Annotated in this window: 52 protein-coding genes and 1 tRNA gene (2 of these 53 cut by a window edge); 38 read left to right on the top strand and 15 right to left on the bottom strand. The window is 66.3% G+C overall.

Translation table 11 applies throughout. The features are described 5' to 3' along the window. On the top strand, window positions 1–464 hold the 3' portion of the coding sequence (locus tag JLDANKMP_RS00560; protein ID WP_212560331.1) for a pyridoxamine 5'-phosphate oxidase family protein. 34 nt of this gene lie to the left of the window's left edge; only the last 464 of its 498 coding nucleotides appear in the window; the start codon falls outside the window, past its left edge; it ends in the stop codon at window positions 462–464. A 92-nt stretch (window positions 465–556) separates the two neighbouring features. On the opposite strand, the gene JLDANKMP_RS00555 is transcribed toward JLDANKMP_RS00560, so the two are convergent. Continuing rightward, entirely contained in the window at window positions 557–1216 is a 660-nt protein-coding gene (locus tag JLDANKMP_RS00555) for an exopolysaccharide biosynthesis protein (RefSeq protein ID WP_065183389.1), read from the bottom strand. Further along, the gene (locus tag JLDANKMP_RS00550; RefSeq protein ID WP_005408992.1) at window positions 1200–2504 is read right to left on the bottom strand and encodes a hemolysin family protein; all 1305 of its coding nucleotides are present in this window, start codon (window positions 2502–2504) and stop codon (window positions 1200–1202) included. The genes JLDANKMP_RS00555 and JLDANKMP_RS00550 overlap by 17 nt, the downstream gene beginning before the upstream one ends. Window positions 2505–2796: 292 nt before the next feature. Here JLDANKMP_RS00550 and JLDANKMP_RS00545 point away from each other — a divergent pair, with 292 nt between their 5' ends. Beyond that, window positions 2797–3423, top strand: a complete 627-nt coding sequence (locus tag JLDANKMP_RS00545) for a DUF47 family protein (protein WP_004152833.1) — start codon at window positions 2797–2799, stop codon at window positions 3421–3423. 13 nt (window positions 3424–3436) lie between these two features. Further along, window positions 3437–4558: an inorganic phosphate transporter gene (locus JLDANKMP_RS00540; protein ID WP_005408993.1), complete on the top strand. Its 1122-nt coding sequence runs from the start codon at window positions 3437–3439 to the stop codon at window positions 4556–4558. 373 nt (window positions 4559–4931) lie between these two features. On the opposite strand, the gene JLDANKMP_RS00535 is transcribed toward JLDANKMP_RS00540, so the two are convergent. The 3 genes from JLDANKMP_RS00535 to parE form a co-directional block, all read right to left on the bottom strand. Next, the gene (locus JLDANKMP_RS00535) at window positions 4932–6428 is read right to left on the bottom strand and encodes a S10 family peptidase (RefSeq protein WP_005408994.1); all 1497 of its coding nucleotides are present in this window, start codon (window positions 6426–6428) and stop codon (window positions 4932–4934) included. Between the two features lie 110 nt (window positions 6429–6538). After that, a complete protein-coding gene (locus tag JLDANKMP_RS00530) occupies window positions 6539–7117 on the bottom strand; it encodes a GNAT family protein (protein ID WP_212560330.1) in 579 nt (192 codons plus the stop codon). A 193-nt stretch (window positions 7118–7310) separates the two neighbouring features. Next, window positions 7311–9200, bottom strand: a complete 1890-nt coding sequence (parE, locus tag JLDANKMP_RS00525; RefSeq protein WP_005408996.1) for a DNA topoisomerase IV subunit B — start codon at window positions 9198–9200, stop codon at window positions 7311–7313. A gap of 172 nt (window positions 9201–9372) precedes the next feature. Between parE and JLDANKMP_RS00520 the strand changes: the two genes are divergently transcribed. The 10 genes from JLDANKMP_RS00520 (at window position 9373) to truD (ending at window position 17266) form a co-directional block, all read left to right on the top strand. Continuing rightward, entirely contained in the window at window positions 9373–9606 is a 234-nt protein-coding gene (locus JLDANKMP_RS00520; protein WP_005408997.1) for a hypothetical protein, read from the top strand. Window positions 9607–10006: 400 nt separating this feature from the next. Beyond that, window positions 10007–11671, top strand: a complete 1665-nt coding sequence (locus JLDANKMP_RS00515) for a CTP synthase (protein ID WP_212560329.1) — start codon at window positions 10007–10009, stop codon at window positions 11669–11671. Window positions 11672–11760: 89 nt separating this feature from the next. Beyond that, the gene (gene kdsA, locus JLDANKMP_RS00510; protein ID WP_005408999.1) at window positions 11761–12591 is read left to right on the top strand and encodes a 3-deoxy-8-phosphooctulonate synthase; all 831 of its coding nucleotides are present in this window, start codon (window positions 11761–11763) and stop codon (window positions 12589–12591) included. Beyond that, entirely contained in the window at window positions 12588–12935 is a 348-nt protein-coding gene (locus JLDANKMP_RS00505; protein WP_212560328.1) for a hypothetical protein, read from the top strand. The genes kdsA and JLDANKMP_RS00505 overlap by 4 nt, the downstream gene beginning before the upstream one ends. Continuing rightward, complete coding sequence (locus JLDANKMP_RS00500) at window positions 12935–13264, top strand: hypothetical protein (RefSeq protein WP_005409001.1); 330 nt, start codon at window positions 12935–12937, stop codon at window positions 13262–13264. The genes JLDANKMP_RS00505 and JLDANKMP_RS00500 overlap by 1 nt, the downstream gene beginning before the upstream one ends. A 96-nt stretch (window positions 13265–13360) precedes the next feature. Next, a complete protein-coding gene (gene eno, locus JLDANKMP_RS00495) occupies window positions 13361–14653 on the top strand; it encodes a phosphopyruvate hydratase (RefSeq protein ID WP_212560327.1) in 1293 nt (430 codons plus the stop codon). A 4-nt stretch (window positions 14654–14657) separates the two neighbouring features. Beyond that, a complete protein-coding gene (ftsB, locus tag JLDANKMP_RS00490) occupies window positions 14658–15011 on the top strand; it encodes a cell division protein FtsB (RefSeq protein WP_005412924.1) in 354 nt (117 codons plus the stop codon). Further along, window positions 15008–15706 carry a 2-C-methyl-D-erythritol 4-phosphate cytidylyltransferase gene (gene ispD / locus JLDANKMP_RS00485; protein WP_005409004.1) on the top strand — a complete coding sequence of 233 codons (699 nt, stop codon included), beginning with the start codon at window positions 15008–15010 and terminating at the stop codon, window positions 15704–15706. The genes ftsB and ispD overlap by 4 nt, the downstream gene beginning before the upstream one ends. Window positions 15707–15740: 34 nt before the next feature. After that, window positions 15741–16238, top strand: a complete 498-nt coding sequence (ispF, locus tag JLDANKMP_RS00480; RefSeq protein ID WP_005409005.1) for a 2-C-methyl-D-erythritol 2,4-cyclodiphosphate synthase — start codon at window positions 15741–15743, stop codon at window positions 16236–16238. Then, on the top strand, window positions 16235–17266 hold the full coding sequence (gene truD / locus JLDANKMP_RS00475; RefSeq protein WP_212560326.1) for a tRNA pseudouridine(13) synthase TruD: 1032 nt from the start codon (window positions 16235–16237) through the stop codon (window positions 17264–17266). Before ispF ends, truD begins: the two co-directional genes overlap by 4 nt. Before the next feature lie 124 nt (window positions 17267–17390). Here the strand turns inward: truD and JLDANKMP_RS00470 are convergent, their stop codons facing one another. Further along, a complete protein-coding gene (locus JLDANKMP_RS00470; RefSeq protein ID WP_005409007.1) occupies window positions 17391–17930 on the bottom strand; it encodes a Smr/MutS family protein in 540 nt (179 codons plus the stop codon). Window positions 17931–18139: 209 nt separating this feature from the next. On the opposite strand from JLDANKMP_RS00470, the gene surE reads away from it, so the two are divergent. The 5 genes from surE (at window position 18140) to JLDANKMP_RS00445 (ending at window position 21693) form a co-directional block, all read left to right on the top strand. After that, on the top strand, window positions 18140–18919 hold the full coding sequence (surE, locus tag JLDANKMP_RS00465) for a 5'/3'-nucleotidase SurE (protein WP_010485979.1): 780 nt from the start codon (window positions 18140–18142) through the stop codon (window positions 18917–18919). Beyond that, window positions 18916–19593, top strand: a complete 678-nt coding sequence (locus JLDANKMP_RS00460; protein WP_005409009.1) for a protein-L-isoaspartate(D-aspartate) O-methyltransferase — start codon at window positions 18916–18918, stop codon at window positions 19591–19593. The genes surE and JLDANKMP_RS00460 overlap by 4 nt, the downstream gene beginning before the upstream one ends. An 18-nt stretch (window positions 19594–19611) precedes the next feature. Beyond that, the gene (locus tag JLDANKMP_RS00455) at window positions 19612–20226 is read left to right on the top strand and encodes a YqaA family protein (RefSeq protein WP_005409010.1); all 615 of its coding nucleotides are present in this window, start codon (window positions 19612–19614) and stop codon (window positions 20224–20226) included. Next, the gene (locus JLDANKMP_RS00450) at window positions 20223–21014 is read left to right on the top strand and encodes a peptidoglycan DD-metalloendopeptidase family protein (protein ID WP_005409011.1); all 792 of its coding nucleotides are present in this window, start codon (window positions 20223–20225) and stop codon (window positions 21012–21014) included. The genes JLDANKMP_RS00455 and JLDANKMP_RS00450 overlap by 4 nt, the downstream gene beginning before the upstream one ends. A 187-nt stretch (window positions 21015–21201) precedes the next feature. Beyond that, complete coding sequence (locus tag JLDANKMP_RS00445) at window positions 21202–21693, top strand: hypothetical protein (RefSeq protein WP_212560325.1); 492 nt, start codon at window positions 21202–21204, stop codon at window positions 21691–21693. A 25-nt stretch (window positions 21694–21718) separates the two neighbouring features. Here the strand turns inward: JLDANKMP_RS00445 and JLDANKMP_RS00440 are convergent, their stop codons facing one another. Further along, complete coding sequence (locus JLDANKMP_RS00440) at window positions 21719–22093, bottom strand: Mth938-like domain-containing protein (protein WP_005412930.1); 375 nt, start codon at window positions 22091–22093, stop codon at window positions 21719–21721. Between the two features lie 13 nt (window positions 22094–22106). Beyond that, window positions 22107–22412, bottom strand: coding sequence for a ribosome assembly RNA-binding protein YhbY (gene yhbY / locus JLDANKMP_RS00435; RefSeq protein WP_004152868.1), 306 nt, complete (start codon window positions 22410–22412; stop codon window positions 22107–22109). A 65-nt stretch (window positions 22413–22477) separates the two neighbouring features. Here yhbY and rlmE point away from each other — a divergent pair, with 65 nt between their 5' ends. The 15 genes from rlmE (at window position 22478) to JLDANKMP_RS00360 (ending at window position 37812) form a co-directional block, all read left to right on the top strand. Continuing rightward, window positions 22478–23110, top strand: a complete 633-nt coding sequence (gene rlmE, locus JLDANKMP_RS00430) for a 23S rRNA (uridine(2552)-2'-O)-methyltransferase RlmE (protein ID WP_005409014.1) — start codon at window positions 22478–22480, stop codon at window positions 23108–23110. A 69-nt stretch (window positions 23111–23179) separates the two neighbouring features. Then, window positions 23180–25114, top strand: a complete 1935-nt coding sequence (gene ftsH / locus JLDANKMP_RS00425) for an ATP-dependent zinc metalloprotease FtsH (protein ID WP_212560324.1) — start codon at window positions 23180–23182, stop codon at window positions 25112–25114. A 102-nt stretch (window positions 25115–25216) separates the two neighbouring features. Continuing rightward, the gene (locus JLDANKMP_RS00420; protein WP_005409016.1) at window positions 25217–25402 is read left to right on the top strand and encodes a hypothetical protein; all 186 of its coding nucleotides are present in this window, start codon (window positions 25217–25219) and stop codon (window positions 25400–25402) included. 565 nt (window positions 25403–25967) lie between these two features. Then, complete coding sequence (gene folP / locus JLDANKMP_RS00415) at window positions 25968–26864, top strand: dihydropteroate synthase (protein WP_005409017.1); 897 nt, start codon at window positions 25968–25970, stop codon at window positions 26862–26864. After that, on the top strand, window positions 26864–27817 hold the full coding sequence (gene miaA / locus JLDANKMP_RS00410; protein ID WP_212560323.1) for a tRNA (adenosine(37)-N6)-dimethylallyltransferase MiaA: 954 nt from the start codon (window positions 26864–26866) through the stop codon (window positions 27815–27817). Before folP ends, miaA begins: the two co-directional genes overlap by 1 nt. 95 nt (window positions 27818–27912) lie before the next feature. After that, window positions 27913–28188 carry an RNA chaperone Hfq gene (gene hfq / locus JLDANKMP_RS00405; RefSeq protein WP_004152891.1) on the top strand — a complete coding sequence of 92 codons (276 nt, stop codon included), beginning with the start codon at window positions 27913–27915 and terminating at the stop codon, window positions 28186–28188. A gap of 14 nt (window positions 28189–28202) precedes the next feature. Then, window positions 28203–29513: a ribosome rescue GTPase HflX gene (hflX, locus tag JLDANKMP_RS00400; protein ID WP_005412934.1), complete on the top strand. Its 1311-nt coding sequence runs from the start codon at window positions 28203–28205 to the stop codon at window positions 29511–29513. A gap of 120 nt (window positions 29514–29633) precedes the next feature. Then, window positions 29634–30128 carry a nicotinamide-nucleotide amidohydrolase family protein gene (locus JLDANKMP_RS00395; protein ID WP_005409020.1) on the top strand — a complete coding sequence of 165 codons (495 nt, stop codon included), beginning with the start codon at window positions 29634–29636 and terminating at the stop codon, window positions 30126–30128. A 34-nt stretch (window positions 30129–30162) separates the two neighbouring features. After that, window positions 30163–31845, top strand: a complete 1683-nt coding sequence (gene ubiB, locus JLDANKMP_RS00390; protein WP_212560651.1) for a 2-polyprenylphenol 6-hydroxylase — start codon at window positions 30163–30165, stop codon at window positions 31843–31845. Window positions 31846–32052: 207 nt separating this feature from the next. Beyond that, a complete protein-coding gene (gene lexA / locus JLDANKMP_RS00385) occupies window positions 32053–32688 on the top strand; it encodes a transcriptional repressor LexA (RefSeq protein ID WP_005412936.1) in 636 nt (211 codons plus the stop codon). A 204-nt stretch (window positions 32689–32892) separates the two neighbouring features. After that, a complete protein-coding gene (gene recA / locus JLDANKMP_RS00380; RefSeq protein WP_005412937.1) occupies window positions 32893–33930 on the top strand; it encodes a recombinase RecA in 1038 nt (345 codons plus the stop codon). A gap of 110 nt (window positions 33931–34040) precedes the next feature. Continuing rightward, complete coding sequence (recX, locus tag JLDANKMP_RS00375; protein ID WP_005409024.1) at window positions 34041–34532, top strand: recombination regulator RecX; 492 nt, start codon at window positions 34041–34043, stop codon at window positions 34530–34532. A gap of 109 nt (window positions 34533–34641) precedes the next feature. Beyond that, window positions 34642–37290, top strand: a complete 2649-nt coding sequence (gene alaS / locus JLDANKMP_RS00370; RefSeq protein ID WP_212560322.1) for an alanine--tRNA ligase — start codon at window positions 34642–34644, stop codon at window positions 37288–37290. A 147-nt stretch (window positions 37291–37437) separates the two neighbouring features. Next, window positions 37438–37641, top strand: a complete 204-nt coding sequence (gene csrA, locus JLDANKMP_RS00365; protein ID WP_004152909.1) for a carbon storage regulator CsrA — start codon at window positions 37438–37440, stop codon at window positions 37639–37641. A gap of 78 nt (window positions 37642–37719) precedes the next feature. After that, a tRNA-Ser gene (locus JLDANKMP_RS00360) sits at window positions 37720–37812 on the top strand. 74 nt (window positions 37813–37886) lie between these two features. Here the strand turns inward: JLDANKMP_RS00360 and JLDANKMP_RS00355 are convergent. Both JLDANKMP_RS00355 and JLDANKMP_RS00350 read right to left on the bottom strand, forming a co-directional pair. Beyond that, the gene (locus tag JLDANKMP_RS00355) at window positions 37887–38348 is read right to left on the bottom strand and encodes a DUF4189 domain-containing protein (protein ID WP_212560321.1); all 462 of its coding nucleotides are present in this window, start codon (window positions 38346–38348) and stop codon (window positions 37887–37889) included. A gap of 120 nt (window positions 38349–38468) precedes the next feature. Further along, on the bottom strand, window positions 38469–40799 hold the full coding sequence (locus JLDANKMP_RS00350; RefSeq protein ID WP_212560320.1) for a TonB-dependent receptor: 2331 nt from the start codon (window positions 40797–40799) through the stop codon (window positions 38469–38471). Window positions 40800–41025: 226 nt separating this feature from the next. Here JLDANKMP_RS00350 and JLDANKMP_RS00345 point away from each other — a divergent pair, with 226 nt between their 5' ends. Then, window positions 41026–41508, top strand: coding sequence for a hypothetical protein (locus JLDANKMP_RS00345; protein ID WP_033834139.1), 483 nt, complete (start codon window positions 41026–41028; stop codon window positions 41506–41508). Between the two features lie 58 nt (window positions 41509–41566). Here the strand turns inward: JLDANKMP_RS00345 and aceE are convergent, their stop codons facing one another. Then, window positions 41567–44239, bottom strand: coding sequence for a pyruvate dehydrogenase (acetyl-transferring), homodimeric type (gene aceE / locus JLDANKMP_RS00340; RefSeq protein WP_212560319.1), 2673 nt, complete (start codon window positions 44237–44239; stop codon window positions 41567–41569). A 245-nt stretch (window positions 44240–44484) separates the two neighbouring features. Then, window positions 44485–44883, bottom strand: coding sequence for a hypothetical protein (locus JLDANKMP_RS00335; RefSeq protein ID WP_043035001.1), 399 nt, complete (start codon window positions 44881–44883; stop codon window positions 44485–44487). A 38-nt stretch (window positions 44884–44921) separates the two neighbouring features. Here JLDANKMP_RS00335 and JLDANKMP_RS00330 point away from each other — a divergent pair, with 38 nt between their 5' ends. The 4 genes from JLDANKMP_RS00330 (at window position 44922) to JLDANKMP_RS00315 (ending at window position 51137) form a co-directional block, all read left to right on the top strand. Beyond that, entirely contained in the window at window positions 44922–45437 is a 516-nt protein-coding gene (locus tag JLDANKMP_RS00330; RefSeq protein WP_005409031.1) for a sigma-70 family RNA polymerase sigma factor, read from the top strand. Next, window positions 45434–46456, top strand: a complete 1023-nt coding sequence (locus JLDANKMP_RS00325; protein WP_212560318.1) for a FecR domain-containing protein — start codon at window positions 45434–45436, stop codon at window positions 46454–46456. Before JLDANKMP_RS00330 ends, JLDANKMP_RS00325 begins: the two co-directional genes overlap by 4 nt. 141 nt (window positions 46457–46597) lie before the next feature. Next, window positions 46598–49531, top strand: coding sequence for a TonB-dependent receptor (locus JLDANKMP_RS00320; protein ID WP_212560317.1), 2934 nt, complete (start codon window positions 46598–46600; stop codon window positions 49529–49531). Between the two features lie 10 nt (window positions 49532–49541). Beyond that, entirely contained in the window at window positions 49542–51137 is a 1596-nt protein-coding gene (locus JLDANKMP_RS00315; RefSeq protein ID WP_212560316.1) for an alkaline phosphatase D family protein, read from the top strand. A 23-nt stretch (window positions 51138–51160) separates the two neighbouring features. Here the strand turns inward: JLDANKMP_RS00315 and JLDANKMP_RS00310 are convergent, their stop codons facing one another. From JLDANKMP_RS00310 to JLDANKMP_RS00300, 3 genes are all read right to left on the bottom strand, one after another. Further along, window positions 51161–53269, bottom strand: coding sequence for a phospholipase C, phosphocholine-specific (locus tag JLDANKMP_RS00310; RefSeq protein ID WP_212560315.1), 2109 nt, complete (start codon window positions 53267–53269; stop codon window positions 51161–51163). A gap of 8 nt (window positions 53270–53277) precedes the next feature. After that, window positions 53278–55656: a TonB-dependent receptor gene (locus JLDANKMP_RS00305; protein WP_212560314.1), complete on the bottom strand. Its 2379-nt coding sequence runs from the start codon at window positions 55654–55656 to the stop codon at window positions 53278–53280. Window positions 55657–55776: 120 nt separating this feature from the next. Next, on the bottom strand, window positions 55777–56354 hold the 3' portion of the coding sequence (locus JLDANKMP_RS00300) for a c-type cytochrome (RefSeq protein ID WP_212560313.1). It continues 349 nt past the right edge of the window; the window shows 578 of its 927 coding nt (coding positions 350–927); the start codon falls outside the window, past its right edge; it ends in the stop codon at window positions 55777–55779.

Here is a 56354-nt window from a genome sequence, read left to right as displayed (position 1 = left end):
TGGCCGAACTGATCAAGGACGTGGAGGTGGCGATGTTCACCACCACCGGCGTCGATGGCCGCCTCTACAGCCGGCCGTTGGCCACCCAGCAGGTCGCCTTCGACGGTGACCTGTGGTTCGTGATCACCGGCGACAGCCCCAAGGTGGCCGAGATCGCGCTCGACCCGCGGGTCAACGTGGCGTATGCCTCGCCCTCGAAGAACACCTATGTGTCGGTGGCGGGGCGGGCACGCGTGGTCGACGATCGCGCGAAGATCGAGGCGCTGTGGTCACCGGCGATGAAGCTGTTCTTCCCCGCTGGCAAGGATGACCCCAACCTTCGCCTGATCCATGTGCGCGCCGACAGTGCCGAGTACTGGGACGGTCCGGGCACGCTGCTGGGCAAGGCGTTGACGTTCGTGCTGTCGGCGGTGCAGGACGAACCGGCGGCGCTGGCCGACAACGGTTTCATCGATCTTCGGTGATGACCGATGTCCGGTATGGGTAGTGCCGGCCGCTGGCCGGCAAACCTGGAAACGTGGCAGCCGGCCAGCGGCCGGCTCTACCGGATTCCGGGTCAGAACCAGCGCTGGAACAGCTCCACCGTATAACCCACCAGCTGCCCCGAACTGAAACCGAAGAAGGCGATCGCTGCCACGGCGGCGATCCAGTTGAACAGCATCAGCGCGCCATCGCGTTCCAGCAGCGCCAGCGAGAACAGCAGCAGCTGGAAGCCGAACAGGAAATTGGTGAAGGGAATCGGCAACGACAGCAGCAGGCCCAGCAGCACCAGCAGCAGGCCACTGAAGGCGTGGGCGGGCAGCGGTGTCAGCAGTTGCGGCAGGCGGGGTTTCAGCATCTTGTCCAGGCGCCGCAGCGGGCGGTCGATGCGGTCCAGGAAACGATGCATGGTGCCGCGCTTCGGCCCGCGGCGGGCAATGAAGCCGGGCAGCCAGGGCCGGCGCAGGCAGAACAGCATCTGCAGGCCGATCAGGACCACCAGTGGGCCGCTGACCGCGCCGCCCATGCCCGGGATCGGGATGAACGACGGCAGGATCGCCACGAACAGGAACACGCCGAACGCGCTCTGCTGCAGGTTGCCGAGGATCTGGCCCAGCGGCATGTGCTCGGCGGGATCGCCAGAGGCGAACATCTCCAGCAGGGTACGGATACCCTCGTTGCGGTAGGCCGGGCGCTCGTCGCCCGGACCCTTGCCGGGCTCAGGCGGTGAGCTCATCGGCCTGCTCGTCGGACAACGTGCGCAGCAGCAGCTTGTCCACGCGCGCACCATCCAGGTCAACCACTTCGAAGCGCCAGCCCGCCCAGTCGAAGTACTCGCCTGCGTGCGGAATGCGGCCGAAGTAATGGATGCACATGCCGGCCAGCGTGTAGTAGTCGCCGTCCTCGGCGTCGGGCAGGTCGTTGCTGCCGATCAGTTCGCGCACGTCTTCGATCGGCAGCGAGCCGTCCACCAGCAGCGAGCCGTCTTCGCGGGTCACCACCAGCGCGTCCTCGTCGGCGTTCTCCACCGCCTGCAGGCGGCCGACCACCGCGCCCATCAGGTCGCTGATGGTCACCAGGCCCTGGATCTCGCCGTACTCGTCCACTACCAGTGCCATCGACTGCTGTTCCTCGCGGAAGATTTCCAGCAGCTTCATCGCGTGGGTCGATTCGGAGACGTACAGGGGTTCGCGCAGGGTCTGGAACAGCGCGTTGTCACCGCGCGCCATGCGCGTGGCCAGCGATTTCAGTTCGAGCACGCCGACCACGTCCATGTCGTTGTCGCGGTACACCGGGTACCGGGAGAACTCGTGTTCGGCCATGATTTCCAGGTTGCGCTCCAGCCCGGCCTGGGTATCCAGCCACGCGATGCGGTTGCGCGGGGTCATCAGGCTGTCGGCGGTGCGGTCGCCCAGGCGCATGACGCGGTTCATCATGTCGCGCTCGTGGGCATCGATCACGCCGGCCTCGTGGCTTTCGGCGACCAGCATGCGGATCTCTTCTTCGGTCACCGAGGCGACTTCATCCTTGCCCAGGCCGAACAGGCGCAGCACCAGCTGGGTGGTTTTGGACAGCAGCCAGACGAAGGGCAGGGCGAGCTTGGCCAGCCAGCTCATCGGCATCGCGACCAGGCCGGCAATGGCCTCCGAACGGGTCAGCGCCAGGCGCTTGGGCACCAGTTCGCCGAAGATCAGCGTGATGAAGGTGATCAGGCTGACCGCCAGCGCGGTACCGATGTTGCCGGCATAGGCGAAGCCCGGCATCAGGCCCTGGATCCAGCCGGCGAAGGCTTCGCCCAGCGCTTCACCGCCGAGGTAGCCGGTCAGCACGCCGATCACGGTGATGCCGATCTGCACGGTGGACAGGAAGCTCTCCGGCTTCTCGGACAGCTCCAGCGCCTTGGCCGCGCGCTTGGAGGTGGCGGCCATCTGCTTCAGGCGGCTCTTGCGCGAGGTCATGACCGACATCTCGGACATGGCGAAGAAGCCGTTCAGCAGAACAAGCGCAAAGACAATCAGGATCATTTCAAACACGGGCGTCGTCCCCGGTTGGTGGCAGGGAGGGCGGGTGCTTGCGATGGCGGCGGGCGCTCAGGAACGGGGTCCGGCGCGGCGCTGGGGGATAAGGGTCGTCGTCCATAGGATGCGCCCGAAGGCGCGCTGGCATCTTAGCAAAGGGGCATGGCAGGGTGGCAACCGCCTGTTCAGGTTCAGGGTTCCGAGCCCCGGAAAGGGGGCGGGGATACCCGAGATGGTCATCTAGCCGTCATAATTCCGCTTGGTGCCGTCCTTCCCGCGACGGCTGACAGGTTTCTCAATGTTCTCTCTGCAGACCATTTTCGGTTCCGGCAAACAGTTCTACACCCTGCTCGATGAGGCCGCCGTCGCGGCCTCCGACGCCGCCAAGGCGCTGCATTCCATGCTGCGCGAGGCCGACCGCCAGCCCGCGCTGGACGCCTTCAAGCTGGCCCGCCTGCGCGAGCGCGCGGCCTCGGACAAGATCAGCCAGGCGCTGGTGGACAGCTTCATGACCCCGATCGAGCGCGAAGACATCGAAGCGCTGGGCTCGGCCCTGTACAAGATTCCCAAGCAGATCGAGAAGTTCGCCGATCGCTATTCGCTGGCCACGACCCACCTGGAGCACATCGACTTCGCGCCGCGCGCGGCGATGCTGGAACAGGCCGCCGGCGTGGTGGTGGAGATGGTGGCCGACCTGCGCCACATGAACCTGGACCGGATGACCGCGCTGAACGAGAAGCTGCGCTCGCTGGAAAACGAGGCCGACCGCCTGATGCTCGAGCTGTACCGCGACATCTATTCCGGCCGCCTGGACAACCTGCAGATGTTCCTGCTGAAGGAATTCTTCGAGATCCTGGAAAAGGCCATCGACCGTTGCCGCGAGGCCGGCGTGGTTGCGTACCAGATCGTGTTGAAGAACAGCTGACGGACGCCGCCGCATGTTGACCCTTGTCCTGGTGGTGATCCTGGCCGCACTCGTCTTCGAGTTCATCAACGGCTTCCACGACACCGCCAATTCCATTGCCACCGTGGTCGCGACCAAGGTGCTCTCGCCCGGCTGGGCGGTGATGCTGGCCGCCTTCATGAACCTCATCGGTGCGCTGACCGGCACCGCGGTGGCGCTGACCATCGCTTCGGGCCTGCTCAACACCAACGTGGTCGAGGTCACCCCGCAGGTGATCCTGTGCGCCCTGCTGGGCGGCATCATCTGGAACCTGATCACCTGGTGGAAGGGCCTGCCGTCCTCGTCCTCGCATGCGCTGATCGGTGGCCTCTGCGGCGCCGGCCTGGCGGCCGCCCACAACAACTGGGACGCGCTGATCTGGTCCGAGCGCCTGGGCAGCTGGGCGCAGAACAAGGGCCTGCTGTGGAAGGTGTTCGTGCCGATGATCACCTCGCCGATCGCCGGTTTCCTGCTCGGCATCGTGGTGATGGTGCTGCTGTGGGGCCTGATCGCCGGCCTGGCCAGGATCGGTGGCGCCATTGGTCGCCTGGCCCGCCCACGCATCGTCAATGCATTCTTCGGCAAGGCCCAGATCGCCTCGGCGGCCTACATGGGCTTCGCCCACGGCCACAACGATGCGCAGAAGACCATGGGCATCATCGCCATGACCCTGATCGGTGCCGAGGCCACCGGCGCACTGGATGACCTGCCGTCCTGGCTGGCCTTCATGCACCCGGACGCCCACGCCGGTGACGGCATCGCGATGTGGATCGTGCTGACCTGTGCGGTTGTGATGGCCGCCGGTACCGCTTCGGGCGGCTGGAAGATCATCAAGACCCTGGGCCACAAGATGGTCAAGCTGCACCCGATCCACGGCTTCGCCGCGGAGACCAGCTCGGCCACCATCCTGACCCTGGCCGCCCACTTCGGCATGCCGGTCTCGACCACGCACAGCATCTCCACCGCGATCATGGGCGTCGGCTTCGCCAAGAACCCGCGCTCGCTGAAGTTCGGCGTGATCGAACGCATCGTCTGGGCCTGGATCCTGACCATCCCGGCAGCCGGCGGCTGTGCGTACCTGATCCTGAAGCTGTTCGAGCTGTTCGGCTGGACCTGATCGCCACGCCAAGGTTGCAAACGAAAAAGCCCGCCGGCATCCGGCGGGCTTTTTCATGGGCAGAGAATTCTTCCGGACACATCGTGTCGACCGAGGTCGACACCTACCAGAGCAGAAGCAGGGATCCGATCCCGTGCCGACCAACGGTCGGCACCCACCAACAGCGCACGGAAACTGTCGAAGGCGGGGTGGGATGGGCAGGCGGGGGCGCAGAGCGCCATGGATGGCGCTCTACGAGGCACGCAGGAGCAGTTTTTGCCGTCCCCCGCCTGCCTATCCCACCCCGCCAACCCACGGAAACCCTGCTTTTGCCGTTGCAGTTGCAGTTGCCGTTGATCCGGCGGGTGCCGGGCCGCAGGCCCGGCCGAACCCCTCAATTACGCTGGAACAGCGCCTGCACATCCTTGCGGAACGCCGCCTGGCTGTCCGCCCGGCTGTAGAACATGTGCCCGCCCGGATAGCTCCGCACCTGCACCCGGTCCGGGTTGCTGCCCATCGCCGGCATCTGGTCCACCGTCAGGATCGAGCCCATGAACGGGCACGACAGGTCGTTCCAGCCATGCACGATCAGCACCTGCAGATGCGGATCGATCGCCACCGCCTGGCGCAGCTGGGTCACCGCACCCTGGCGCAGCTCGCCGTTGCGGTCCCACAACCGATTCACGTCGTAGTTCAGCGCCTGGTAGCGTGCATCCACCTTCCAGCCGACCACGCGCGTCACGAAGTCGACCATCGCCGTGGTGGTCGGCGCAATGATGCTGTCCAGCAGCGGATCATTGGCGCGCTGCTCCGGATCATTCGGGAATGGATCGAACGCGGTCACATTGGAGTCGTAGCGGCTGCCCAGCGTGCCCTTGTCGCGGAATACTTCGCGCAGGTAGGCCTGGGTTTCAAGACGGCCACCGGCACGGCGCACGAACTGCGGGTCAAGCCCGGTCAGCTCGGTCACCCGGCGCAGCATCGCCTCGGTCGCCTGCGGATCGCTGCGGCCCTTCATCAACGCGGTGGCGTAATCGCCACGGGTGTACTCCACCACCTCGCGCATTGCCGCGTCGGTGAGCCTGCCCTGGCGCTCCAGGTGCGCCGCGGCGATCGACGGCAGCGTCTGCATCCATGCCATCGGCGAGACGTCGGCGTTGTCTTCCAGCGTCGGGCTCAGGTACGGCGAGACCAGTACCAGGCCGTTCATCGCCACGCCCAGCCGGGTCTGCAGGAAATGGGTGATGCGCGGGCCGCGATAGCCGCCGTAGCTCTCGCCGGTCAGGTACTTGCGTGACGCCATGCGCTGGTTGCGCAGCAGCCAGTCGTAGATCGAGCGCGACAGGTACTCGATGTCGGCGCCGGGGTTGTACAGCTGCTTCTTCGCCTCGTCATCGCCGATGCGCGCGCGGCTGAAACCGGTGCCGACCGGGTCGATGAATACCAGGTCGGTGAAATCCAGCCAGGTGCCCGGGTTGTCATGCAGGGTGGCGGGCGCCGAGGCGCTGTCGCCTTCCGAACCGAAGGTGACCACCTTGGGCCCGATCGCGCCCATGTTGAGGTACACCGACGAGGCACCGGGCCCGCCATTGAGCGCGAACGTCACCGGCCGGTCCTTGCCCGGCATCGTGTACGCAGTGAACACCACATCGGCGATGACCTTGCCCTTCTCGTCGCGCACCGGCAGGGTGCCGACGGTGGCGGTGTAGTCCAGGGTGCGGCCGGCCAGGCGCATGCTCTGGCGCGCCGACGCATCGGCGGGCAGCGCAGGCGCGTCGGTCCTGTCGTCTTTCGAATCGGGCTTGGTGTCAGCGGCGGGCGCGGCCAGCACGCTGGTGGGGGCGATGAGCAGGCCGACGCAGAGCGCGGCAGTGTGCAGCAGGGACTTCATGGCACCGGATCGGCAGCGGAAGGGGGTTCCGATGCTAGGCCGGTGGAGCACCACGCCGTATGTGTCCAAAGGCATGGCCACGTTCTGCAGCGGCTTGCGGCCAGATTGGATCAAGCGGGCAGGGTGGCTGCCGCTTTGTCGTTGGCCAGCAGGCCATAGACGGCCGAGTCCGAAAGCTCGCCCTGGATGCGCCAGCGCTGGCGCAGCACCCCCTCGCGGTGGAAGCCGAGGCGGTCAAGCACATGTGCCGAGGGTACGTTGCGTGGATCGATCTCGGCTTCGATGCGGTGCAGGTGCAGGGTGTGGAACAGATAGCCCAGCATCTGCTGCAGGGCCTCATGCATGTAGCCCTGGCCCTGGCGGTCGGGCGCCAGCAGATAGCCGATCTCGGCCCGCATGGCCTCACGATCAATGGCGAATGCGACGCAGACGCCCACCAGTGGGCCGTTGGGTGATTCGCGCAAGGCCAGCTTCAACTGGGTGCCGATCGCGTGCGCGGCAAGGTCGTCGTCGATCTGTTCGCGGGCTTCGGCCGGTCGTGTCCAGGCCGGATGGTTCCACCAGCGCATCACGTCCGGATTGGATTGCAGCGCGAACAGCGCGGCCGCGTCGTCACGGCGGATCGGGCTCAGCACCAACCGCGCGCTGTGCAGCGGCAGGGCGGGGAACAGCAGCGAGTGGCTGGCCAATACGATGGTCCACACGGGTGGACGCGCATTATGCCGCCGCCGGGTTTGCCGATGGCGGCGTAATGCCAAGGGCGCATGAACCGGTAGTGCCGGCCGCTGGCCGGCAGTCGAGGTGGCCGGCCAGCGGCCGGCACTACCGGGCAGCCGGGTCAGAGCCCTTTGCCAGGCAAAGGGATCCGACCCCGTGCCAGGATCAGACCTCCAGCGAGGCCAGATCGCCCTTCGACTCCAGCCAGCCCTTGCGGTCGGAGGCGCGCTTCTTGGCCAGCAGCATGTCCATCAGCGAGCTTGTCTGTTCGCGATCGTCCACGGTCAGCTGCACCAGGCGGCGCGTATCCGGGTGGATGGTCGATTCGCGCAGCTGCGGTGGATTCATCTCGCCCAGGCCCTTGAAGCGGGTCACGTTGATGGCGCCCTTGATCTTCTCGCGTTCGATCTTGTCCAGCATCGAGCGCTTTTCTTCCTCGTCCAGGGCGTAGAACACCTGCTTGCCCACGTCGATGCGGAACAGCGGCGGCATCGCCACGAACACGTGGCCGGCATCGACCAGCGCCGGGAAGTGCTTCAGGAACAGTGCGGTCAGCAGCGTTGCGATGTGCAGGCCGTCGGAGTCCGCGTCGGCCAGGATGATGACTTTGCCGTAACGCAGGCCGCTGATGTCGTCCTTGCCGGGGTCGCAGCCGATGGCGATGGCCAGGTTGTGTACTTCCTCCGAGGCCAGCACGCTGTTGGAGGAGACTTCCCAGGTGTTCAGGATCTTGCCGCGCAACGGCATGATGGCCTGGAAGTCCTTGTCGCGGGCCTGCTTGGCGCTGCCCCCTGCCGAGTCACCTTCCACCAGGAACAGCTCGGTGCGCGACAGGTCCTGGCTGATGCAGTCGGCCAGCTTGCCGGGCAGGGCCGGGCCCTGGGTGACCTTCTTGCGGACGACCAGCTTCTCGGTCTTCAGGCGTGCGCTGGCGCGCTCGATGGCGATCTGCGCGATTTTCTCGCCCAGCTCCACGTTCTGGTTCAACAGCAGGCTGAAGGCATCGTGGGCGGCGCCTTCAACGAAGCCGGCGGCCTGGCGCGAGGACAGGCGTTCCTTGGTCTGGCCACTGAACTGCGGGTCGGTCATCTTCAGCGACAGCACGAACGACACGCGGTCCCACACGTCTTCCGGGGCCAGCTTGACGCCGCGCGGCAGCAGGTTGCGGAAGTCGCAGAACTCGCGCAGCGCCTCGGTCAGGCCGGTACGCAGGCCGTTGACGTGGGTGCCGTGCTGGGCGGTGGGAATCAGGTTGACGTAGCTTTCCTGCACCAGCTCGCCTTCCGGCAGCCAGGCCACGGCCCAGTCCACCACCTCGGTGTCCTTCTTCAGGTTGCCGACGAACAGGTCGGCCGGCAGCGATTCGCGTTCGCCCAGTTCCAGCTTCAGGTAATCGCGCAGGCCGTCTTCGTAGTACCAGGTGTCGACTTCACCGGTGGCCTCATCGGTCAGCTTGACCGTCAGGCCCGGGCACAGCACGGCCTTGGCGCGCAGCAGGTGCTTCAGCGCGCGCACCGCGAACTTGGGCGTGTCGAAGTATTTCGGGTCAGGCCAGAAGCGCACGCGGGTGCCGGTGTTCTTCTTGCCGACGCTGCCGACCACTTCCAGCGGCGTGGCGCGGTCGCCGTTGCGGAAGGTGATGCGGTGCTCGGCACCTTCGCGCTTGATGTGCACTTCCACCAGGGTCGACAGCGCATTGACCACGCTGACGCCGACGCCGTGCAGACCGCCAGAGAAGGTGTAGTTGTTGTTGCTGAACTTGCCGCCCGCATGCAGGCGGGTCAGGATCAGCTCGACACCCGGGATCTTCTCTTCCGGGTGGATGTCCACCGGCATGCCGCGGCCGTCATCGCTGACCTCCACGCTGCCGTCCTTGTACAGGGTGATCTCGATCGAGCGGGCGTGGCCGGCGAGGGCCTCGTCCACCGAGTTGTCGATCACTTCCTGCGCCAGGTGGTTCGGGCGCGCGGTGTCGGTATACATGCCGGGACGGCGCTTGACCGGGTCAAGGCCGGACAGGACTTCAATATCGGCGGCGTTATAGCGGGCGTTCATCTGTCTTCGAAAGCTTGGAGCGACGGGCAAGTGTGGGGTCTGGCACGGGATTTTGCACGCCTGCGGTTCAGTCTCGGCGACGCAGAGGGGGTAAAATGGCAGCCGCTGGAATCTGAATGCCGGCGACCCCCGTTGGGTCGAAACATCCAAGCCATACCGCGAGGAGGACCTCATGAAGAAGTTGCTGACCATTGCGATCCTGGCCGCTGCCGCCGTTGCAGTGCCGCTGGTGGTGGCGCAGAACGCCGGCCAGCCGGCCCCGCAACAGGGTGGCCAGGCTGACAAGGCGCAGGCCGAAGCCGATGCCAAGGCCAAGCGCCGCGCCCAGGCCAATGCCGAAATGAAGGCGCAGGGCCAGCCGGCCCCGCAGCAGGAAGAGGAAGAAGAGGCGAGGAAGAAGAAGTAATTCTTCCGCCCTCCGAAGCCCTTGCCGCAAGGGATTCGCCCCCCGACGCCCCGCCCAGCGGGGCGTTTCTTTTGGGTGATGGCCGCAACTGCCCCTTGGGTTGGCGGCCATCAATCTGTAAACTATGGCTTTCCGGGAGTAAGTGCGTGTCCACCCTTTGCGAATGGGCTGGCACGGCCATGCGTGGTCGCCAGCAATGCGGGTCGCAGGTGACGGTCGATTTGACCGGCACGGCCGCCCCGACCTCGCAGGGTGGTCCCCGTCCGGCGCCTGCCGCCGCACGGCCCAGCACCTCCCTCGCTGCCCCAGCGAACCGGAAAACCCCCTTCAAGCTCCATGCCCGCCCTCCGGGTGCGCGTGGTGCTGCCGTTTTCCATTTCCAGACAGGATGCTTGCAGCCATGACTCCCTTGATTTTCGTAACCGGCGGCGTGGTGTCCTCGCTCGGCAAAGGCATTGCCGCTGCGTCACTGGCCGCCATTCTCGAAGCCCGTGGCCTGAAGGTCACGATGATGAAGCTCGACCCGTACATCAACGTCGACCCGGGCACCATGAGCCCGTTCCAGCACGGTGAGGTCTACGTCACCGACGACGGCGCCGAGACCGACCTCGACCTGGGCCACTACGAGCGCTTCGTGCGCACCCGCCTGAGCCGCAAGAACTCGGTCACCACCGGCCGCATCTACGAGAACGTGATCCGCAAGGAGCGCCGTGGCGACTACCTGGGCGCGACGGTGCAGGTCATCCCGCACATCACCGACGAGATCCGCCGCTGCATCGATGAAGCCACCGAAGGTTACGACGTGGCGCTGGTCGAGATCGGCGGTACTGTCGGCGACATCGAGTCGCTGCCGTTCCTGGAAGCGATCCGCCAGGTGCGCACCGAGCGTGGCCCGGAGAGGGCGCTGTTCATGCACCTTACCCTGGTGCCGTACATCGGCGCCGCCGGCGAGCTGAAGACCAAGCCGACCCAGCATTCGGTGAAGGAGCTGCGCTCGATCGGCATCCAGCCGGACGTGCTGCTGTGCCGCTCCGAGCAGGCGGTGCCGGATTCGGAGCGCCGCAAGATCGCCCAGTTCACCAACGTCTCCGAGCGCGCGGTGATCAGCGTGCCGGACGTGGACGTGCTGTACCGCATTCCGTCGGGCCTGCACGCGCAGGGCCTGGACGAGATCGTGGTCAACCAGCTGAAGCTGGCCGACAAGGCCGGCCCGGTCGACCTGTCGATGTGGGAAGACGCGGTCGACGCGACCCTGCATCCGCTGGACGAAGTGACCATCGCCGTGGTTGGCAAGTACGTCGATCACCAGGATGCCTACAAGTCGGTTGGCGAAGCCCTCAAGCACGGTGGCCTGCGCCAGCGCACCAAGGTCAACCTGAAGTGGCTGGAAGCACAGGACCTGGAAGGCACCGACATGGCCGCACTGGCCGATGTCGACGGCATCCTGGTGCCGGGTGGTTTCGGTGACCGTGGTTTCGAAGGCAAGGTGCTGACCTCGAAGTTCGCCCGCGAGCAGCAGGTGCCGTACTTCGGCATCTGCTACGGCATGCAGGCGGCCGTGGTCGACTACGCGCGCAACGTGGTCGGCCTGGAAGGTGCCAACAGCACCGAGAACGACCGCCAGTCGCCGAACCCGGTGATCGGCCTGATCACCGAATGGCGCACCGCGACCGGTGACGTGGAAAAGCGCGACGACAAGAGCGACCTCGGCGGCACCATGCGCCTGGGCCTGCAGGAACAGCGCCTGAAGCCGGGCACGCTGGCCCGCGAGCTGTATGGCAAGGACGTCGTCGCCGAGCGTCACCGCCACCGTTACGAGTTCAACAACCGTTACCGCACCCAGCTGGAAGATGCCGGCCTGGTGATCGCCGGCAAGTCGATGGACGACACCCTGGTGGAAGTGGTCGAACTGCCGCGCGACGCGCACCCGTGGTTCCTGGCCTGCCAGGCGCACCCGGAATTCCTGTCCACGCCGCGTGACGGCCATCCGCTGTTCATCGGTTTCATCCGCGCCGCACGCGAGCGCAAGGCCGGCGGCAAGCTGCTTTCCGAAGCGCGCGCCTGACTTGTGAATGGGGGCTTCGGCCCCCATCCTGCATGCTTCAACCCCCAGCGCACCGGCCCGGCCGGTGCTGCGGACAACAAGGAAACGCCATGAAACTGTGTGGATTCGAGGTCGGGCTGGACCAGCCCCTGTTCCTGATCGCCGGCCCCTGCGTGATCGAGTCGATGCAGCTGCAGCTCGATACCGCCGGCAAGTTGAAGGAAGTCACCGACAAGCTCGGCGTCAACTTCATCTTCAAGTCCAGCTTCGACAAGGCCAACCGTACTTCGGGCACCGCGTTCCGTGGCCCGGGCATGGAAGAGGGCCTGAAGGTCCTGGCCGAGGTCAGGAAGCAGATCGGCGTGCCGGTGCTGACCGACGTCCACGAATACACCCCGATGGACGAAGTGGCCTCGGTGGTGGACGTGCTGCAGACCCCGGCGTTTCTGGTCCGCCAGACCGACTTCATCCGCAAGGTGTGCTCGGCCGGCAAGCCGGTCAACATCAAGAAGGGCCAGTTCCTGGCGCCGTGGGACATGAAGCCGGTCGTGGAGAAGGCCAAGGCCACCGGCAACGAGCAGATCATGGTCTGCGAACGTGGTGCCAGCTTCGGCTACAACAACCTGGTCAGCGACATGCGCTCGCTGGCGGTGATGCGCGACACCGGTTGCCCGGTGGTGTTCGACGCCACCCATTCGGTGCAGCTGCCGGGCGGGCAGGGCACCAGTTCCGGTGGCCAGCGCGAGCACGTGCCGGTGCTGGCGCGTGCCGCCGTGGCGGTGGGCATCTCCGGCTTGTTCGCCGAGACCCATCCGGATCCGTCCAAGGCGCTGTCCGATGGCCCCAATGCGTGGCCGCTGGACCAGATGGAAGCACTGCTTGAGACCTTGATGGAACTCGACGCAGTGACCAAGAAGCACGGCTTCTCGCGCTTCGCGTGAGTCGTGACCCGTGGCTGGCGCTGGAAACCCAGCGCCGCCGCCGGCACTGGAAACAGTGGCCGTGGGGCTTGATCGCACTGGGCCTGGCCGTGCTGTTCACTGTGGGCATGTTCGGGCTGGTGCTGATCGGTGCCGCGTCCGTGCGGCCGCCGGGTGATGGCAGCAGCGCACTCGATCTGCGCGCGTACTTCATTGCGCTGCTGGTGGCAGAGCTGCTCGGTGCAGTGGGATGCATCGCTGCTGCTGTGCAGGCCTGGAGGCTGAATCGCGGCAAGGTGGCCGCCGGCCTGGCGATCATCCTGCTCTCGCTGTGGCTCGGCGCCCTGTTCTACCGAGTGCTTTGATGAATGCGACCACATCGGCGCGAGGCTGGCCCTGGGGCCTGATCGCCCTCGGGCTGTCCGTGTTGACCTGGATCGCCCTGGTGGTGGGCGTACTGGCCTTCACCGCCGGTTTCCGGCCGCCGGGGGACGGGAACAACGGCGTGCAGGCCACGCAGTGGTGGTTGCTGGGCGCACTGGTCACGATGGTGCTGTCCTTCCTGGGTAGCCCGGTGGCGATGGTGCTGGCCTGGCGACGGCGGCGTGGCCCCATCCTGGCGGCGCTTGCTGGTGCATTGCTGGTGATGCTGGTGTCGATGGTCCTGATCGTGATCGGGTCCAGCTGGGGCTGAAGCCGCCCACGCCATTTGGCAAGTGGCGGGCAGCCGGGGATAATCACGCGGCATTCGTTTTGTCGCCCCCTCTCCAGACAGGTAACCGGTCCGACCATGAGCACGATCCGCAGCATCCACGCCCGTGAAATCCTCGACAGTCGTGGCAACCCCACGCTGGAAGCCGAAGTCATCCTGGAGGACGGTTCGTTCGGTCGTGCCGCGGTTCCCTCCGGCGCCTCGACCGGCACCAAGGAAGCGGTCGAGCTGCGTGACGGCGACAAGACCCGTTACCTGGGCAAGGGCGTGGGCAAGGCCGTCGACAACGTCAACACCACGATTGCCGCCGCGCTGAAGGGCTTTGAGGCCACCGACCAGGCCGGCCTCGACCGTCGCCTGATCGACCTTGACGGCACCGAGAACAAGGGCCGCCTGGGCGCCAACGCACTGCTGGGTGTTTCGATGGCCGCCGCGCACGCCGCCGCCGCATCGAACAAGCAGGCGCTGTGGCAGTACCTGGCCGCCAGGACCGGCGTGACCCCGTCGCTGCCGGTGCCGATGATGAACATCATCAACGGCGGCGCGCACGCCGACAACAACGTCGACTTCCAGGAATTCATGGTGCTGCCGGTCGGCTTCACCTCGTTCTCCGAAGCGCTGCGTGCCGGTACCGAAATCTTCCATTCGCTGAAGTCGGTGCTGAAGGGCCACGGCCTGAGCACGGCGGTCGGCGACGAAGGCGGCTTCGCGCCGGACTTCCGCAGCAACGTCGAAGCGCTGGACACCATTCTTGAAGCGATCGGCAAGGCCGGCTACACCGCCGGTGAAGACGTGCTGCTGGGCCTGGACGTCGCCTCCAGCGAATTCTTCGAGAACGGCAAGTACAACCTGGTCGGCGAGAACAAGCGCCTGACCTCCGAGCAGTTCGTCGACTTCCTCGCCGACTGGGCCGCGCAGTACCCGATCATCACGATCGAAGACGGCCTGGCCGAGAACGACTGGGCTGGCTGGAAGCTGCTGACCGACCGCATCGGCAAGAAGGTGCAGCTGGTCGGTGACGACCTGTTCGTGACCAACCCGAAGATCTTCCAGGAAGGCATCGACTCGGGCACCGCCAACGCGATCCTGATCAAGGTCAACCAGATCGGCACCCTGAGCGAAACCCTGGAAGCGATCGCCATGGCCGACCGCGCCGGTTATGCCGCGGTGGTCTCGCACCGTTCGGGCGAAACCGAAGACACCACCATCGCCGACATCGCAGTGGCCACCACCGCCACCCAGATCAAGACCGGTTCGCTGTGCCGCAGCGATCGCGTGGCCAAGTACAACCAGCTGCTGCGCATCGAGGAAGTCCTCGGCGCCGGCGCGCGTTACGCCGGTCGTGACGCGTTCGTTTCGCTGAAGCGCTGAGCCGATGCGCGACTGGCGCTGGATGCTGCTGGTGCTGGCCCTGCTGCTGGGCTGGCTGCAGTACCGCTTCTGGTTCGGTCCGGGCAATTCGGGCGAAGTGATGATGCTCGAAGCCCAGGTCGCCAACCAGGAGCGGGACAATGAGGGTCTGCAGCAGCGCAACGACGCGCTCGCTGCCGAAGTGAAGGACCTCAAGGAAGGCCAGTCCGCCATCGAGGAGCGCGCACGCAGCGAGCTGGGCATGATCAAGCCCGGCGAGAAGTTCTATCGTGTGGTCGAGGATGCGCCGGTCCACCCGGCGCAGCCTGCGGCAGGTGTCAGTGCGCAGGTTGGCGACCACCCGGCGGACGTGCCATGAGTGCGGCCATCTGGGTGGTGGTTCCGGCTGCGGGCCGTGGCACCCGCTTCGGCGCGCCGTTGCCCAAGCAATACCTGCAGGCAGGGGGACAGATCCTGCTTGCCCATACCCTGGACGCCCTGCTGGCGCACCCGGCCGTGGCCGGGGCGATGGTGGTGATCGGCCAGGACGACGCCGACTGGCCCGGCTGGAACGAGTGGGCGGGCAAGCCGGTGCTGACCTGCATCGGTGGCGCGACCCGTGCCGCTTCGGTGCTGGCTGGCCTGCAGGCGCTGCCGGAGACGGTGCGCGCTGATGAGTTCGTACTGGTCCACGATGCCGCGCGGCCGAACCTGTCGCCGGCCGATCTCGGCCGCCTGCTTGAAGTCGGTCGTACCGACCCGGTGGGGGCGATCCTGGCCGCACCGGTACGTGACACCCTCAAGCGTGCAGGCGACGACGGTGGCATTGATGGCACCGAGCCGCGTGAGCGCCTGTGGCGTGCACTGACCCCGCAGCTGTTCCGCCGCCACCAGCTCAGCCGCGCGCTGTCCGACGCCGCTGCCGCCGGTGTTGAAGTCACCGACGAGGCGATGGCCATGGAGCGCCAGGGCCAGCGCCCGCTGCTGGTGGAAGGCAGCGAGGACAACTTCAAGGTCACCACCCCGGCCGATCTGGACCGGTTCGAATTCGTACTTTCCCGCCGCGCCGGCTGACCGTCCGCGTGGCCCTGCTGCAAGGGTTGCATCCATGAGCACCGCACCGTTCCCGCCCGTCCGCATCGGCCAGGGCTACGACGTCCATGCCTTCGGCGAAGGCGATCACATCATGCTTGGCGGCGTGAACGTTCCACACAGCTGTGGCGTGCTTGCGCACAGCGATGGCGACGTGATCCTGCACGCCTTGTGCGATGCGATGCTCGGTGCGCTGGCGCTGGGCGACATCGGCCAGCATTTCCCACCCAGTGACGACCGCTGGAAGGGCGCCGACAGCAGCGACTTCGTGCGTCATTGCGACAGCCTGCTGCGCGAGCGCGGCTGGCGCGTCGGCAACACCGACATCACCGTGATCTGCGAGCGGCCGAAGGTTGGCCCGCATGCGCTGGCGATGCGTGAGCGCATCGGCGGCCTGCTGCAGTTGCCGCTGGATGCAGTCAGCGTCAAGGCCACCACCTCGGAAAAACTGGGCTTCACCGGCCGTGGTGAAGGCATTGCCGCACAGGCGGTCGTGTTGCTGGTGGCGGCATGATTCCGCTGCCGTTGGCATTTGGTGCGCCGTTGTTGACGGCGCGCATCCGCACCACGCCAGACGATTTCCAGGTTGACGAGCTGCCGGCCTTCGAGGCCACCGGCGAAGGCGAGCACCTGTTGCTGCACATCCGAAAGCGCGGTGCCAACACCGTGCATGTGGCCAAGGTGCTGGCCAAGTGGGCGGGCCTGCCGGAAATGGCGGTGAGTTACGCTGGCATGAAAGACCGCCACGCGGTCACCACCCAGCGTTTCAGCGTGCACCTGCCCAAGCGCATTGCGCCGGACCTGGCCGAGCTGGCCAGTGACGAGATCGAAGTGCTCGAAGCGACCTGGCACAACCGCAAGCTGCAGCGTGGCGCACTGGCCGGCAACCGCTTCAAGCTGGTGCTGCGCGAGGTGCAGGGCGATGCCGCGGCGATCAGCGAACGCCTGCAGCAGATTGCCGGGCGCGGCCTGCCGAACTGGTTTGGCGAGCAGCGCTTTGGCCGCGACGGCGGCAACGTGCCGGCGGCACTGGCGATGTTCGGTGGCCGCCGCATGCGCAAGGACCAGCGTTCACTGCTGCTGTCTGCCGCCCGATCGGCGCTGTTCAACCGCGTGCTGGCTGCGCGCGTGGAGCAGGGCAACTGGGATCAGCCGCTGGACGGCGAGGTGTGGATGCTGGACGGCAGCCGCAGCGTGTTCGGCCCGGAGCCGTACACCGACGTGCTGGCCGAGCGCCTCGCGCGGTTCGACATCCATCCCAGCGCACCGCTGTGGGGCGGAGGGGAGCTGCGCAGCACCGAAGTGGCACGCGAGCTGGAGCTGGCCGCACTCGACGACGAGGAATCGAAGGCACTGCGGGCCGGGCTGGAAGACGCGCGCCTGAAGCAGGAGCGCCGCGCGCTGCGCCTGCGCCCCGCATTGTTGCAGCACCAGTGGCTGGGCGATGACGTGCTGGAGTTATCGTTCGCGCTGCCGCCGGGCTGCTACGCCACCGCCGTACTGCACGAGCTCGGCCCGGTCGAAGACGCCTCGCAGGCCTGAGCAGGGCGCGCGGTAGAGTTGACTGTCAGTCGACTTGCGCGCGCAGCGCGGGGTATTCGCTTGCCGCTGGAAGAGCAGTCGACTGACAGTCGACTCTACCTGGACTCATGGCGTCCCCTTTTTTTCAGCGCCGCGCCAGCAGCACCAGCACCGCGCCGGTGCCGCCTTGCCCGGTCGGCGCCGAATGGAATGCCAGTACGTCGTTGCGCAGCCGCAGCAGGCGGTCGACCAGGTTCTTCAGTACCGGTGCACCGCCGTCGGACTGCAATCCCTTGCCGTGGATGATGCGCACGCAGCCATACTCGTGTGCATGGGCTTCCAGCAGGAACTGGCGCAGCAGCGTCTCCGCCTGCGCGGCGGTGGCGCCATGCAGGTCCAGTTCGTCCTGCACCGAATACTGGCCACGCTTGAGGCGCTGGAACAGGCGAGGTGGCAGGTTGTCGCGGCGATAGCTGGCCACGTCGCCGGCTTCCAGTGGCGTGCTGTCGCGCAGCAGCCGGGCGAACTCGCCGGCGGCTTCGGCCTCGTCACGTTCGGCCATGCGCGCGCGCGGCTTCGGCCGGGGCGCAGCCGGTGCCGGCTCGGCATCCTTGCGCAGCGGCGTCACTTCGCCGATGGCCGCGCGGAACAACGCGGCCGGATCTTCGTCTTCAGGGTGCGACATGCGCACAGGGTAAACCGCTGGCGCAGGTCTGCCTATGACGGTTCGATGTCGGCCGTGACCGCCGGCAGGGTAGGACCGGCGGCTCGCATGCGGCACAATAGACGATGCCCTTGCAGGGTCGACGGCTTCCGCAGGGGAGTACGACGGTCCCGCCCACACTGCACGGTGATGGAATCGAATTCTTGGAAAATCAAGCGGTTAAATCGAAGATGCGAATCCTGGTCAGTAACGACGATGGCGTCGACGCCGCAGGCATCCGGATGCTTGCTTCGGTGCTGCGTGAGGCCGGTCACGAAGTCACGGTGGTCGCGCCCGACCGCGATCGCTCCGGCGCCAGCAATTCGCTGACCCTGGACCTGCCGATCCGCCTCAAGCGCATCGACCATTACACCGTCTCGGTGGCCGGTACCCCGACCGACTGCGTGCACCTGGCGCTGACCGGGCTGCTCGAGTTCGAACCCGACATTGTCGTGTCCGGCATCAACAACGCCGCCAACCTCGGCGATGACGTGATCTATTCCGGCACCGTCTCGGCGGCGATGGAAGGTCGCTTCCTCGGCCTGCCGGCGGTGGCGGTCTCGCTGGTCACCCGCAACCACGATCCGAAACACTTCGAGACCGCCGCGCGCGCTGCGGTGGAGATCGTCGCCCGGCTCAAGGCCGATCCGTTGCCGGCTGACACCATCCTCAACGTCAACGTGCCGGACCTGCCGTGGAGCGAGGTCAAGGGCTTCGAGGTCACCCGCCTGGGCAACCGCCATCGTGCAGAAGGCTGCATCGCGCAGAAGGACCCGCGCGGCAACGAGGTCTACTGGATCGGCCCGGCCGGTCGTGAGCAGGACTCCGGCCCCGGCACCGACTTCCACGCGGTGCGCACCGGGCATATCTCGATCACCCCGATCCAGGTCGACCTGACCCGCTACCAGGCACTGGAGAAAGTGGCCAGCTGGGTCGGCGGCCTCAGCGCCGCGCTGGACCAGCCGGCATGAGCCCACGCCTGCGCCTGCAACCGGAAGCCGTCGGCATCGGCATGACCTCGCAGCGTGTGCGCGACCGCCTGGTCGATCGCCTGCGCGAGGCTGGCATCGTCGACGAGTCGACCTTGAATGCGATCCGGGTGGTGCCACGTCATCTGTTCATTGACGAAGCGCTGGCGTCACGCGCTTACGAAGACACCGCCCTGCCGATCGGCCACGGCCAGACCATCTCCCAGCCGTGGGTGGTGGCGCGCATGACCGAAGCCGTGCTGCAGGTCTCGCCAAAGAAAGTGCTGGAAGTCGGTACCGGCTCCGGCTACCAGGCCGCCGTGCTCGGCGCGCTTGGCCTGGAGATCTACACCGTCGAACGCATCGGCGACCTGCTGCGACAGGCGCGCAAGCGCTTCCGTGCGCTGGGCATGAACATCCGCACCAAGCATGATGATGGCCGCGCCGGCTGGGCCGAGCACGGCCCGTTCGATGCCATCGTCGTCACCGCCGCGGCGCCTGCACTGGTCGATGAACTGGTCGGGCAGCTGGCCGAGGGCGGCCGCCTGGTGGCGCCGGTCGGCGGGCCGGGTGGGCAGTCGCTGGTGCAGCTGGACCGCAGGGCTGACGGCAGCATCGAACAACGCGTGCTGGCGCCGGTCACCTTCGTGCCGCTGCTGTCCGGCATGCTCGACTAATCCACGGAGCAGGGTTGCATGAAGATTTTCGGGCCGCTGTACGAGCGGGCGATGAAGTGGGCGGCGCACGAACGCGCGCCGACCTACCTGACGGTGTTGAGCTTCTTCGAGGCGATCATCTTTCCGGTGATGCCGGAAGTGATGCTGGCGCCGATGTGCGTGGCCCAGCCCAAGCGCGGCTGGTGGTTCGCCACCCTCAGCCTGGCCGGCTCGATGGTCGGCGCGCTGATTGGCTATGCATTGGGCCATTACGCCTTCGAAGCGATCAAGCCGTTGTTCGAAGCACTGGGCATGCTGCCGGCCATCGAGCAGGGCATCACCACCGTGCAGGCCAAGATGGCCGAGTCGCCGTGGGCGGTGTTCACCTTCCTGGTGCTGGGCGGCTTCATGCCCATCCCGATGAAGGTCTTCACGTGGGCATCGGGTATCGTCGGCGTGCCGATGCCGCAGTACCTGTTGAGCATGCTGATCGGTCGCGGCAAGCGCGTGTTCGTGCTGGCCGCGGTCATCCGTATCGGTGGTGCGCGTGCTGAAGCGGCACTGCGTCGCTGGATTGAACCGCTGGGCTGGATCGCCACCGCGTTGGTGGTGGTGCTGATCGCCTGGCTTGTATGGAGGTCGAAGTTCGCATGAATCCTGATCGTCTGAGCAAGGGAGTGCGCATCGGCGCGCTGGCGTTGCTGGTTTCCACCCTGGCTGCCTGCGGCACCGCAACCGTGGTTCGTCCTGGTGGTGGCAGCACCGGTGGCGGTGTGACCACGCCGAAGACCTCGGTGCCCAAGCCCGGGCAGACCGTGGTGGTGCGCAAGGGCGATACCATCTATGCGCTGGCCCGCATCCATGACATCACCCCGGCCGACCTGATTGCCTGGAACAGCCTGGACAACCCCTCGACCATCCATCCGGGGCAGGTGATCCGACTGTATCCGGCCGGTGCCAGCGGCGGCCGCGCGCCGACCACGGTGGTCACCCCGCCGCGCTCGGGTGGCAGCAGCGGCGGCAGCACCACATCGGCCCCGGCCCCGGCGCCGGTGGGTCCGGTGAAGAGCAACATCGCCTGGCGCTGGCCGGCCGATGGCGCGATCGTCGGCCGCTACGTTGCCGGCGATGCGACCAAGCAGGGCGTGGACATCGCCGGCACCAGCGGCCAGCCGGTCAAGGCCACCGCCAACGGTGTGGTGGTGTACTCCGGCGCCGGCCTGGTCGGCTACGGCGAGCTGATCATCATCAAGCACAGCGACCAGTGGCTGTCGGCCTATGGCCACAACCGCAAGCGCCTGGTGAATGAAGGGCAGAGCGTGAAGGCCGGTGAGCAGATCGCCGAGATGGGCCGCACCGGTGCGAACCGCGACATGGTCCACTTCGAGATCCGCTACAACGGCAAGCCGGTGGACCCGCAGCAATACCTGCCGGCACGCTGATCGTCGTTGGATCGGGGAGCGCCGGGCCACGCCCGGCGTTCCCGACCTGTAGCGTCGAGCCATGCTCGACTCGCTGCACGCCATTGGCCGCCGTGGGCGGTCATTTGCGACCTTGAGTGGCGCATTTCAAGCTTCCCGGTAAGCCAGGGAAGCGGCATGCTTCAACGGCCCCCCAATCCGGTGCCGCATGTCTCGCCCAACAGCCCTTTTCGTGCTGCTCATCGTCGCGCCATTGGCGGCCGCCGCCAGCAGCGATCCACGTGACGTGGTCACCCGTCTCTACGACGCCATCCAGGCACCGACGTCGAACGAAACGGCCATTTCCCCGCTGCTGGGTGAGGCCCTCCGCTCAGCCATCGCTTCGCAGCGTGCATATGAACAGGCCTGCACCGCACTGGCGGCGCCCGATGAAAAGCCGCACATGCTGGACCAGAGCCCGTATCTGCTGGCGCCGGATCGACCGCAAACGATATCCGTGGGAATGCCCGGATCGAGCGGTGACGCCACCTGGATCCATGTCGACATGGCCGTGGGCGACTATCGCTGGACCGACCGGGTCCTGCTGCAGTGGCAGGACCGGGACTGGAAGGTCATGGATATCCGCTGGGGGCAGGGCGGCAACCTGATTGGCCGGCTCAAGGCGTTCTCGGCATTCCGCTGCACACCTTCGGGCAGCTAGCCGGGAGCCACCCGGCGACTCGACCTCAGCCTTCCAGAATGAAGGCGGCGGCGACCTTGCGGCCTTCGCCGGCCAGGATGTTGAAGGTGCGCGCGGCGGCTGGATTGTTCATCACTTCCAGGCCGATGCCGCGTGACAGGCAGGCGGCCATCACCACCGCCGGCGGGAACACCTGACGGTCACCCGTGCCGAGCACGATCAGCGCAGGGTTCAGCGCCAGGATCGGCTCCAGGTCAGCCAGCTGCAGCGCAGTGGCGCTCACCACCGGCCATTGCGTGACCAGCTGGTCCGGGGTCAGGAAGAAACTGCTGCCCAGTGCCTGGTCATTCACCTTGGCCGAGCGGCCATCGGCGGCACGGAGGCTATAGGCGTAATCCGGCGGTTCGTGGTTCAGCTGCATGGCAGTAGGGCGATCAGCCGCGCGGCAGCACGATCTGGCGCTGTTCCTTGCTCGGGCGGTACAGCACGGCGACGTGGCCGATGCGCTGCACCAGCGCGCTTTCGGTGGCTTCGACGATCTCGCCGATCATCACGTCACGGGCGTCGCGGTCTTCGGCAGCGACCTTCACCTTGACCAGCTCGTGGCGCTCCAGCACTTCGTTCAGCTCAGCGATGAAGGCCGGGGTCACACCCTTGCCGCCGGTCTGCAGCAGGGCCTTCAGGTCGTGGGCTTGGCCGCGCAGGAAACGGGTCTGGGAGGCGGTCAGGGCGATGGACATGCAGGAAAATACGGTTGAATGGGGCGATCAGGGTATCATGAGGACCCCATCAGCCCCTATTTTCAATGGCTACCCGCAGCAAAAGCAGCCAGCGCTGGCTCAAGGAACACTTCTCCGACCCCTTCGTGAAGAAGGCCCAGGCCGAAGGCATGCGCTCGCGCGCCGCCTACAAGCTCGAAGAGCTGCTGGAACGTGACCGGTTGCTGAAGCCGCACATGGTGGTGGTCGACCTCGGTGCCGCCCCGGGCGGCTGGTCTCAGCAGGTGCGGAGACAGATCGGCGACACCGGTCGCGTGCTGGCGCTGGACATCCTGGACATGCCGCCGCTGGCCGGCGTGGAGTTCCTTCATGGTGACTTCAGGGAAGAAGCCGTTCTATCGCAGTTTGAAGCCATGCTCGGGGATCAGCCGGTAGACCTTGTGCTGTCGGACATGGCCCCCAATAAGAGTGGTGTAGGCGCGGTCGACCAGCCGCGGATGATGCACCTGGCGGAGCTGGCCCTGGATTTTGCCGACAACCACCTGAAGACCGGTGGGGCGTTCCTGATCAAGCTGTTCCAGGGTGAAGGCTTTGACGACTACGTGCGCGACATGCGTCGCCGGTACGACAAGGTCTCCATCCGCAAGCCGGAAGCGTCGCGCAAGCGCTCTCCCGAGGTGTATGCCTTGGGTCAGGGAAAACGCGCCCACATGAAGTAAGCTCGCAACGTACGCAAGTTCGACCCCAACGCAACGCCAGCACTGAGAGGAACACCGGAGCCAATGAGGATGAACGACTTGACCAAGAACCTCCTGCTATGGGTGGTCGTCGCCGTCGTGCTGATGGTGGTCTTCCAGAGCTTCTCGCCGAAGTCCTCCGGGGCCGGCGGGCAGGGGGCGTCTTACTCGCAGTTCCTGGACCAGGTGGACAGCGGCAACGTGCAGAAGGTCGCCTTTGGCGGCGACATGCGCGGCGGCACCAGCCAGCTGACCTACACCACCCGCGGTGGGCAGTCGTCCACCATCACCGCGCCGTTCGATCGTGACCTGATCAACGTGCTGCGTACCAAGAACGTGGAGATCGTGCAGGAGGAGCCGTCCAGCGGCATTTCCCTCGGCGCGATCCTGATGAATTTCCTGCCGGTCATCCTGATCATCGGCTTCTGGTTGTTCATCATGCGCCAGATGCAGGGCGGTGGCGGCGGTGCCAAGGGCGCGATGTCCTTCGGCAAGTCGCGCGCCAAGCTGCAGGGCGAAGACCAGATCAAGGTTACCTTCGCCGACGTCGCCGGCTGCGACGAGGCCAAGGAAGAAGTGGGCGAACTGGTCGACTTCCTGCGCGACCCGTCCAAGTTCACCAAGCTGGGCGGCAAGATTCCGCGCGGCGTGCTGATGGTAGGCCCGCCGGGTACCGGCAAGACGCTTCTGGCCAAGGCCATCGCCGGCGAAGCCAAGGTGCCGTTCTTCTCGATCTCCGGTTCGGACTTCGTGGAAATGTTCGTCGGCGTCGGCGCCAGCCGCGTGCGTGACATGTTCGAGCAGGCCAAGAAGCACGCGCCGTGCATCATCTTCATCGACGAAATCGACGCCGTCGGCCGCCACCGTGGCGCCGGCCTGGGCGGCGGTCACGACGAGCGCGAGCAGACCCTGAACCAGCTGCTGGTCGAGATGGACGGTTTCGAGGGTGGCGAAGGCGTGATCGTGATCGCCGCGACCAACCGTCCGGACGTGCTGGACCCGGCGCTGCTGCGCCCGGGCCGTTTCGACCGCCAGGTCGTGGTCGGCCTGCCGGACGTGAAGGGCCGCGAGCACATCCTCAAGGTCCACATGCGCAAGCTGCCGCTGGCTGACGACGTCGAGCCGATGGTGATCGCGCGTGGTACCCCCGGCTTCTCCGGTGCGGACCTGGCCAACCTCTGCAACGAGGCGGCCCTGTTCGCCGCGCGTGGCAACGAGAAGGAAGTCCGCATGGACCACTTCGACCGTGCCCGCGACAAGATCCTGATGGGTGCCGAGCGCCGCTCGATGGCCATGAGCGAGGACGAGAAGACCCTGACCGCGTACCACGAGGCCGGCCACGCCATCGTCGGCCGCCTGGTGCCCGAGCACGACCCGGTCTACAAGGTCACCATCATTCCGCGCGGCCGCGCGCTGGGTGTGACCATGTACCTGCCGGAAGGCGACAAGTACTCGATGAACCGCGTGGCGATCCAGTCGCAGCTGTGCTCGCTGTACGGCGGCCGCGTCGCCGAAGAGCTGATCTTCGGCGAGGACAAGGTCACCACCGGCGCCTCCAACGACATCGAGCGTGCCACCAAGATGGCCCGCAACATGGTCACCAAGTGGGGCCTGTCCGAGCAGCTCGGCCCGATCGCGTATGGCGAAGAGGACGACGAGGTGTTCCTGGGCCGTTCGGTCACCCAGCACAAGAGCGTGTCCAACGACACGGCGCGCCGGATCGACGAAGAAGTGCGCAACATCCTCGACAAGGCCTACGCCCGCACGACCCAGCTGCTGACCGAGAACATCGACAAGCTGCACGCGATGTCGCAGCTGCTGCTGCAGTACGAGACCATCGACGCGCCGCAGATCGACGCGATCATGGAAGGCCGCGATCCGCCGCCGCCGGCGGGCTGGAGCAAGTCGAACAAGGATGGCGGCAACGACAAGGGCGGCGACGCCCGTCCGCTGCCGCCGATCGCAGGCCCGGCCGAATCTCACTGACGGCCCGCTGCAGGTGACACCAGACGAGGCCGGGGCAACCCGGCTTCGTCGTTTCCGGGCCACTGGCCCATCCCGAAGAACCGATCTGACGCTGGAGCCCGCATGTCCGCCCCGAAGCCCGAACCGATTTCCCACACTGCCGAAATGGTGATCGCCACCGTGGTCGGCGTGGGTGTGGGCCTGGGGGCCGACAACCTGCTGCTGGGCTGCGTGGTGGGTATCGGGGTCGGCATCGTGCTGAGCATCGCCAAGACCCTGTACGTGGACCGCAAGCGCCGCCGCCGTTGAGGGGGTGTCGGCAGGGCTGCGCCCTGCACCCGGGGTAGTGCCGGCCGCTGGCCGGCAACCTCAACAGCAACAGCAACAGCGGGCTTTCCGTAGGATGGCGGGGCGGTGTCGGAGTGCGGGGACGCTGCAAGTACGTCCCTGTAAGCTTGGCAGCCGCATCCATGCGGCTGACACCCCGCCCTCCGACACCGCCCCACCTCTGACAGATTCCTGCTGCTGTTGGTAGGTGTCGACCTTGGTCGACACGGTGGATCCACGCCATGCGTGGATGCACTTCGATTCCAATTCGAAATATTCGATTCCGATGGAGATTCATCCACGCATGGCGTGGATCTACTGCAGATCGCGGAGATCTGTCGAAGGCGGGGTGGGTCCGGTTGCGGGGGCGTGAGCCGCATGGATGCGGCGACCGAGCCTACATGGACGTATTTACGGCGTCCCCCGCAACTGGACCCACCCCGCCATCCCACAGGAAACCCGCTGTTGCTGTTGCTCTGGCCTCTGCGGGTGCAGGGCGCCGCCCTGCCGAACTAAACTACCCGCCGTTGTCCCTGCAGGATTGCCCATGTTCGATACCTCGCCCCAGCTCGATTGCGCTGGCCGCATCCTGCGCCTCGACCGTGCCCGGGTCATGGGCATCGTCAACGTCACCCCGGACTCCTTCTCCGATGGCGGCGCGCACGACACCACCGAGGCCGCGGTCGCACATGGCCTCAAGCTGGTCGAGGAGGGCGCGGACCTGCTGGACATCGGCGGCGAATCGACCCGGCCGGGCGCTGCGCCGGTATCGGTGGAGGAGGAACTGCGCCGGGTGATTCCGGTGATCGAGCAGCTGGCCGCACGCACCCGGGTGCCGATCAGCATCGACACCTTCAAGCCGGAAGTGATGCGCGCGGCCGTGGCGGCTGGCGCCGGCATGATCAATGACATCTACGGCCTGCGTCAGGAAGGGGCGCTGGACGCCGCCGCTGCAACCGGCGTGCCGGTGGTGCTGATGCACATGCAGGGCGAGCCAGGCCACATGCAGGCCGATCCACATTACGACGACGTGGTCGCCGAGGTGCACGGCTTCCTGGTCCAGCGCCTGTTCGCTGCCGAGATGGCGGGCATTTCGAAGAAGAACCTGCTGATCGATCTCGGTTTCGGTTTCGGCAAAACCACTGCCCACAACATGACCCTGCTGGCACGCTCCGAGCGGTTCCTGGAGCTGGGCGTGCCGATGCTGGCTGGCCTGTCGCGCAAGCGCAGCCTGGGCGAACTGACCGGTCGCGACACGCCGTCCGAGCGCGTGGCCGCCTCGGTGGCCGCGCACCTGATCGCGGTGCAGCGCGGCGCACGCATCGTGCGCGTGCATGACGTGGCCGCCACCGTTGATGCACTGAAGATCTGGCAGGCAGTCGAGGCCGTGCCAACGCCGCGCGCCGACGCCACGCCGACGATCCGCTGGCCGGACGAAGACTGATGGGCATCGACCGGCGGCCACTGGCGATCGCCGTGATGGGGCCGACCGCCAGTGGCAAGACCGCCACCGCGATCGCCCTGGCGAAGCAGCTGGATGGCGAGATCGTCAGCGTCGATTCGGCGCTGGTCTACCGGCATCTGGATATCGGCTCGGCCAAGCCGGATGCGGCCGAGCGGGCGCAGGCGCCGCACCATCTGCTGGACCTGCGCGATCCGTGGCAGACCTATTCGGCGGCCGAGTTCGCCGCCGATGCCGGCCGCGTCGTGGCCGACATCGTGGCACGCGGCAAAACGCCGATCCTGGCAGGTGGCACGGGGCTGTACTTCCGGGCCCTGCTGCAGGGCCTGTCGCCGATGCCGGAGGCCGACCCGGTGATGCGCGAAGCACTCAGCACCGAGGCGGCCGAGCGGGGCTGGGCGGCACTGCACGCAGAACTGACCAAGGTCGATCCAGCCGCAGCCGCACGTATCCATGCCACCGACCCGCAACGCATCCAGCGGGCGTTGGAGGTCTATCGCCTCACCGGCACGCCGATCAGTGAATGGCAGCGCCGGCCGGGCGTCGCGCCATTGCCGGTGCGCACCCTCAAGCTGATCCTCGCCCCGCGTGACCGCGCGGTACTGCACCAGCGCATCGAGGCGCGCTTCGACACCATGCTGGCGCAGGGCTTCCTGGACGAGGTGCGGGCACTGCGTGCAATGCCGGAAATGGCCGCCGTGGCGGCGCCGCTGGACCTGCCGGCGGTGCGCGCGGTTGGCTATCGCCAGGCCTGGGAATACCTGGACGGGGAGGGCGATGCCGCCCGTTTCCGTGACAAGGCAATCTTCGCCACCCGGCAGCTGGCCAAGCGCCAGCTGACCTGGCTGCGCGGCGAGCTTGATGCGCGCTGGTTCGACCCCCATGTCGATGGGGAGCGCCTGGCCGGCGCGGTGTCGACCTTCGTCGCACGCTGAACCCCCGCCAGCCGTGTAACATCATCGGTCGGCGGGCGGCTCGGGGCCGTGGCAACCGTCGGCAACCCAATAAGAACAATAATCAGGAGTGTGCAATGTCCAAGGGGCAATCGCTGCAGGATCCTTTCTTGAACGCACTGCGGCGCGAACGCGTGCCGGTTTCGGTGTACCTGGTCAACGGCATCAAGCTGCAGGGCACGATCGAGTCGTTCGACCAGTTCGTGGTCCTGCTGCGCAACACGGTCAGTCAGATGGTCTACAAGCACGCCATTTCCACGGTCGTTCCGGCACGCAACGTGAAGGTTGGCCCGGGCGGTGGTTACGTGCAGTCGGGTGAAGGTGGTCAGGCAGGTGATGAAGCAGACGAGTAAGACCGGAGCGGTGAATGTTTGACCGCTCGAAAAAGGGCGAACACGCCCTCTTGATCCAGCCCCATTTCGGCAAGCTGGAAGACGATGTGCTGGAAGAATTCGGTGATCTGGCCCGCTCGGCTGGGGCCAGCATCGCCGCGACGATCACCGCGCGCCTGGACCGTCCGAATCCGTCGACCCTGATCGGCAGCGGCAAGCTGGACGAGATCAAGGCTGCGGCCGACGCCAGCGGTGCCGACCTGATCCTGGTCAACCATGCGTTGAGCCCGGGCCAGGAACGCAATCTGGAACGCTTCCTCGAGCGCCGGGTGATCGACCGTACCGGCCTGATCCTGGACATCTTCGCCCAGCGTGCGCACAGCCACGAGGGCAAGCTGCAGGTCGAGCTGGCGCAGCTGCGTCACCTGGCCACGCGGCTGGTGCGCGGCTGGACCCACCTCGAGCGCCAGCGCGGTGGTTCGATCGGCCTGCGGGGCCCGGGTGAAACCCAGCTGGAAACCGACCGCCGCCTGCTGCAGAAGCGGGTCGAACAGCTGCAGAAACGCCTGGAAAAGGTGGAAGTGCAGCGCACCCAGATGCGCCGTGCACGCGTGCGCAGCGAATTGCCGCGCGTGGCCCTGGTGGGCTACACCAACGCAGGCAAGTCGACCCTGTTCAACGCCATGACCGGCGCCGAGGCTTATGCCGCCGACCAGCTGTTCGCGACGCTGGACCCAACCGTGCGCCGCATTGCGGTGCCGGGGGGCAACGTGGTGCTGGCCGACACCGTCGGTTTCGTACGCGACCTGCCACATGACCTGGTCGCCGCGTTCCGTTCGACCCTGTCCGAAGCGCGCGAGGCCGATTTCCTGCTGCACGTGGTCGACGCCGCCGATCCGCATCGCGAGGAGCGCATCGCCCAGGTCGACGAGGTGCTGACCGCGGTCGGTGCCGGCGACCTGCCGCAGCTGCTGGTGTTCAACAAGATCGACCGCATCGACGGTGCCGACGTCCGCCACGACGGCCAGGATGGCATCCCGGACGAATCGCGCCGCGAGCGGGTGTGGATTTCCGCACGCGACGGGCAGGGCCTGGAGCTGCTGCAGGCGGTGCTGGGCAAGCGCCTGGGCCTGCAGCACGTCACCGGCGAACTGCGCCTGCCACCCGATGCCGGCCGCCTGCGCGCGCGCCTGCACCAGCTGGAAGTGATCCGCAGCGAGCAGGCCGATGAAGACGGCTGGCTGCTGCAGGTCGACCTGCCGATCGCCGAAGCCGAAAAGCTGGCCGCCAGTGCCGACGGCGCGCCGATCCGGGCGCTGCTGCCGGAGAAGCTGCCGGAGTGGTGAGCTAGCGGCCAATCCCCGGTAATGCCGGCCGCTGGCCGGCGCCAGCCGTGCTGGAGGGGCGCGACATCCGCCTGTGATCTGCGGTACAACGTGCAGGTTCTTCACCCCACCGTCATGCCGATGTCCATCCCCACCGACGCCGACCTCAACGCCCAGTCCGCCGCGCTCGGGCAGCGCCTGCAGCAGGCTTCGCTGCAGCTGGTGACCGCTGAAAGCTGCAGTGGTGGCTGGATCGCCAAATGCATGACCGACATTGCCGGTTCCTCGGCGTTCTTCGACTGCGGCATGGTGGTCTACAGCTACGAGGCCAAGCAGCGCCTGCTGGGTGTGCGCGCGCAGACCCTGGAGCAGTTCGGTGCGGTCAGCCGCGAAACCGTGCTGGAAATGGTGTCCGGTGCGCTGGTCAATTCGGGTGCCGGCATCGCCGTCGCGGTGACGGGCATCGCCGGTCCCGGCGGCGGCAGCCCGGACAAGCCGGTCGGCAGTGTCTGGATCGGCTGGAAACGCCGGGGCGGCTATGCCCGCGCCGAGCTGTTCCAGTTCGATGGCGACCGCGAAGCCATCCGCCGGCAAACCGTGGCGGCGGCATTGCGCGGTATCGACGCCCAGCTGTGACATGCTGCTCCGGTAATCGTCCGGAGCACGCATGATGTGGGAAACGCTGGGCACGGTCCGTGACCTGGGCCGACTGCAGGAAATTGCCGTCGTCCTGATCCGCTATGGCTTCGGCGACGTGGTGCGGCGCATCGGCCTGGCCAGCACATTGGAGCGGGCAGGGCGCCTTCTGCACTGGAACGAGGAGCGGCAGGAACTGCTGCGGATGACCGCACCGGTGCGCGTGCGCAGCGCGATGCAGGATCTCGGTCCCACTTTCGTCAAGCTCGGGCAGGTGCTGGCGACGCGCGTTGACCTGCTGCCGCCGGAATGGATCGCTGAGCTGTCCGAACTGCAGAACGCGGTACCTGCGCTGCCGTATGCGGACATCCGTGAGCAGCTCGAGGCCGACCTTGGCGCACCGCCTGCAGACGTGTTCGCGTTCCTCGATGAAACCCCGATGGCTGCCGCCTCGCTGGCGCAGGCCCATCGCGCGCGCCTGCATGATGGTCGCGAGGTGGTGCTGAAGGTGCGGCGCCCCGGCATCCGCGATGTGGTCGAGGCCGACCTGCGTCTGCTGGCCCGCCTGGCCGAGATCGTTGAAGCGCGACTGCCGGACCTGCGTCGTTACCGCCCGGCCGAAGTCGTGCAGCAGTTCACCGTATCGCTGCGCCGCGAACTGGATTTCGCGGCGGAATGCCGCAATGCCGAGCGCATCGCGCGCAACTTCAGCGGCCGTGACGACATACTGATTCCGAAGGTGCACTGGCAGTGGACCTGCGAGAGCCTGAACGTGCAGGACTTCGTCGAGGGCATTCCCGGCCGAGACCTGGCCGGCGTCGATGCGGCGGGCCTGGACCGGCGCGAGCTGGCACGGCGTGGCGCCGGCATCGTGCTGAAAATGGTGCTGGAGGACGGCAGCTTCCACGCCGATCCGCACCCGGGCAACATCATCTATCTACGTGATGGCCGCATCGGCGTGATTGATTTCGGCATGGTCGGCGCCTTGTCGGAAGTCCGGCGTTTCCAGGTGGCGCAGCTGCTGCACGGGCTGGTCGAGCAGGATCCGCAGGGCGTGGCCGACGTGCTGCTGGACTGGGCCGGCGGTGTTGAGGTGGACGAGAACCGGCTGCAGCACGACATCAGCCAGTTCGTAGATCAATACCGTGGCGTGCCGCTGAAGGACCTGCGCATCGGCCTGATGCTGGGCGACATCACCCAGCTGCTGCGCAGCTACAGCCTGACCCTGCCGGCTGACCTGGCGCTGATGATCAAGGCGTTCCTGACCCTGGAAGGCATGGGCCGGCAGCTGGACCCGGATTTCGACATGGCCAGTGCCGCGCGCCCGTTCCTGGAGCGGGTGGTGCTGCAGCGCTACGCGCCCAAGGCGCTGCTCAAGCGCGGCCGCCGCAGCCTGCTGGGCCTGGTCGACTTCGCCGGTGAGCTTCCCCGCGACCTGCGCAAGCTGGTGCAGGCGGCGCGCCGGGGACGCCTGCAGTTGAAGGTGGAAACCACGGCGCTGCAGGGCTTCGGCGAACAGGTGAACCGCGCAGCGAACCGGTTGGTGATGGGCATCGTCACTGCTGCGCTGATCATCGGTTCCTCGATCGTGATGCACAGCGTCGGCGGCGTCTCCAGCCGCTGGCTGCTGGCGCTGGGCGTCTGCGGCTTCATCGGCGCCGGCTTCTGCGGCGTGTGGATCCTGTTCTCGATATGGAGAAGCGGTAAACACACGTGAGTGTGTTTACCGCAGCGGTTCCCAACGGGAACCGCGGAATCGCTGCGCGATTCCTGTAGAGCCGACCGCTGGTCGGCTGCCTTTGCTCCTGGTGCCGGGCCATACCCGGCGACGCTTGCCGAGCATGCCTCGGCCCAACAGGCCCGCACCACTCCATGTCGTTTGCGGCACTTGCAGTCCCGGATATTAGTAGTAATACTACTAACCATGGACCTGACCGACACCCAGCAGGCGATCCTGCAGTTGATCGCCGAGCGTATCGAGAGCGAAGGCGCGCCGCCCTCGCAGACTGAAATCGCACGTGCGTTCGGCTTCAAGGGCGTGCGCGCGGCCCAGTACCACCTGGAAGCCCTGGAGCAGGCCGGTGCGATCCGTCGCATCCCGGGCCAGGCCCGCGGCATCCGCCTGGTGCAGGCACCGCCGGTCGAGAAGCTGGCCGAGCCGGGCCTGCCCGACAGTGTGCTGCGCCTGCCGGTGCTGGGCCGGGTTGCGGCCGGCCTGCCGATCGGCGCCGACATCGGCTCGGACGATTTCGTGGTGCTGGACCGGGTGTTCTTCTCGCCCGCGCCGGACTACCTGCTGAAGGTGCAGGGCGATTCGATGATCGACGAGGGCATCTTCGACGGTGACCTGATCGGCGTGCACCGCACCCGCGACGCCCATTCCGGGCAGATCGTGGTGGCCCGCATCGATGACGAGATCACGGTCAAGCTGCTGAAGATCGCCAAGGATCGTATCCGCCTGCTGCCGCGCAATCCCGACTACAAGCCGATCGAGGTGCTGCCGGATCAGGACTTCGCGATCGAGGGCCTCTATTGCGGCCTGCTGCGGCCCAACCGTTGACCCGTTCCATAGCGCATTACCCCGCGGTCTTTTGTGGCGATTCTCTGGTTCCACTGAGGTTGGTACGGATGTCCGATAATTCTTTTCAGAGCGCCGGGCAGAATCTCAGCCTGTGCGATACGTCCGACTTAAAGTGAACCCATGGCAAAGAAGACCCCCAAAGACAGCACCTCCAACGACACGACCTCTGCAAGGACCAATCCGATGGACGAGAACAAGAAGCGCGCCCTCGCTGCAGCTCTGGGCCAGATCGAAAAGCAGTTCGGCAAGGGCTCGGTGATGCGCATGGGCGACCGCGTGGTCGAACCCGTCGAAGCCATCCCGACCGGTTCGCTGATGCTCGACATCGCGCTGGGCATTGGCGGTCTGCCGAAGGGCCGTGTCGTCGAGATCTACGGGCCGGAATCCTCGGGCAAGACCACCTTGACCCTGCAGGCCATCGCCGAATGCCAGAAGATGGGCGGCACCGCGGCCTTCATCGACGCCGAGCACGCGCTGGACCCGATCTACGCCGCCAAGCTGGGCGTGAACGTGGACGACCTGCTGCTGTCGCAGCCGGACACCGGTGAGCAGGCGCTGGAAATCGCCGACATGCTGGTCCGTTCGGGTTCGGTCGACATCCTGGTGATCGACTCGGTTGCCGCGCTGACCCCGAAGGCCGAAATCGAAGGCGAGATGGGCGACCAGCTGCCAGGCCTTCAGGCCCGCCTGATGAGCCAGGCGCTGCGCAAGCTGACCGGCAACATCAAGCGCTCCAACACCCTGGTGATCTTCATCAACCAGCTGCGCATGAAGATCGGCGTGATGATGCCGGGCCAGAGCCCGGAAACCACCACGGGTGGCAACGCGCTGAAGTTCTACGCCTCGGTCCGCCTGGACATCCGCCGTATCGGCGCGATCAAGAAGGGTGACGAGATCATCGGTAACCAGACCAAGATCAAGGTCGTCAAGAACAAGCTGGCACCTCCGTTCAAGCAGGTCATCACCGAGATCCTGTATGGCGAAGGCATCAGCCGTGAAGGCGAGCTGATCGACATGGGTGTGGATGCCAAGCTGGTCGAGAAGGCTGGCGCCTGGTACAGCTACGGTGAAGAACGCATTGGCCAGGGCAAGGACAACGCCCGCGGCTACCTGCGCGACAACCCGACTGTCGCCGCCAAGCTCGAGGCCGAGCTGCGCGAGAAATTCCAGCCGGCCGAAGCGGCCCGCGAGGAAGGCGACGACGAAGGCGAAGACGAATAAGGCTTGCTGTGGGGCAGGGTGGCGCCGTCAGTGACGTCGCCCTGTCCCGCAGGTTCGAATCGCCCAGGGATGGGCTGGGCGCCACGGATGGCGCCACCCTTGGAGTACCCATGTCCGACGCCGAAGACATTCCGACCGGCCGCAAGCGCCGGCCGCGTGAGCAGACCCCCGTGCAACGGGCACTGGGCCTGCTGGTCCGCCGCGAGCACTCGCGCAAGGAACTCACCCGCAAGCTGACCGCCCGTGGCATCGAAGACGAAGCCGCGCAGGCCGCTGTCGCCAAGTTGACCGAGGCCGGCTGGCAGGACGACACCCGTTTTGCCGAGAACCTGGTGAGGATGCGCGCCAACACCGGTTATGGGCCGATCCATGTCCGCGCCGAGCTGGGGACCCACGGCCTGGACAGTGCCGCGATTGCCGCAGCGATGGACAGCTACGAAGGCGACTGGCAGGAAAACGCCCGTGATCTGGTCCGCCGACGCTTTGGCGAGGCCGGCCCGCAGGACCTGACACAGCGGCGCAAGGCTGCCGATCTGCTGGCCCGACGCGGCTTCGACGGCGACAGCATCCGCCGCGCAACCCGCTACGACCCGGATGACTGAGACTGGCGGCGCCGGGCCTGATACCCTTTAGGTTTTCGGCGGTCCCTCGCGACCCTGGCCAACGCGGCCGGTGGTCCGGGTCCGCCGGCCCGCAGACTGCCAGCCCCCAATGAACGCATCCGCCAAATTCACGACTTCCCAGATCCGCAGCGACTTCCTTGAATTCTTCAAGGGCAAAGGCCACACCATCGTGCCGTCGGCGCCGCTGGTGCCGGGCAATGATCCGACCCTGCTGTTCACCAACTCCGGCATGGTGCAGTTCAAGGACGTGTTCCTTGGCGCGGAAAAGCGCAGCTACGTGCGCGCGGCCGACGTCCAGCGCTGCCTGCGCGCGGGCGGCAAGCACAACGACCTCGACCAGGTCGGCTACACCGCGCGCCACCACACTTTCTTCGAAATGCTGGGCAACTGGTCGTTCGGCGACTACTTCAAGAAGGACGCGATCGCCTGGGCCTGGGAACTGCTGACCCAGGTCTGGAAGCTGCCGGCCGAACGCCTGCTGGTCACCGTCTACCAGACCGATGACGAAGCCTACGAGCTGTGGCGCGACATGGTCGGCGTGCCGGAAGAGCGCATCGTGCGCATCGGCGACAACAAGGGCGCACCGTTCGCCTCGGACAACTTCTGGCAGATGGCCGACACCGGCCCGTGCGGCCCGTGCACCGAGATCTTCTACGACCACGGTGACCATATCGCCGGTGGCCCCCCGGGTTCCCCGGATGAAGACGGCGACCGCTTCATCGAAATCTGGAACCTGGTGTTCATGCAGTTCGACCGCCAGCCCGACGGCACCCTGGTACCACTGCCGGCGCCGTGCGTGGATACCGGCATGGGCCTGGAGCGCCTGGCGGCGATCCTGCAGCACGTGCACACCAACTATGAGATCGACCTGTTCCAGGCGCTGATCCGCAAGGCCTCCGAGCTGACCGGCACCGCCGACCTGGAAAACAAGTCGCTGCGCGTGATCGCCGACCACATCCGTGCCTGTTCGTTCCTGATCGTCGATGGCGTGCTGCCGTCCAACGAAGGCCGCGGTTACGTGCTGCGCCGTATCATCCGCCGCGCACTGCGCCACGGCTGGATGCTGGGCGTGCGCCAGCCGTTCTTCAGCAAGCTGGTGCCGACCCTGGTCGAGCAGATGGGCGAAGCCTATCCGGAACTGCCGGCTGCGGTGGACACTGTCACCCGTGCGCTGCAGGCCGAAGAAGAGCGTTTCGCCGAAACCCTCGATGCCGGCATGAAGATCTTCGAGGACGTCGCGGGCAAGGCCAGCAATGGCGTGATCCCGGGCATTGACGCCTTCCGCCTGTACGACACCTATGGTTTCCCGCTCGACCTGACCCAGGACATCGCCCGCGAGCGCGACCTGACCGTCGACATTGCCGGCTTCGATGCCGCGATGGAGCAGCAGCGCGAGACCGCGCGCGCGGCCGGCAAGTTCGGTGGTGGCGTGACCCTGCCCGCCGAGCTGGTGGCGACCCTGAGCCCGACCCTGTTCCTGGGCTACGATCGCCTGCAGGCTGACGGCCTGACCGTGCTGGCCCTGCTCAAGGACGGCCGTCCGGTGCAGTCGGCCGATGCCGGTGACGCAGTCATCGTCATCACCAACCAGACCCCGTTCTACGCCGAGTCCGGCGGCCAGGTCGGTGACACCGGCGTGCTGACCGGCAACGGCGTGCGCCTGGCGGTGGACGACACCCAGAAGTTCGCCGGCCAGTTCCATGGCCATGTCGGCACCCTGTCCGAAGGCGGCCTGAAGGTCGGCGACGTGCTCTCCGGCCAGGTCGATGGCGAGCGCCGTGGCGCCACCATCCTCAACCACTCGGCCACCCACCTGCTGCACGCCGCCCTGCGCGAAGTGCTGGGCAGCCACGTGCAGCAGAAGGGCTCGCTGGTCGCTCCGGACCGCCTGCGTTTCGACTTCTCGCACTTCCAGCCGATCAGCGCGGAAGAGCTTGCCGTGATCGAGCGCAAGGTCAACCAGCAGGTGCGCGCCAACAACGCCGCTGAAGTACACAACATGGGCATGCAGGAGGCGCTGGATTTCGGCGCGATGGCCCTGTTCGGCGAGAAGTACGGCGAGCACGTGCGCGTGCTGAAGATGGGTGACTACTCCACCGAACTGTGCGGTGGTACCCACGTCAACCGTACCGGCGACATCGGCCTGTTCAAGATCACCTCCGAGGGCGGCGTCTCCGCGGGCGTGCGCCGCATCGAGGCTGTTACCGGCCAAGGTGCGCTGGATTACGTGGACGCCGAAGAGGCCCGCCTGGCCGAGGCCGCTGAACTGCTCGGTGGCAGCGCTGCCGACGTGGTCGAGAAGATCCGTGCCCTCGGCCAGCGCCAGAAGCAGCTGGAGCGCGAACTGGAGGCCGTGAAGGCCAAGGTCGCCGCCGGTGCCACGGCCGATCTGTCCGGCCAGGCCGTCGAGGTTGCTGGCGTGAAGGTACTGGCTGCCCGCCTGGAGGGCTTCGACGCCAAGGCCCTGCGTGACGCCATGGACCGCCTCAAGCAGCAGCTGGGCGACGCGGTGATCGTGCTGGCCGGCGCCCAGGACGGCAAGGCCGCCCTGGTCGCGGGTGTGAACGGCAGTGCAATGGGCAAGGTCAAGGCCGGGGAACTGTTGTCCCATATCGCCAGTCAGATCGGGGGCAAGGGCGGCGGACGCCCGGACCTCGCCCAGGGTGGTGGCGAGGACGGGCCCGCCCTTGCCACTGCGCTGGCTGCAGTCGTCGAATGGGTCAGCCCCCGCCTGTGATGAACCTGGCCGTCCCCCTCCTTGTAGGAGCGGGACGGCTGACGGTACCATTGCGAATCTTTTCCCTTTGTCGTGGTAGCGCTTCTTGACGGAGCGTCAAGCCGGTGGGGGATACCCTTCCACACGGTTCCATGGAGACTTACAAAAATGTTGATCCTGACTCGCCGCGTCGGCGAAACCCTGATGATCGGAGACTCGGTGAGCGTCACCGTGCTTGGCGTCAAGGGTAACCAGGTGCGTATCGGCATCACCGCGCCGAAGGACGTTGCTGTGCATCGCGAAGAGATCTATCAGCGCATCCAGCGCGGTGACGAAGCCGGTGGCACCGGTAGCGAAAATTCTGCCGAATAACGCTTTACCTTCGCACTCGATTAACGTTATGATTCACGCCCCGCTGAGGTGCAACGCACCAGACGCGGAGAAAACCCCGGAGTGATGCCCGAGTGGCCGAAGGGGCTCCCCTGCTAAGGGAGTATAGGGTCAAAAGCTCTATCGAGGGTTCGAATCCCTCTCACTCCGCCAGATACAAAGAAGCGCCTGCAGATCCTCGATCTGCAGGCGTTTTTCTTTATCCGACACTCGCAGCGTGGAGCTGACTATCCTGGCTGATCGGTGCGGGAGGCAGGCGTTGGCATGGGCGCGGGTGTCGTCGCCGGCGCCGGAGCGGGTGTACCCGGCAGCCGTGGCGGTTCAATGTGGCGAGGTGGAATTTCCCGCCACAGCAACGCAAGCGTGCAGTCGTTGGCACGTTCCCTGCACATTCTTTCGGCCTTCCGCTGCGCGGCGTCCGCGGTCTTCTCGCCCAGTGCAAAGCCCAACGCGATCGTGCCGGTCGCTATGGCCGAATAGCCTTCGCTGGTGGTGCTGGCGGACTGACCGCAATTGCGTGATCGCGCTGCGCAGTAGTGCAGCGACTGCTGCATCGCAGTGGTGAGGGAAGACTGGTTCATCGAATAGCCGTAGCGGCCATCCTTGTCGTAGGTGATCGCAGACGCAGCACTTGCGGCTGATGAAACGGACAACAACAGCGCCAGTGAAACCGCATGCTTCCAGTTCATCACGCTCTCCTCTTTTGCCGATGGTGAATCAACCGGTGAATGTGGCGCAACCCCGCAGGGGGGCGGGGGAGAACGCCTGCAGGCCATTTGCCCGCAGGCGCGTACCGACGCGTTCGATCCTCAGAGCTTCACCGTCACGCCCACCTGGAAACCGCGCCCGGGCAGCGGCGCGATGTACTTCAGCGGCGAGTTGTGCGGCCGTGCTTCTTGATTGAGCAGGTTGCTGCCGTTGACGAACACCTCCATGCCGGCGATGTAGCTGTTGCGTACCGGCAGCTCACGGCTGACCTGCAGGTCGACCAGGTTGAACGCATCCAGTGGCACTTCCTCGCTGACATTGCGGCCCAGGTACTTCTGCGTGTCGTAGTAGGTGCTGGACAGCTGCGCCTTCCACTCCTCGCGCTGCCACTGCAGGGTGGCACCGTAGCGGTTGGTCGGCATGTTCGGCAGGTACTCGCCGTCATTGTGGGCACGCAGCGAATCGGGGCGGTCGGCCTTGTTCTTCACCAGGTCGGCGAAGGCGGACACGTTCAACGTGCCGTAGCGGCCCAGGTCCAATGCCTGCGAGGCATCGATCTCGAAGCCCTTCACCGTGGTGTCGGTCTGCTTCCAGTACTTCAGCGGCAGGCGGTTGGCGGTCTGCACGCCCGAGTAACCCAGGTACAGATAGTTCTCGTACTTCATCCGGTACGCGGTGGCCGACAGTTCGAAACCACCAAGGTGGAACAGGCCGGTCAGTTCCAGGTTCTTCGCGCGCTCCGGTTCGAGGTTCTGGTTGCCTTCTTCCTGGGTCATCACCGAATAGTGGGCATTGCTCGCATACAACTCGTTGATCTCCGGTGCGCGCTGCGAGGACGAGTAGCGCACCTTGGCGGCGAACAACGGACCGAGCTCGACATACGATCCCAGGCTGTAGCTGTTGAGCCGGTAGTCGCGGTCCTGCAGTTTCGTGTTGGCGGCATTGCGCGCGATCTTGAAGCGGCTTGGTTGCAGGTCATGGTCAACGCGCTCGTGGCGCACGCCAGCGTCGAAACTGGCCCAGCCGAAGTCCAGCGTCTCCTTCAGGAACACCGCGTTGCTGCGGGTGTCGACGTCAGGCAGGTAGCGCAGCGAGCCACTGCCGGTGACATCACGCGACTGGTGGCTGAAACCCAGCATGCCGCTGAGCGGACCGACGCGCTGATGGCTGAGCAGCAGATCGGCCTGGGTGCTCTCGAAATCGTAGTCGTTGGCGCGGGTGGCACCCAGCCGCTCGCCCGAGGTGTTGTCCAGCTTGGAAACGCGCAGTTCGGCGCGCTCGAACCACGGCAGCGGATCGCGCAGCAGGGCTTCCAGTGCATAGCGTTCCTGCTTGATCACCACCCCCACCGGCAGCCCGTTGGCATAGTTGGAGCCGAACGACAGGTTCTGCATCGAGAACCCCGGCACGCCGTATTCACTGTCCTTGGCATCGATGCTGATACCCACGTAACCACGGTCGAAGAACAGGGTCGACCCGAGCGCCACCTGCGAATTTCTCGCGTAGCTGTTGCCCAACCGGTGATGGTAATCGGGCGTCACATCGTTGTTGATCTGCTTCTGCACGTACGAAGGCGTGCCGGGTACGTAGGCCGGGTTGACCGGATTGATGTAGGTGCGGCGCTGCCAGACCGAAGTCGGATTGTTGGTGTAGAAGGAGAAATCGCCGTCGGCCCAGTCCGGGTTTTCGGTCATGAACTGGTCGATGTAGGGCTGCGACGCCTTGTTGTAGATCTGCTGGACGCGCGCTTCCTTCTGGCAGCTGTCGGCGAGGGCCGAGTTGACACCACCGGAGGCCGGGAACAGCCCGCTGTTGCAGACGCCGGCCTTGCTGTTGCCGGGAATATCGTAGTGCGAGATGTGCTGGCGCGAGACCTGCAGGTTGGTTGAGATATTGCGCTGGTTGTTGAAGTTCATGCGGAAGCCCTGCGCATCGGCGGCGTTGAAGCCCTTGCGCAGGACCAGCTCCATCGACTGGTCCTTGTCTTCCATGCGGCGCGAAATCAGGCCCGAATCGATCTCCACGCTGCCGCCGATCGCATTGCCGCCGTAGCGCACGGTGTCGGAAGACTTGTTGACGGTGACGCTGCGTACGAACAGCGGATCGAACGGGATGTTGATGTCGCCGCTGATCGCGTTCATCCCGAGGATGGACTGGCCGTCCTGCAGGATCTGCACGCGGTTGCCGCTGAGGCTGCGGATGACCGGGGCACCCGCGTTCGGCCCGAAAGCACTGTTCTGCACGCCGGAGACGTGTTCGAGCAGGCCGCCCAGGGTGCGGTTCTGCGCCTGTGGGTTGTCGACGGTGACCCGGCTGTCGATACGGGAGGGCTGGCTGGCCTGGACCTGGAGGGTGGGGAGGGTGGGTTCGTCCGAGGCCTGGGCGCTGTGGACGGCGAACAGAATGGCGGTAGCAAGGAGATGGCGACGCATGGCACGGTCCGTGAAATTGGCGTGAAATGTTATAACGTAACTATTCAGGTCAACAAGAGCGGAAACCGCCTCGATTCAATGGGGCAGGGTGCTTTGGCCTCTCGGGATGGGACGGAGTCTCCCTCGTTCAGCGCACCGCCTTGCGCGTGCTGCTGGCGACCGGCACGATCTGGGCACTGCCCCGCAACGCCCCACGCAGAGCTTCCTCATTCAAACGGAGCCCCGTATGAAGCTGTTGTCCGCTGTGTTGTTGTCTGCGCTTTCGCTCTCCGCCGTTCCGGCGCTGGCGGTGGAAGCTTCGCCCTCGCCGCTGCTGGGGCGCTGGTCGCTGGATATCGCCACGTCTGCGTTACCCGAAGCACAGCGCCCGAAGCAGGTGGTGCTGGAGTTCAAGGACGCCGGTGCGGGTCGGTGGAGTTCACACGTTGACATCGTCCTGCACGACGGCAAGACCATGAAATCCGACGGCACGTTGGCGCTCGACGGTACGCCGGGGCCCTTGTCCGGCACCTACGGCGCGGACAAGGCCAACCTGAAACTGCCGGCGCCGAATACCCTGGTGATGCAGCTGGTGGACCACGGTACGCCGGCCTCCACCCGCATCTATACCGTGGCGGCCGACCGTACGACGATGACCGAGACCAAGGCGTTCTACGGCCACGACGGCACGCCGATCCTGCAGACCAACCTGTTCAAGCGGATACCGTAGCGGCGCCGCCTGCGCCATGCCCACGGGGAGGGAATCCGCGGGCATGGCACCGGCAGCCTTACACCGAGGCCGGGTCGCGCTTGCCGGTGTCGATGCCGTACTTGTCGATGGCCTCCTGCATCCGCGAGCGCTCGATGCGGCCTTCGTCGGCCAGCGACTTCAGGGCGGCCAGCACGATGAAGTGGCGATCCACTTCGAAGAACTTGCGCAGCGACTCACGCGTGTCGGAACGGCCGAAGCCATCGGTACCGAGTGCGATGAAGCGGCGGTCGTTGATGAAGGGACGGATCTGGCCGCCGACGATCTTCATGTAGTCGGTGGCCACCACCACCGGGCCGTCATGGCCCTGCAGGCACTCCTGCACGTAGGGTACGCGCGGTTCCGCAGCCGGGTGCAGCAGGTTCCAGCGTTCGGCGGCCAGGCCGTCGCGGCGCAGTTCGGTCAGGCTGGTCGCGCTCCACACATCGCTGGCGATGCCGAAGTCCTGCTGCAGCAGTTCTGCCGCGGCTTCCACTTCGCGCAGGATCGAACCGCTGCCCATCAGCTGCACGCGTGGCTGTGAGTCGCTGTCGGCGGCCGCCGGGTGCAGCAGGTAGAGGCCCTTCAGGATGCCGGCCTCGGCGCCTTCGGGCAGTGCCGGCTGCGGGTAGTTCTCGTTGAGCACGGTGATGTAGTAGTAGATGTCTTCCTGGTCGACATACATGCGGCGCAGGCCGTCATGGATGATCACCGCCAGCTCGTAGTTGTAGGTCGGGTCGTAGGACACGCAGCTGGGAATCACCGACGACAGCACGTGGCTGTGGCCGTCATCGTGCTGCAGGCCTTCGCCCATCAGCGTGGTGCGGCCCGACGTGGCACCGAGCAGGAAGCCGCGGGTACGCGCATCGGCAGCGGCCCAGGCCAGGTCTCCGACGCGCTGCAGGCCGAACATCGAATAGAAGATGTAGAACGGGATCGTGGCCAGGCCGTGGTTGCTGTAGGCGGTACCGGCGGCGATCCACGAACAGATCGCACCGGATTCATTGATGCCTTCCTGCAGGATCTGGCCGTCCTTGGCTTCCTTGTAATAGCTCAGCTGGCCGGCGTCCTGCGGGGTGTACAGCTGACCCAGGTAGGAGTGGATGCCGATCTGGCGGAACAGGCCTTCCATGCCGAAGGTGCGCGATTCATCGGGCACGATCGGAATCACCAGCTTGCCCAGTTCCGGGTCCTTCAGCAGGCTGGTGAGGATGCGCACGAAGCCCATGGTGGTGGACTGACCGCGATCGCCGCTGCCCTGCAGCTGGGTGTTGAAGATCGACAGCGGCGGCAGCGGCAGTGGATCGACCTTGGCCAGGCGCGCCGGGAGCTGCCCACCCTGGATGCGGCGGCGCTCGGCGAAGTAGGCCGCTTCGGCGCTGCCCGGTTCCGGGCGCAGATAGGGCATCTCCTCCAGCTGGTCGTCGCTGACCGGCAGGTTGAAGCGGTCACGGAAGGCGCGCACCGCGTCGGCGCTCATCTTCTTCAGCTGGTGGTTGATGTTCTGGCCTTCGCCGGCTTCGCCCATGCCGAAACCCTTGACCGTCTTGGCCAGGATCACCGTCGGCCGGCCGCTGGTGTTCACCGTTTGCTGGTAGGCGGCGTACACCTTCTGCGGATCGTGGCCACCACGTGCCAGCGCCCAGATGTCGTCGTCGCTCATGTGCGCGACCAGCTCCAGCAGCTCCGGGTAGCGGCCGAAGAAATGCTCGCGCACGTAGGCGCCGCTCTGCGACTTGAAGGTCTGGTAGTCGCCGTCCACGCATTCCATCATGCGCTGGCGCAGCAGGCCGCTGTGGTCGCGGGCCAGCAGGTCGTCCCAGCCACTGCCCCAGATCAGCTTGATCACGTTCCAGCCGGCCGCGCGGAAGGTGCCTTCCAGTTCCTGGATGACCTTGGCGTTGCCGCGTACCGGACCGTCCAAGCGCTGCAGGTTGCAGTTGACCACGAACACGATGTTGTCCAGCCGCTCGCGGCCGGCCAGGGAAATTGCCGCCAGCGATTCGGGCTGGTCCATCTCGCCGTCGCCGAGGAAGGCCCAGACCTTGCGGCCCTGGTGTTCTTTCAGGCCGCGGTATTCCAGGTAGCGCATGTAGCGCGCCTGGTAGGCGGCGGTCAGCGGGCCCAGCCCCATCGACACGGTGGGGAACTGCCAGAACTCCGGCATCAGGCGCGGGTGCGGATACGAGGACAGGCCTTCGCGACCGGCTTCGCGGCGGAAGTTGTCCATGCGCGCTGGATCGATGCGGCCTTCCACGTACGCGCGGCCGTAGATCCCCGGCGCGGAGTGGCCCTGGATGTAGATCATGTCGCCGTCGAAGGTGTCAGTACGGCCACGGAAGAAATGATCGAAGCCCACGTCGTACAGCACAGCCGCCGACTGGTAGGTGGCGATGTGGCCGCCGACGTTGGAGTGCTTGCCGGCACGCAGCACCATCACCATCGCGTTCCAGCGGATCATCGCGTTCAGGCGGCGCTCGATGGCCAGGTCACCCGGGTAGGCCGGCTGGCGCTCGGGCGGGATGGTGTTGACGTAGGCGGTCCAGGCACGGGTATGCAGGTCGCCGTGCTGCCGGGCGTCCAGATCGCTCAGCTGGTCGATCAGGTAGTGCGCGCGCGGCCGGCCGCCGGCCTGCATCACCGCCTCCAGCGATTCACGCCACTCCTGGGTTTCCAGTGGATCGGTATCGAAGGGAATGAGGGCTTGGTTCATGGCTGTCTCCAGAGGGCGCCGGTCGGACGTCTGCCTGGGCGACAACACCGGCAGGGCGCACAGCACTGGAGCGGGGTCGCAACGGCGGGCGCCGTGACGCGAAGGGCGACCGTGGCGGCCACCGAGAAGACAAGCGTAGGCCTGCCCCCCACGCTTCGGTAGGCGTGCAGGGCTTGGGTCTCTGGCAAGCAAGGGTTGGTGCCGCGCGCCGTATCATGGGCCGATGCGCTGGGCGCGGCCGCTGATCAGGCCGGGGACAGCCCCGGCAGGAACACCGGGATGATCGCCACGCCGACGCCCAGCAGGCACCAGGCGACGATGGGCAACCAGCGCGCCAGGCGTTGGGCGGGTTCCGGTGCACGACGACCGCCGATCCACAGCAGCAGCGTGAGCACACCCAGCGCATAGGCGAGGACGACGATCACCGGATGCACATGGATGACCCGGCTGGGCGGCCACATCTGCTGCTGGTAGGCGGTGGTGTGGGCGACCAGCAGCAGGAACAGCAGGCTGCTGAGGGTGTTGATGGCGGTGCGTGCGTTGATGGGAGCACTCCTTGTGCGGGCTGCCGGGACATTGCAGGGGCCGCATTCTAGCGGCTGCCTGCCGGTCGTTGAAACGCCACTGTCATCGATGGCAGTCACCCTGCGGGGCTTTCCAGCCTCGGGGTGGTTGGCCGGCCGTGAACAGCGTGAGGATCTGGGAGAAGAGCTACGAACTGCGGCGCCGGCTGCTGCGTGGCTTCTTCCTGCGTCGCGGTTCGGCCAGCGAGGATGCCGAAGACCTGGCGCAGGAGGTCTACCTGCGCCTGCTGCGCAGCACCGGCGAGGATGCCGATGCGGTCGAGAACCCGGAAGCCTACCTGTTCACCGTGGCGGCCAACCTGGCGCGCGAGCATGCGCGCGCGCGGTCGTCGCTGCCGCCGCTGGAAGACGTCGACCTGCTGGCCGAAGTGCTGAAAAGCGAAGAAGACATCGAAGGTGAATTCGAGCGTGCGCAGCGCTGGAACGATATCCGCAGCACCATCGCACGACTGCCGGCGACCACGCGGCGGGTGATGGAACTGCACTACCGCGACGGGCTGGACTGCCCGCGAATCAGCCAGCAGCTGCAGGTGTCGGTGCACATGGTGCGAAAGCACATCGGCAAGGGGCTGGAGGCCTGCAGGAAGGCGCTGGGCGCCAGGGAGCTCACATGAACCGGACCTCATCGCCCGCGGCCGACGACACGATCGCCTGCGAGGCCATGGACTGGTTCCTGCGCAATCGCGAGGGGGCGCTGGATGAGGCCGGGCGCCTCGCGTTCCTGGACTGGATGAAGCGCTCGCCGGAGCACGTGCGCGCCTACATGCACGCCCTTGCGTTGCACCGGCAGGTGGGCGAGGCGCTGCAATCGCCGTTGCCTGACGACGCGGCGGTTCCACCGCGGCAGGTCGCCGCCAAGGTGGTGCCGCTGTTCGGTAGCGTGCACGCGCCGCCGCGCGCTGTGCCGCGTCGCGGTCGTGCGCGCTGGTGGGTGGCGGCTGCCGCAGCCTGTATCACCCTGCTCGGTGTGGGCCTGGTTCCGCAGGTGATGCCCACCGAGCAGCTTTACAGTGCCGGACAGGGTGAACTTCGCGACCTGGTGCTGCCCGACCAGACCCAGGTGCGGCTCAACGCGGACAGCCGCCTGCGGGTACGCATGGGCTGGTTCAGCCGCAAGGTGGAGCTGCTGCAGGGTGAGGCAACGTTCGACATCGCCCGCGACCGCCGTCCGTTCGAGGTGGCGGTGAACGGCCTGGAGATCCGCGACATCGGCACGGTGTTCGATGTATCGCGACGGCTGCAGAGCACGCGCATCGGCGTGGTCTCCGGCGAGGTGGAGGTATGGAGCCAGGGTGTGGCCCCCCGGCGTCTTGCGCAACTGCGCGAAGGCCGGGTGGTGCAGGTCGACGCGCGCAGCCATGCGGTCGAGTCATTGGACCTGCCATTGTCGATGCTGCTGGACTGGCAGCAGCGCAAAGTGTCCTTCCTCGACGAGCGGCTTGACGAGGTGGCCGCTGCCTTCAACCGGCACAACCAGGTGCAGGTACGCGTGCTGGACGAAGGTGCGGCATCGGCACGGTTGTCCGGCAGCCTCGATGCGCATCGCATCGGTGCGCTGCAGGCCTTCCTCGAACGCGACCCGCGCTTCGTGGTGAGGCGCGAAGGCGACACCGTGCGGGTTGGCAGCCGCTGAGGCCCGTGCGGTCGTGGACTGTCAGAAAAAATTCATCGAATCCGCGTTCTCCACTTCGGTGGATGCCGGCTCTTACTTGGGAGAAGCCGCTGCCGATCCGCGCAGGGGCACCTGCTGCCTTCTCTCTTCCAAGGACCCGTGATGCGCAACACGCTCTACCTGTCGATCATCCTCGCCCTGTCCCCCTGCAGCGTGCCGCTGGCCTTCGCCGCCGGTGCCGATGGCCTGGAGGCGCGTGTATCCACGCCGATCGCGGCGCAGCCGTTGGCGCGTGCGCTGGAGCAGCTGTCGCGCGGTTCCGGGGTGCAGTTCCTGTACTCGGCCGGCGGTGATGCCCGCATGGCCGGTGCGGTGCCGCGCGGTGCCACCGTCAGGCAGGCGCTGGACGCGCTGCTGGCCGGTACCGGCCTGGGGTACACCGTGGTGGATGGCAATGTCATCGCCATCGATCCGGCGCCAGCTCGCAACCAACCGAAGCCGGCCGCGCCGAAGTCGCGCGAGGCCGAGTCAATGGTGGCGCCGACCTTGGACACGGTGAAGGTGATTGCCGCACATGAGGTCATCGACCAGAAGAAGTCGTCGCCGGTGATCAAGGATTCGGTGGTGTATGACGAGATGGACAGCTACGGCGACGAGACCCTGGCCGAGAGCCTGATGGCCGCTCCAGGGCTGAGTGCGGTGGAGGATGCCGGCGAGCCACGTTATGTGACCGTGCGCGGCGTGCAGGCCAACCTCAACTACACCACCATCGATGGCATTGCGATTGCCAGCGTGGGGGGCAGTGGCTCCGGCGAGCGCATGAACAACCTGCAGCTGATTCCCAGCGACATCGGCACCCGTACCGACATCTACAAGAGCTTCAGTGCCGAGCAGGCACCGGATGCGATCGGCGGCGTGATCGACATCATCAGCCGCAGTGCCTTCGACCGGTCAGGCAAGTACGTGTTTGCCGATGTGGCAGGCATCTATTCCACCGCCGAGACCAACGTCGAGCGCAGCGCAGGTGGCAACCACGAGACCCTGGGCCACTTCGGCAAGAGCGCCAAGATGGTGTTCTCCAACCAGTTTGGTGTCGACCAGGAGTTCGGCATCGTTGCGGTGGCACGCTACGAGCAGCGTTCGCGCAACAGCGTCAAGCGCTGGGTGGAGTCGAACTACTACTACAGCGACGCTGGCAAATACCTCACCGACGGTACCACGGGTCCGGACCAGGCCAAGGGCTGGAACGGGCTGCGTGCGCCTGGCAACTTCAGCACTGGCACCTATACCAACTTCATCACCAACTTCGGTGGCTCCGCCAAGCTTGAGTGGAAGCCCTCGGATGATCCGTTCTACGCATCGTTGCTGCTGTATTCGTACCGGTTCTACGAGAACTCGACGATGAACAAGACGGATCTGTACGGAAACGCCAAGTTTCCGGTCCGCAACCAGACCGAAGACAGCGGCACCACCCAGATCAACAGCATCTACATCAAGAATCGCCACGACCGCTGGGATCGCAGCAACCGTGGCGCCATCGCCAGCTTCAACTGGGACATGGGGGACCGTTCGCGGCTGACCCTTCGCGGTGGCCATACCGAAGAGACCTTCCACAACAGCCAGGTCTACTGGGGCGTGCGCGCCTATCCAAGCAACCTGTTCGTCGACTACGAGAACGACAGCCACGGATTCCCCAACGCGGTGGCCGTTTCCGATTCCAGCCTGCTGACCAGTTCCGCATTCAAGCTCAATCCGGCGCAGGCCTACGTCTCCCCGCGCGATGCCAAGGAGAGCATCGACAACCTGCGCGCCGACTTCAGCTACAACATCGACGCCGATGCGAGAGGTTTCGGCCTGGCCGCCGGCGCCGAGTACCGCCACCTGAAGATCTGGCAGGACATCGACTTCGACTACTACAAGAGCAGCGCGACACTGAACGATTACCTGTACCCGGGTTCGACGCTGCTGGGCAGCGTGCCGGGCTTCCCGCTGATCGACAACCGCAAGTGGAACGAGCAACTGCTGCCGAAACTGGGCAACAACAACGCGGCGTATCCGAATGCCAACTTCACCAGTGACTACAAGTACGTGGAGGACATCACCAATGCCTATGTGTCCGCGCACTACGCCTGGGACCGGCTGCTGCTGATCGGCGGCCTGCGCTACGACCACACCCGCTTCGATGCCTACAGTCCGTTCAGCGATGATGGCGGCACTACCTATACCTCTGCGTTCCGCAACACGAGCGGTGGCTACAACAACCTGCTGCCCTCGTTGAACGCAACCTTCAAGCTCACCGAGGACCAGCGCCTGCGCTTCTCCGCCAGCCGCACGCTGGGCCGGCCGACGCCGAGCAACATCGCCCAGGCCACCAGCACCAGCTGTGGCGATGACGAGGAGGGCAGGGGCTTCTGCAGCATCAAGCAGGGCAATGCCGACCTGCAGCCGCGCCGTTCCACCAACATCGACCTGGCGTGGGACCTGTATTTCAACGGCAACAACGGCCTGGTCTCGGTGGCGCTGTTCGACAAGGTGATCAAGGACGACATCTACACCCTGACCACCTTCGAGGACGTGGGTGATACCCGCTACCGGGTGACCCAGCCGATGAACACCGATGAGTCCAAGCTGCGCGGTGTCGAGTTCGCGGTGGCCAACCGCAACCTGCAGTGGGGCCGCCAGCGCTTCGACATGTACTTCAACGCCACGCGGCTGGAAGGCCAGACCAACTACCGCATCAGTGATGGCACCGAGCGCCGCCTGGACCGGCTGCTGTACCAGCCGGACTGGTCGCTCAACGGTTCGGTGATCTGGCGCATGCCGTGGAAGAGCGCGCAGCTGCGCCTGTCCGGCACCTACCGCAGCCGGATGCTGGTCGACTTCGGCGACACCCAGTGGCTGGATTCGTACTACGACCCGTACATGACCTTCAACATGGGCTTCAGCCACAAGGTCAGCAAACACGTGACGCTGAAGTACGAGGCCAAGAACCTGTTCAACACCCAGCCGACCTACAGCACCGGCCCGAACGGGCGCTTCCGTACCGAGATCGACGACTACGGCCGCTTCTTCTACTTCCACATCATCTACAACTGAGGGCACAGCCGTGGAGACGATCAATCGCAGGCGATTCCTGGCCCTGGCCGGCCTGTCCGCTGCCGGTGCCTGGATGGGCACGGCACACGCGCTGGCCGCGCAGGCCGATGCCACCGCGCTGAACCCGCGCAACCTGCTGGCCAAGCCGCGCTTTGCCAGCACACCCTTCACCCTGGGCGTGGCCTCGGGTGATCCCTCGGCCGATGGCATGGTGCTGTGGACGCGCCTGGCGACCGAACCGCTGGTGTTCGGCGGCGGCATGCCGACCCGGCCGATGCTGGTCGAGTGGCAACTGGCCGCAGACGAAGGCATGCGCAAGGTGGTACGCCAGGGGGCGGCGATGGCGCATCCCGAACTCGGCCACGCCGTGCACGTGGAGCTGGACGGGTTGGCGCCCGGACGGCCCTACTGGTACCGCTTCAGCGTCGGTGGCCACGCCAGTGCGGTTGGTTGCACCCGCACGCTGCCCGCAGCCACGGCCGCGGTGGATCGCGTGCGCTTTGCGGTGGCCGGTTGCCAGCACTACGAAGAAGGCCACTACACCGCGTGGCGGCGCATTGCCGAGGAACCGCTCGATTTCGTCTTCCACTATGGTGACTACATCTACGAAGGCGAAAGCCAGCCGGGCCTGCGGAAGATGAACGGCCAGCCGTTCACCAACCTGCGCAACCACGTCGGCCCGCAGATCTACACGCTGGATGATTACCGCCGCCGCTACGCCCAGTACAAGAGCGATGCCGACCTGCAGGCCGCGCATGCGGCGGCACCGTGGTTCGTCACCTTTGACGACCATGAAGTGGACAACAACTGGGCCGGCGCCGAAGACCAGGATGACACGCCCAGCGAAGTATTCCTGCTGCGCCGCGCACAGGCGTTCCAGGCCTACTACGAGAACATGCCACTGCGCCGTTCGGCATTCCCGCGCGATGGCCACATGCAGATGTACCGACGTGCACGCTACGGCACGCTGATGGACCTGCACCTGCTCGACACCCGCCAGTACCGCAGCAAGCAGGTGAACATGGCGCTGCGTGAGGAGGTGGAATCGCCGGAGCGCAGCATTGTGGGGGCGAAGCAGGAGCGCTGGCTGTTCGACGGCCTGGCCGATGCCGCACCGCGCTGGCACACCATCGCCCACCAGGTGGCGCTGGGCAACTACATGCGCGAGAAGGATGGGGTGGTGCAGTCGTCCGACGACCAGTGGTCGGGCTATCTGGACAGCCGCCGGCGCCTGCTCGACCACATCGAGAAGGTGGGCTTCGGCAACGTGGTGACCGCCTGCGGCGACGCGCATCGCCACTATGCCAGCGATCTGGTGCAGGACCACCGTGACTCGGGCGTGATCTCCAGCGAGTTCCTCGCCACGTCGATCACCTCCGGCGCCGATGGCCAGGGTGTGGACGCGTATGCCAGGAACCAGCTTGCGCACAGCCCCTATCTGAAGGCGACCACCGACAAGCGTGGCTACGTGCTGTGCGATGTCACCCGCGATGCGTGGATCGGCGACATGAAGACGCTGGATACCGTGATGCAGCCGAATGGCGCGGTGCAGAGCTGGAAGCGCTATGCGGTGGAGCACGGCCGGCCGGGGCTGCAGGAGGCCTGAATCTACCGCTCTACAGAGATCCTTCAATCCTGCTCGAACCGCAGTGGTTCGCTGCCCATCGCCGGGTCACTGGTGCCGGGGCGCCCATCCTCGGCGCGACCGGCCAGGCGCAGCATGCTCTCGCCCGCGCCGATCTGCAGGTCATACCAGCCCGCCGTGGGCGTTGCGTCCCACGCCAACGCGGTTTCTGCGTGTGCGGGTAGTACCAGCGCCTGATCGGGCATGTGCCCGGCATAGGCACCAGGCTGCACACGAACCTGCTGCGCGCCGTCACCCAGGTTGCGCAGCCGCAGCCGCAGTTGGCCATCCGTGCGATCAATTGAAGCCTGCAGCGCAGGATCCTTGGCCGCCCCCTGGAAGTGGCGGTGGAAGCCGTTCGGGCCCAGCAGCCACAGGTCATAGCGGCCCTGGGCATCAAGCGGCCAGCGCTCGCGCAGCGCCATGCCCGGGAGCAGCGTGTAGCGGCGCGGCACCGCATCCAGCCGCAGCCGGTCGTAGACATGCAGCACTGCCGCCGCGCCTTCGCAGGATAGCGCCAGATCCACGCCCGAAGCGTCCACCGCAGCCATCGATGCCTGCGGCCGATAGGGCAGGGCGCGCGCCGGGCGTATGCCGACTTCCTGCTTCGCTGGTTTCAGCCCCTCCGGCAGCGCGGGCACGGTTCGCCCTGGCAACGCAGCGGCGCGTGCGGCCACCGCGCTCACGTCGGGCAGGCCGCGTACGAACGGGCGGGTATCGCGCTGGGCGAAGTCGAAAGCGTTGCTGAGGTCGCCGCAGACCGCGCGGCGCCACGGCGAGATGTCCGGTGCCGCCACACCGAAGCGGCGTTCGATCAGTCGAATGACCGAGGTGTGGTCGTAGACCTGCGAGTCGACCCAGCCACCCCGACTCCACGGCGAGATCACATACAGCGGCACGCGCGGGCCCAGTCCATACGGGCGGCCGCGCAGTTCGGCGGCATCGTACTTCTCGTCGCCCGGTGCGGGATGGCGGTGGTATTCGCCCTCGGTACTGACCGAGGACGCACCCGCCCAGCCGCCATCCACCGGCGAAGGCGGTGCCGGTGGCGGCATGTGGTCGAAGAAGCCGTCGTTCTCATCGAACATCAGCAGCAGGGCGGTGCGGCTCCAGACTTCCGGATCGGCAGTCAGCGCATCCAGCACGCGCGCGGTATAGGCCGCGCCCTGCGCCGGACTGGAGGGTCCGGGGTGCTCGCTGCCGGCCGCGTCGGCGATGATGAAGCTGACCTGCGGCAGGCGCCCGTCGAGTACGTCCTGGCGCAGCTGTGGCAGGCCACGGGTACTGACCCCGCGTGCGCGCAGTTGCGGGTCATGCCCGGGTGCAGCACTGTACGCCCGACGGAACGCCTCGAAGCCGGCCAGCGGGTTGTCGGTGAAGTTGTCCGCCATGTCCTGGTAGATCTGCCAGGACACGCCGGCCTTCTGCAGGCGCTCGACATAGCTGGTCCAGCGGTAGGACGCCGGATGCCCGCCGTGTTCGGGGAAGTTGTCATGCGAGTTGGCGATCACCGGGCCGCCGGCGCGGGCCTGTGCATCGTTGTGGCCGGTCCACAGGAACACCCGGTTCGGGTTGGTACCGGCCTGCATCGCGCAGTGGTAGGCGTCGCAGATCGTGAACGCATCGGCCAGCGCGAACTGGAACGGCATGTCGCTGCGCTGGAAGTAGCCCATGGAGTGGTTCTGCTTGGCCTTCGGCCAGTGCCCCATGCGGCCGTGGTCCCAGGCGCGCTGCGCATCGGGCCAGGTGTGCGGCGTGCCTTCCACCCGCATGTAGCCGAAGTGCGCGGCGGTATCCAGCGGGAACGGTGCGATCGCCCGCGTGCCACTGGCATCGGGCTGCAGCCACAGGCTGCGCGCGCGGCCACCGGCCTGCAGCGCGGCGGCCGGGGCCACGAAGCGGTCACCGAAACCACGTACCCCCGGCAGCGTGCCGAAGTAGTGGTCGAACGAACGGTTCTCCTGCATGAACACCACGATGTGCTGCAGGTCTTCGAGGCTGCGCGTCTGCGTGGCGGGGGCGATCGCTGCGGCCCGTGCGATGCTGGGCAGCAGCGGGGCAAGGCCGGCGGCAACGCCGGCCTGCAACAACCGGCGTCGGCCGATATCGGTCACGGGCTCACTCACAGGTCCACGCGGAAGGAGATGCCGACGGTGCGCGGGGCGCCGATGAAGGCGTTGTCGCGGCCGTCCACCCCCGCAAGATACCGCTTATCGGTGAGGTTGCTCACCACCAGGTTGGCACCCATGCCCTTCAGGCGCGGCGACAGGCCCTGCAGGTCGAAGCCGATGTTGGCATTGAACACGGTGGCCGAGGGCAGCTTGTTGACGTTGGCGGCGTCGAGGTAGCGGGTGCCCAGATAGCGGCCGGACAGGCCGAAGTTCCAGTTGGCGCCCTGCCAGTCGGCCGACAGCACCAGGGTGTTCTCCGGCTGGCCGATCACCTTGGCACCGTCGACGATGCCCAGCTGCGTATCGCGGGCGGCATTGCCACTGCCCAGGTATTTGGAGCGGTTGTAGGTGTAGGCCGCGTTGATCCGCCAGCCATTGTCCCACCCATAGCCGAACGCCGCTTCCAGGCCGTTGCTTTCCACGCCACCGAAGTTCTCGTAGACGCCGTCGGCCTCGCCCAGGTAGTCGATGCCGCTGACGAAGCCCGCCGGCAGGTAGACGATGCGGTTGTCGAACTTGATGTTGTACAGGGTCACCGAGGCGGTCAGCGGCCAGCGGCTGATGCGCATGCCCACTTCGATGTTGTCGGCGGTCTCCGGTTCGACATTGCGGAAGCGCTGCGGGTCGGTCTCGCCAAGTACGCCTGAAGGAATGGCGGCGAAATTCTGCGAGAAGCCGGCGAACAGCTCCATGCCTTCCACGCCCGGTGCCCAGGTGAAGCCGGTGGACAGCAGCGGATCGGACCTGGAATCGGATTTGACGTGCTCGCTGGCACCGATCACGCGGCGGCGCGATTGGTCGACGAAGAACTGCTTCACGCCCAGGCGGGCACTGAACGGCCCGAAGCGGGCCACGTCCTCGACGTAGTACATCTGCTCGTCAACCTTGTACTTGTCCTCGAACTGCACCCAGTAGGGCTGATGGTCGAAGGCGATGTCCTGGCCGACATTGAGCAGGCGGTGCCAGTCACGGCGTGCCGAACGGTCCAGCTTCTCCACCCACAGGCCGCCACGGATCGTGTTGTCGATCGCACCGAAGGTCTGCCGCCATTCGACGTCGGCGGTCACGCCCATGCGGTCGTTGTCGTAGTGGGTGTGGCGGTAGGACTGCGCGCCCAGCACGTTGCCCGCGTAGCAGTTCGGATCGTACTCGGCGGTGAAGCCCAGGCGCGGGGTGCAGCTGGCCAGGCGCTGCGCGGCGCTGCCATCGGGATTGACGAAGAAGATCTGGCCGCGGTTGCTGCCGCCGTACACGGTTTTGCCACCGAGATATTCCGATTCGGGGCGGCCCGCCCCCTCATCGCTGACCTGTGCCAGGTAAGGTGGAAGCCAGTCGCCACGACCTTGCATGCGGTGCCCGTAGGCGGCCACCGAGGCCTTGAACCCGTTGCCGCCGTCGAAGGCCGCACGCAGGTAACCAAAGGTGTTCTCGCGCAGCGCACGCGAGCCGGAACGGTAGTTCTGGTCCAGATACGGAATGCCGGTGAGGGTGCCGACCAGGTTGTCGCGATCCGGATTGGTGGCAAAGCCCTTCGGTGAGACGCTGGTGTATTCCGGCTCGTCGGCATCGTTGTAGGACAGGTAGCCGGTCAGGGTCCAGCGATCCAGTTCGGTGATGAACTTGCCGGCGATGTGGTCGTTGCTGGTGTGGCCGGTGCCGTCGATCCAGTCGTGCACCTTCGACGAGGAGGCGCTGATCCACGCGCGGGTGTGGCCGCCGAGCAGGCCGGTGTCGTAGCGCACGTAGTACTTGCGCGCATCGTTGTCACCGGCGCCGACCACGAAGCGCAGGCGGCTGTCCTGCAGCGGATCGCTGGTGAGGAAGTTGAGCGTGCCGCCCAGTGCTTCGTTCGAGCGCGAGGAGATGTCAGCGGTGCCCTGGCTGACTTCCACCGTCTCCAGGTCGAGGGTGTCGATGTAGCGGTTGGCCAGCGAGCCGCCGCCGTAGCCGGAGCCGCCGTTGGGCAGGCCGTCGACGGTGGTGCCGATCTGCTGGGTATCACGATTGGTGACGAACCCGCGCATGCTGATCTGCGTGCCCCACACCGACGAGCCGGTGGCGTCGGCCTCGCTGACCACCACGCCGGGTACTTCGTTCAGCGCATCGTTGACGCTGCTCATCACCGTCTGCCGGTTCAGTGTTTCTGCGCGCACCGACGTCTTGGCGTAGCTGGTGGCCTGGCCGATCACCTGCACCTGGTCGAGGGTGCGGGCATCGCTGCTGCGCGCTTCGGCCGTATCGCCCTGCGGTGCTTCTGCGAGGGCGTCCAGGGCGGGGGCGATCAGCAGGGCAAGCAGCGAAACACGGGGAAAGCGCGCAATCGTTCGCATCGATACCGGACCTTGGGGGGAGAGAAGCCCCCGAGTGTCGACAGCACCAATGACATCGACATGACGTAGAGATGCAGGAACCGTGTTGTGTGACGGCCGACGCCCCCGGCCGCCTGCCTGTCAGTACCGCGCGTCCTTGGGTTTCGGGTCGCGCGGCCAGTCCTTGGCCTTGTTGGCGAAGTCCGGGCGTGGCTGGTTGATGAAGTAGCTGGCGATGTCCACCGCATCCTGGTCGGGCATCACCTGCTGCCCAAGCGGGGGCTCGCGGGTCACCGCCGGTGGCATGTTGTGCTTGACGAAGCCGGCGGCCTTGTACAGGCGCGCCATGCCGGCGCCGATGTTGAAGCTATGGTCGCCCCATAGCGGCGGGAAGGCGATGTCACCGCTGGCGTCGCGCCGACCTTCGCCGTTGTCGCCATGGCAGGCGGCGCACTGCACGGCGTACAGCGCCTGGCCGCGGACCGGGTCCGGGGTCAGCGTGCTGTCGATGGGCCCCTCACTGCGGGCGGCCACCTTTGCACCTTCTGGCACAGGACTGCTCAACCACGCCATGTAATCGAGCATCGCGCGCATCTGCGGCGAGTCCTTCGGCAGCGGCTTGCCGTTCATCGAACGCTGCAGGCAGCCGTTGATGCGCTCGGTCAGCCCGATCACCTTGCCCGGGCGCGGCATGTAGCGCGGATAGGCGCCGCCGCCGG

It is taken from the genome of Stenotrophomonas sp. PE591 (genome assembly GCF_018320795.1).
Taxonomy (GTDB): Bacteria; Pseudomonadota; Gammaproteobacteria; order Xanthomonadales; family Xanthomonadaceae; genus Stenotrophomonas; species Stenotrophomonas maltophilia.
Note: the sequence above shows the minus strand (reverse complement) of the source record. Positions and strands in the feature narration are given on the sequence as shown.

Bases quoted from the DNA above. Each gene is read 5' to 3' on its own strand.
- JLDANKMP_RS00455 (WP_005409010.1), top strand. From the start codon at position 19,612: ATGAAGATTTTCGGGCCGCTGTACGAGCGGGCGATGAAGTGGGCGGCG.
- JLDANKMP_RS00515 (WP_212560329.1), top strand. From the start codon at position 10,007: ATGACTCCCTTGATTTTCGTAACCGGCGGCGTGGTGTCCTCGCTCGGC.
- yhbY (WP_004152868.1), bottom strand. From the start codon at position 22,412: ATGTCCATCGCCCTGACCGCCTCCCAGACCCGTTTCCTGCGCGGCCAA.
- ispD (WP_005409004.1), top strand. From the start codon at position 15,008: ATGAGTGCGGCCATCTGGGTGGTGGTTCCGGCTGCGGGCCGTGGCACC.
- JLDANKMP_RS00550 (WP_005408992.1), bottom strand. From the start codon at position 2,504: ATGATCCTGATTGTCTTTGCGCTTGTTCTGCTGAACGGCTTCTTCGCC.
- JLDANKMP_RS00320 (WP_212560317.1), top strand. From the start codon at position 46,598: ATGCGCAACACGCTCTACCTGTCGATCATCCTCGCCCTGTCCCCCTGC.
- kdsA (WP_005408999.1), top strand. From the start codon at position 11,761: ATGAAACTGTGTGGATTCGAGGTCGGGCTGGACCAGCCCCTGTTCCTG.
- JLDANKMP_RS00460 (WP_005409009.1), top strand. From the start codon at position 18,916: ATGAGCCCACGCCTGCGCCTGCAACCGGAAGCCGTCGGCATCGGCATG.
- aceE (WP_212560319.1), bottom strand. From the start codon at position 44,239: ATGAACCAAGCCCTCATTCCCTTCGATACCGATCCACTGGAAACCCAG.
- JLDANKMP_RS00355 (WP_212560321.1), bottom strand. From the start codon at position 38,348: ATGAACTGGAAGCATGCGGTTTCACTGGCGCTGTTGTTGTCCGTTTCA.
- lexA (WP_005412936.1), top strand. From the start codon at position 32,053: ATGGACCTGACCGACACCCAGCAGGCGATCCTGCAGTTGATCGCCGAG.
- miaA (WP_212560323.1), top strand. From the start codon at position 26,864: ATGGGCATCGACCGGCGGCCACTGGCGATCGCCGTGATGGGGCCGACC.
- JLDANKMP_RS00500 (WP_005409001.1), top strand. From the start codon at position 12,935: ATGAATGCGACCACATCGGCGCGAGGCTGGCCCTGGGGCCTGATCGCC.
- JLDANKMP_RS00520 (WP_005408997.1), top strand. From the start codon at position 9,373: ATGAAGAAGTTGCTGACCATTGCGATCCTGGCCGCTGCCGCCGTTGCA.
- alaS (WP_212560322.1), top strand. From the start codon at position 34,642: ATGAACGCATCCGCCAAATTCACGACTTCCCAGATCCGCAGCGACTTC.
- recA (WP_005412937.1), top strand. From the start codon at position 32,893: ATGGACGAGAACAAGAAGCGCGCCCTCGCTGCAGCTCTGGGCCAGATC.
- JLDANKMP_RS00395 (WP_005409020.1), top strand. From the start codon at position 29,634: ATGTCCATCCCCACCGACGCCGACCTCAACGCCCAGTCCGCCGCGCTC.
- truD (WP_212560326.1), top strand. From the start codon at position 16,235: ATGATTCCGCTGCCGTTGGCATTTGGTGCGCCGTTGTTGACGGCGCGC.
- JLDANKMP_RS00420 (WP_005409016.1), top strand. From the start codon at position 25,217: ATGTCCGCCCCGAAGCCCGAACCGATTTCCCACACTGCCGAAATGGTG.
- JLDANKMP_RS00350 (WP_212560320.1), bottom strand. From the start codon at position 40,799: ATGCGTCGCCATCTCCTTGCTACCGCCATTCTGTTCGCCGTCCACAGC.
- JLDANKMP_RS00555 (WP_065183389.1), bottom strand. From the start codon at position 1,216: ATGAGCTCACCGCCTGAGCCCGGCAAGGGTCCGGGCGACGAGCGCCCG.
- csrA (WP_004152909.1), top strand. From the start codon at position 37,438: ATGTTGATCCTGACTCGCCGCGTCGGCGAAACCCTGATGATCGGAGAC.
- ubiB (WP_212560651.1), top strand. From the start codon at position 30,163: ATGTGGGAAACGCTGGGCACGGTCCGTGACCTGGGCCGACTGCAGGAA.
- parE (WP_005408996.1), bottom strand. From the start codon at position 9,200: ATGAACGCCCGCTATAACGCCGCCGATATTGAAGTCCTGTCCGGCCTT.
- rlmE (WP_005409014.1), top strand. From the start codon at position 22,478: ATGGCTACCCGCAGCAAAAGCAGCCAGCGCTGGCTCAAGGAACACTTC.
- JLDANKMP_RS00445 (WP_212560325.1), top strand. From the start codon at position 21,202: ATGTCTCGCCCAACAGCCCTTTTCGTGCTGCTCATCGTCGCGCCATTG.
- JLDANKMP_RS00325 (WP_212560318.1), top strand. From the start codon at position 45,434: ATGAACCGGACCTCATCGCCCGCGGCCGACGACACGATCGCCTGCGAG.
- hflX (WP_005412934.1), top strand. From the start codon at position 28,203: ATGTTTGACCGCTCGAAAAAGGGCGAACACGCCCTCTTGATCCAGCCC.
- folP (WP_005409017.1), top strand. From the start codon at position 25,968: ATGTTCGATACCTCGCCCCAGCTCGATTGCGCTGGCCGCATCCTGCGC.
- JLDANKMP_RS00535 (WP_005408994.1), bottom strand. From the start codon at position 6,428: ATGAAGTCCCTGCTGCACACTGCCGCGCTCTGCGTCGGCCTGCTCATC.
- JLDANKMP_RS00305 (WP_212560314.1), bottom strand. From the start codon at position 55,656: ATGCGAACGATTGCGCGCTTTCCCCGTGTTTCGCTGCTTGCCCTGCTG.
- JLDANKMP_RS00470 (WP_005409007.1), bottom strand. From the start codon at position 17,930: ATGTCGCACCCTGAAGACGAAGATCCGGCCGCGTTGTTCCGCGCGGCC.
- surE (WP_010485979.1), top strand. From the start codon at position 18,140: ATGCGAATCCTGGTCAGTAACGACGATGGCGTCGACGCCGCAGGCATC.
- eno (WP_212560327.1), top strand. From the start codon at position 13,361: ATGAGCACGATCCGCAGCATCCACGCCCGTGAAATCCTCGACAGTCGT.
- JLDANKMP_RS00540 (WP_005408993.1), top strand. From the start codon at position 3,437: ATGTTGACCCTTGTCCTGGTGGTGATCCTGGCCGCACTCGTCTTCGAG.
- ftsH (WP_212560324.1), top strand. From the start codon at position 23,180: ATGAACGACTTGACCAAGAACCTCCTGCTATGGGTGGTCGTCGCCGTC.
- JLDANKMP_RS00345 (WP_033834139.1), top strand. From the start codon at position 41,026: ATGAAGCTGTTGTCCGCTGTGTTGTTGTCTGCGCTTTCGCTCTCCGCC.
- JLDANKMP_RS00545 (WP_004152833.1), top strand. From the start codon at position 2,797: ATGTTCTCTCTGCAGACCATTTTCGGTTCCGGCAAACAGTTCTACACC.
- ispF (WP_005409005.1), top strand. From the start codon at position 15,741: ATGAGCACCGCACCGTTCCCGCCCGTCCGCATCGGCCAGGGCTACGAC.
- recX (WP_005409024.1), top strand. From the start codon at position 34,041: ATGTCCGACGCCGAAGACATTCCGACCGGCCGCAAGCGCCGGCCGCGT.
- JLDANKMP_RS00450 (WP_005409011.1), top strand. From the start codon at position 20,223: ATGAATCCTGATCGTCTGAGCAAGGGAGTGCGCATCGGCGCGCTGGCG.
- ftsB (WP_005412924.1), top strand. From the start codon at position 14,658: ATGCGCGACTGGCGCTGGATGCTGCTGGTGCTGGCCCTGCTGCTGGGC.
- hfq (WP_004152891.1), top strand. From the start codon at position 27,913: ATGTCCAAGGGGCAATCGCTGCAGGATCCTTTCTTGAACGCACTGCGG.
- JLDANKMP_RS00440 (WP_005412930.1), bottom strand. From the start codon at position 22,093: ATGCAGCTGAACCACGAACCGCCGGATTACGCCTATAGCCTCCGTGCC.